The organism is Serratia proteamaculans, assembly GCF_008830365.1.
In the GTDB taxonomy this organism is placed as follows: domain Bacteria; phylum Pseudomonadota; class Gammaproteobacteria; order Enterobacterales; family Enterobacteriaceae; genus Serratia; species Serratia proteamaculans.
On the sequence record NZ_WBKI01000009.1, the window covers coordinates 57672 to 114357 of the forward strand.

Genomic DNA, 56686 nt, shown 5'->3' on the forward strand with positions numbered 1-56686 from the left:
TGAATGAAATCAACGATACCACCCGCCTCGATCTGGTCCGCCGCTGCTTCTACCTGAAAGTCTGTGAAAAACTTTCGCGCGCTAATGCGTGCGTCGGCTGGCGTCGTGAGATCCTCAGCCAGTTGGTCAGCGAATGGGGCTGGGACGAAGAGCGTCTGGCGATCCTGGATAATCGCGCCAACTGGAAAATCGAACGGGTACGTGAAGCGCACAACGAACTGTTGGATGCGATGATGCAAAGCTATCGTAATCTGATCCGCTTTGCCCGTCGTAATAATCTCAGCGTCAGTGCCAGCCCGCAGGATATCGGCGTGCTGACCCGCAAGCTGTACGCCGCGTTTGAAGCGCTGCCCGGCAAGGTGACGCTGGTGAACCCGCAGATCTCGCCGGACCTGTCAGAAGACGATTTAACCTTTATTCACGTGCCGATTGGCCGCGCCAACCGCACCGGCTGGTACCTGTACAATCAGGCACCGGCCATGGACTCGATCGTCAGCCATCAACCGCTGGAATATAACCGCTACCTGAACAAACTGGTGGCCTGGGCTTATTTCAACGGCTTACTGACGCCGAAGACCCGTTTACACATCAAGAGCGGCAATCTGTGCGACACCGCCAAACTGCAGGAACTGGTGGCCGACGTGTCGCACCACTTCCCGCTGCGGCTGGCCGCACCTACGCCAAAAGCCTTGTACAGCCCGTGTGAAATTCGCCATCTGGCGATTATCGTCAATCTGGAAAACGATCCGACTGCCGCCTTCCGCAATCAGGTGGTGCATTTCGATTTCCGCAAGCTTGACGTGTTCAGCTTCGGCCAGCAGCAGCAATGCCTGGTGGGCAGTATCGATCTGCTGTACCGCAACTCCTGGAACGAAGTGCGTACTCTGCATTTCAGCGGTGAGCAATCGGTGTTGGAAGCCTTGAAGACCATTCTTGGCAAAATGCATCAGGACGCCGCCCCGCCGGAATCGGTAGAGGTGTTCTGCTACAGCCAGCATCTGCGCGGCCTGATCCGTACCCGCATCCAGCAATTGGTGTCAGAGTGCATTGAACTGCGCCTGTCGAGTACCCGCCTGGAGCCGGGCCGCTTTAAAGCGGTACGCGTTGCCGGTCAGACCTGGGGCCTGTTCTTCGAACGGTTGAGCGTGTCGGTACAGAAGCTGGAAAACGCAGTGGAATTCTATGGCGCTATTTCCAACAACAAATTGCACGGCCTGTCGATCAAAGTGGAAACCGATCAGGTGCATTTACCGCCGGTAGTGGATGGCTTCGCCAGTGAGGGGATCATTCAGTTCTTCTTTGAAGACACCTCGGACGACAAGGGCTTTAACATCTATATTCTGGATGAGTCGAACCGGGTTGAGGTTTACCACCATTGTGAAGGCAGTAAAGAAGAGCTGGTGCGTGACGTCAGCCGTTTCTATTCTTCCTCGCACGATCGCTTTACCTACGGCTCCAGCTTTATCAACTTCAATTTGCCGCAGTTCTACCAGATAGTGCAGCTTGATGGCCGCACTCAGGTGATCCCGTTCCGCAGCAATGTGTTGTCGAGCCTGTGTGTACCGCTGGCCGATAGCGCCGCTCAGCCGCTGAAACAGCAGTTCCAGCTACACTGACATTACAGGGGCTCGCGTTTGCTGAACCCCTGTGAATGCCGTTATTTTCAGGCAAATTTCACTTCTTCGCCTGCCTGCGCACTGGCGGCTTCGCTCAGCAACGGGTAGAAGGCGCGATCGCTGCGATCGCAGAGCCACACGCCATCACGGTAGTTAAAGTGATAGCCGCCGGTCTTGGTCGCCAGCCAAACCTGATGCAGTGGCTCCTGGCGATTGATGACAATTTTGGTGCCATTTTCGAAGCTTAACGTCATTACGCCGCCGTTAGTTTCGTAATCGATATCCGCATCGCCAGCAAAATCGTCCAGTGTCTCTTCAATATTAAGCATCAGTTGGTCAGCTAACTGGTGAAACTCACTGTCGTTCATATTCAATTCCTATTGCTTTTCATGATCCACCTGCGATTATAGAGACCTTGGACGCATGAATTACAGGCATTAATGCAAATGAAAAAACAACTACGCTATGCGCTGATGGCAGTTCTGCTTGCCGGGCTCTCCGGCTGTGGTCTGAAAGGCCCGCTGTACTTCCCTCCAGCCGATCCGGCCAGCACTAAGAAACCGGCCACTCAGGTTCAGACTGGCGAACAGGTACAGAAAAATCAGCAAGAACTTTCCAGCTCTCAGCAAAAACCGTCGATGAGCGCTCAGTAACACCTTGTTTGCGGCGGCACAGGCCACCGCAAACCAAGACGGATAGCGGAGTATGATATGCAGTTCTCCAAAATGCACGGTCTGGGCAACGACTTTATGGTGGTCGATGCCGTTACACAGAATGTCTATTTTTCTCCCGAGCTGATCCGCCGTTTGGCCGATCGGCACCTGGGCGTTGGCTTTGACCAGCTGCTGGTGGTAGAACCGCCTTACGATCCGGAACTGGATTTCCACTACCGTATTTTTAACGCCGACGGCAGTGAAGTGGCGCAGTGCGGTAACGGCGCACGCTGTTTTGCCCGCTTTGTGCGGCTGAAAGGGCTGACCAACAAGCGCGATATTCGCGTGAGTACCCAGACCGGGCGTATGGTGCTGAGCGTCACCGATGATGATCTGGTGTGCGTGAATATGGGCGAGCCGAACTTCGATCCTCAGACTGTGCCCTTCCGCGCGACTAAAGAAGAAAAGACTTACATCATGCGTGCGGCGGAAAATACGGTGCTGTGCGGCGTGGTGTCGATGGGCAACCCGCATTGTGTTTTACAGGTAGATGAGGTAAAAACCGCCAAAGTGGAGTTGCTCGGCCCGGTGCTGGAAGGGCATGAACGTTTCCCTGAGCGGGCCAATATTGGTTTTATGCAAATTGTCAGTCGTGAGCACATCAAACTGCGCGTGTATGAGCGCGGTGCCGGCGAAACCCAGGCCTGCGGAAGCGGTGCCTGTGCGGCGGTGGCCGTGGGGATCCAACAGGAATTGCTGTCGGAAGAGGTGCATGTAGAGCTGCCGGGTGGCAGCCTGCATATTCGCTGGAAAGGACCGGGCAGCCCGTTGTTTATGACCGGCCCGGCAACCCATGTATATGACGGATTTATTCATCTATGAAGAGCGTTGAGGACCAGGCTGTCGCAGGCATTGAGCTTGACGACGACGCCGTGATGCAGTTTCTGCTGCAAAACCCGGATTTCTTTATCCGTAACGCGCGGTTGGTGGAACAGATGCGCGTTCCCCATCCCGTTCGCGGTACCGTGTCGTTGGTCGAGTGGCATCTGGCCCGCCAGCGTAATCATATCAACCGGCTGGAAGAAGAAATTACCCTGCTGATGGAGCAGGCCAGCGCCAACGAAACGCTGTTTGCCAGCCTGCTGCATTTACAGGCCAATCTGGCCACCGCCGACAGCCTGCAGGATATGCTTAACCGCCTGCAGCGTTGGGCGCGCGGTTTCGGTTTGGCCGGTGCCAATATCCGCTTGTTTTCCGAAAGCTGGAAAATCGGAGCGCCTTCCGATTTCACCCACCTTGCCCTGTCGCGTTCGTCGTTTGAACCGCTGCGCATTCAGCGCCTGGGTGACCAACAGCATTTCCTCGGCAGCCTGAATGGCCCTGAGTTGCTGTTGCTGCTGCCGCAGGCCAAGCTGGTCGGCTCGGTAGCGCTGTCGATGCTGGGTGAAGACGGCGAACTGGGTATGGTGATATTCAGCAGCCGCGATACGCAACACTATCAGCAAGGTATGGGCACGGTGATGCTTAATCAACTGGCGCGCATGTTACCGGAACTGCTGGAACGCTGGGTCGAACGCGCATGACTCCGCTGGCGGCCAGCCTGCAACAGCCGGTGGACGCTTTTTTGCGCTATCTGAAGGTCGAGCGTCAGCTTAGCCCGCTCACCCAGTTGAGTTATTCACGTCAACTGCAGGCGCTGATGGTGCTGGCGCAGGAGATAGGCGTGACGGAGTGGCCGGTGCTGGACGCCGCCAAAGTCCGCCAGCTTGCAGCGCGCAGTAAGCGCGCCGGGCTACAGTCATCCAGCCTCGCGCTGCGCCTGTCGGCGTTGCGCAGTTTTCTCGACTGGCAGGTCAGCCAGGGCATGCTGATTGCCAACCCCGCCAAAGGGATCCGAACGCCCCGCAGCGGCCGTCATCTGCCGAAAAACATCGACGTCGATGAAATGAATCAGCTGCTGAATATCGATCTTAACGATCCCCTGGCGGTGCGCGATCGCGCCATGCTCGAAGTTATGTACGGTGCCGGGCTGCGTCTTTCTGAACTGGTGGGGCTGGATTGTCGTCATGTCGATCTGGCCGCCGGTGAAATCTGGGTGCTGGGTAAGGGCAGTAAGGAACGTAAGCTGCCGGTGGGGCGGACTGCGGTGACCTGGCTTGAACACTGGCTGGCGATGCGCGATCTGTTCGGGCCAGCGGACGATGCGATGTTTCTGTCCAATCAGGGCAAACGCATCTCGACCCGTAACGTGCAAAAGCGTTTTGCCGAGTGGGGCGTTAAACAGGGCGTTAACAGCCACATCCATCCGCACAAGCTGCGCCACTCGTTTGCCACCCATATGCTGGAATCCAGTGGCGATCTGCGTGCGGTGCAGGAACTGCTTGGTCACGCCAACCTGACCACCACTCAAATCTACACTCACCTCGACTTTCAACATCTGGCCAACGTGTACGATGCCGCGCATCCACGCGCCAAACGGGGGAAATCCTGATGCATTTTTATCGTCCGTTGCGGCCGCTGGCGGCGCTGACCTTTGATCTGGACGACACGCTGTACGACAACCGGCCGGTGATCAAACAGACCGAGCTGCAGTCGGTGGCCTTTCTGCAGAACTATCATCCCGGGCTGAACCACTTCCAGTCGGCGGATTTTCATCGCCTGCGCCAGGAACTACGTGAACAGGATCCGGAAATTTATCATGATGTCACCCAGTGGCGCTGGCGCGCTATCCATTTGGCGCTGAGCCGTCAGGGGCTGCGTGATGCCGAAGCCGCCGACGGTGCCGATGCTGCGATGCAGAACTTTGCGCTGTGGCGCAGTCGTATCGAAGTACCCGACGCGACCCATGCCACCCTGAAGGCGCTGGGCGAACGTTTCCCGCTGGTGGCGATCACCAACGGCAATGCCGATCCGGCGCTGTGCGGGCTGGATGGTTACTTCCAGTTTGTGCTGCGTTCCGGGCCGGATGGCCGCGCCAAGCCCTATCAGGATATGTATCAACTGGCCGCTGAGCGGTTAGGCGTTGCCCCTGAACGCATTCTTCACGTGGGTGATGATTTGACCACCGACGTCGCTGGGGCATTGCGCTCCGGCCTGCAGGCCTGTTGGATCAACGACCGCCAGCGCAGCCTGATGCAGGCCGCCGACAGCCGTCTGCTACCACATATTGAGATTTCGCAGTTGGCATCGCTGACAGCATTGTTATAATCCCTGCCAGAACTCTGTATAAATTCCCAGTGGAATCGCGTCTCTGACGCGCTTTCCCTTACCAATTAATGGTGCCTATGGACGTTTCCGATCTGCTCGACAGCCTGAATGAAAAACAACGCGAAGCCGTGGCGGCGCCACGTGGCAACCTGTTGGTACTGGCCGGGGCGGGCAGCGGTAAAACCCGGGTACTGGTGCATCGCATTGCCTGGCTGCTGTCGGTAGAGAACTGCTCGCCGTATTCCATTATGGCGGTGACGTTCACCAACAAAGCGGCGGCGGAAATGCGCCACCGTATCGAACACCTGATTGGCACCAGCCAGGGCGGCATGTGGATCGGAACCTTCCATGGCCTGGCTCATCGGCTGCTGCGTGCTCATCATTTGGATGCCAACCTGCCGCAGGATTTCCAAATCCTCGACAGTGACGACCAGTTCCGCCTGCTTAAACGCATAGTCAAAGCGCTGAATATCGATGAAAAACAATGGCCTCCGCGTCAGGCGATGTGGTACATCAACGGCAAAAAAGATGAAGGCCTGCGTCCACAGCACGTTGAAACCTACAACAACCCCGTAGAGGCGACCTGGCTGCGTATCTACCAGGCCTACCAGGAAGCCTGCGATCGCGCGGGGCTGGTGGACTTTGCCGAACTGTTGCTGCGCGCCCATGAGCTGTGGTTGAACAAGCCACATATCCTCAATCATTACCGCGAACGCTTCACCAACGTGCTGGTGGACGAGTTTCAGGATACCAACAGCATCCAGTATGCCTGGATCCGCCTGCTGGCCGGCAATAACAGCAACGTGATGATTGTCGGTGACGATGACCAGTCGATCTACGGCTGGCGCGGCGCTCAGGTGGAGAATATCCAACGCTTTCTAAAGGATTTCCCCGGTGCGCAAAGCGTACTTTTGGAACAGAACTACCGTTCGACCAGCAATATCCTGAAGTCGGCCAACACCCTGATCGCCAACAACGGCGGCCGCATGGGTAAAAACCTGTGGACCGAAGGGGGTGAAGGCGAACCTATCTCCATCTACTGTGCCTTCAACGAGCTCGACGAGTCGCGCTTTGTGGTGGGCCGTATCAAAGCCTGGCAAGAAAACGGCGGTGCGCTGAATGACTGCGCTATCCTTTATCGCAGTAACGCCCAGTCACGCGTGCTGGAAGAGGCACTGCTGCAAACGGCGATGCCATACCGCATTTACGGCGGGCAACGCTTCTTCGAGCGTCAGGAGATCAAAGATGCCCTGGCCTACCTGCGGCTGATAGCCAACCGCAACGACGATGCTGCCTTCGAACGCGTGGTGAATACGCCGACGCGCGGCATTGGCGACCGGACGCTGGACGAGGTGCGTCGCACGGCCCGCGATCGTCAATTGACCATGTGGCAGGCCACCCGCGTGCTGCTACAGGACAAAGTGCTGGCCGGGCGTGCGGCATCCGCGCTGCAACGCTTTACCGAACTGTTGGACTCACTGGCGCACGAAACCGCCGATATGCCGTTGCACGTCCAGACCGACCGGGTGATCCGCGATTCGGGGCTGTTCATTATGTATGAGCAGGAGAAGGGCGAAAAAGGTCAGGCACGTATCGAAAACCTTGAAGAGCTGGTGACGGCAACGCGTCAGTACAGCTATCAGGATGAAGATCAGGATCTGATGCCGCTGCAGGCGTTTCTGTCACACGCTGCGCTGGAAGCGGGCGAGGGGCAGGCCGATGCCTATCAGGACGCAGTACAGTTGATGACCCTGCACTCGGCCAAGGGGCTGGAGTTCCCGCAGGTGTTTATCGTCGGTATGGAAGAGGGGATGTTCCCGAGCCAGATGTCGCTGGACGAAGGCGGCAGGCTGGAAGAAGAGCGCCGCCTGGCCTACGTTGGTCTGACCCGCGCCATGCAGAAACTGACGCTGACCTATGCCGAAACGCGTCGTCTGTACGGCAAAGAGGTTTATCACCGGCCTTCACGTTTCATCGGCGAACTGCCGGAGGAGTGTGTGGAAGAAGTGCGCTTGCGCGCCAGCGTATCGCGGCCGGTGAGCCATCGTCGTATGGGTACGCCGATCAGCGAAAACGACACCGGTTACAAGCTGGGCCAGCGCGTGCGCCATCCCAAGTTTGGTGAAGGGACCATCGTCAATCTGGAAGGCAGCGGCGAACACAGTCGGTTGCAGGTTGCTTTCCCAGGTGAAGGGATCAAGTGGCTGGTGGCCGCCTACGCCCGTCTGGAGACGGTGTAAGGCGCAGTTAATCGTTAGCGGTATACCCAAAATAATTGGGGTTGCAGCCAGGCGGCAAGTCCGCTCCCTCCAGGAGCTTACTCAAGTAAGTGACTGGAGGGAGTGGGCACAGCCAACAACGCTGCAGCTTCAAGTATGAAGGGGGTAGCGATCGCCAATCTGCGCGGTAGCGTACCAACGCATCACTGCTTCAGTACCCTCAGCCCCTTCCTGCGGTGCCCACGGCATGCAGTCTTCTTCCGACAGCGCCTGATAAGGCCCTTGTTTCACTTCGAACACCACGCCGCCCGGATCAACCGACAGCACGGCATGCCAGGTAAACGCCGGCATCTCCAGCACTTTGGTTTCTTCGCCAAGCAGGGTGCGTTGGGTGACGACGCCGTCTTCGTTAAACTGCAACACCACAAAGCGGCCGCGCAGCGGCGTCAGCAGTTCCCAGGTTTGCGGATGGCGGTGGGGGCGGATATAGGTGCCGGGTTCCATGGCAATCGCCAGCCGTTGCACCGGATCGCTCAACTCGTCGTGTAAGGTACGGTGCGCGCGCAGGCGTGCCACTTTAGCGGCCTGTTCACTCATCGCCGTCAGGTCGTGGGCGGTAATCTGTTTCATCAGTAAAGTCCGCAAGCTTATCGTGGCCTAATCTTAGCAACATTCCTGTGCGTGGTCAGAGATCGCCGCGACTATTTCGTTACTGTTTATCGTGGATTAAGTCGATTCTGCCCCATGGGTTATGGCGATGAATTGTTGCGCAATTATCGAGCCTAACCGGTTGACAGGCTTTTTCTTCTCGGCGTAACATGCGCGCACTATTATCAATGAGGACATACGCCTTGGACACACCCAGTAGATACTGGCTCACTGACCTGGACAACAACAGGTGCAACTTCTAAGGCTATCCCATTGAGCTGATAGCCTTCGTGGTTGTCGGCGACCTCTTCAGTGTCGCTATGAGTCAGATCCTTACATGGTCTGAAACAAGCTGGTGATACAACATCCCCCTGTTTCTGTGCTTCCACGCGTTGTTTACCCCTGTCACCCCAAGGGAGTTTTAGCAGATGCTAAGCGCGTTTAAATTAGAGAACAGCCGCCTGTCCCGTCTGGAGTTGGATGACTCCGATGACCTCACTACGTCACTGTGGGTTGACCTGGTTGAGCCGGAAGAAGGCGAACGTGAGCGCGTGCAAAACGAGCTGGGCCAAAGCCTGGCAACACGCCCGGAGCTGGATGATATCGAAGCCTCCGCGCGTTTCTTTGAAGACGAAGACGGCCTGCATATTCACTCCTTCTTCTATTTTGAAGATGCGGAAGACCATGCCGGTAACTCCACCGTGGCTTTCACCATTCGTGACGGACGCCTGTATACCTTGCGTGAGCGCGAGTTGCCGGCGTTTCGCCTGTACCGCATGCGTGCCCGTAACCTGACGATGGTTGACGGCAACGCCTACGAGCTGTTGCTGGATCTGTTCGAAACCAAGATTGAGCAGCTGGCGGACGAGATTGAAAACGTCTACAGCGATCTGGAAAAGCTCAGCCGGGTGATCATGGAAGGCCATCAGGGCGATGAATACGACGAGGCGCTGTCGACGCTGGCCGAGCTGGAAGATATCGGCTGGAAGGTCCGTTTGTGCCTGATGGATACCCAACGTGCGCTGAACTTCCTGGTGCGCAAGGCGCGGCTGCCAACCGGTCAGTTGGAGCAGGCGCGTGAAGTACTGCGCGACATCGAATCCCTGTTGCCGCACAACGAATCGCTGTTCCAGAAAGTGAACTTCCTGATGCAGGCGGCGATGGGCTTTATCAATATCGAACAGAACCGCATCATCAAGATCTTCTCGGTGGTTTCGGTGGTGTTCCTGCCGCCCACGCTGGTGGCCTCAAGCTACGGGATGAACTTTGAGTTTATGCCGGAGCTGAAGTGGTCGTTCGGTTATCCTGGCGCCATCAGCCTGATGATTCTGGCGGGGCTGGCCCCCTATCTGTACTTCAAACGCAAGAACTGGCTGTAACCTGACGGGCGACCCTGTTCGCCCGATATTTCTGCTGCTGCCAAAGATTAGCCTGCTAAATGAGGGTAGAATGCCCACTTAGCTTATCTGTCCTTAAGGCGTGCGTTTCGATGGAGAAGTTCCCCCGCTTGATTCAATGGTCGATCCTGCTGCTGGCTTCGCTGGTGCTGGGGTTTGGCCTGCAAACCTTCCATATTCCCGCTGCGCTGTTGCTGGGGCCGATGATTGTCGGCGTGGCCATGGGGTTGTTGGGGGCCTCGGTTCGCATTCCCGGTTACCTGTTTATCGCCGCCCAGGCGGTACTGGGCTGCATGATCGCACAAAGCCTGTCTCCCGCTATTCTCACGCCGTTGCTCGACGACTGGCCGTTGGTGCTGCTGGTGCTGATCGCTACGCTGCTGGCCAGTGGCATTTCCGGCTGGTGTCTGGTGCGCTTTAGCAGCTTGCCTGGGCCGACCGGTGCCTGGGGCTCATCGCCTGGCGGAGCGTCGGCGATGGTGGCAATGGCCGGGGATTTTGGCGCGGACGTTCGACTGGTGGCCTTTATGCAGTATCTGCGGGTGCTGTTTGTCGCGACTGCAGCCGCTATGGTGGCCCGCATTGGGCTGGGTGATGAGGCGGGGCACGGTAGTGCGGCGCTGGAGTGGTTTCCGTCGCTGGACTGGCGCTTCCCGGCGACGCTGGGTGTGGCCATTGTCGGTGCCTGGTTGGGCCCCCGGCTGCGCATTCCTTCCGGTGCACTGTTATTGCCGATGGTCATCGGTGCGGCACTGCATTCCAGCGGTACTATGGCGCTACAGGTGCCGGAATGGCTGTTGGCGTTGGCCTATACGTTGATTGGCTGGAGCGTCGGGCTGCGTTTTACCCGGCCGATATTTTTGCTGGCATTGCGGACTCTGCCGCAGATGGTGGTGTCGATCGTCGCGCTGATGCTGTTTTGCGGCCTGCTGGCGTGGATGCTGACGCACTTTCTGCCGGTAGATCTGATGACGGCCTATCTGGCGACCAGCCCGGGCGGGTTGGATACCGTGGCAATCATTGCGGCGGGCAGCCGGGTGGATATGTCTTTTGTGATGGCGATGCAGACGCTGCGGTTGTTCACCATTCTGCTGACGGGGCCGGCGATGGCGCGGTTTATTTCCAACCACGCCACGCCGGCCTCAACTTAGCTCTGGCATCAACGCAGTTTACGTTGGGTGTAGAGTGCGTCGAGGATAAACAGCAGCAGTGCCGCCCAGATAAAGCCGAAGGTCACCAGTTTGTCCTGTCCGACGGTTTCACCGTAGAAGGTCACGGCCAGCAGGAACATCAGCGTAGGGCCAAGGTACTGGAAGAAGCCGAGCGTCGACAGGCGCAGACGGGTGGCTGCAGCGGTAAAGAACAGCAGCGGGATGGTGGTGACGATACCGGCCGCCACCAGCAACAGGTTCAGCGACCAGGCATTGGCACCGAGGTGGCTGGTCGGGCTGTCGGCGAACAGGAACAGATAGGCCGCTGCCACCGGCAGTAGCCACAGGGTTTCTATCAGCATGCCGGTTTGCGCATCAATGGCGATCTTCTTGCGCAGCAGGCCGTAAAAGGCAAAGCTGAACGCCAGCCCCAGGCCGATAATTGGTAGCGAACCGAACTGCCATAGCTGGATCAGGACGCCGGCAAAAGCCAGTATCACCGCCAGCCATTGCATCCGGCGGAAGCGTTCGCCCAGGAACAACATCCCCAGCAACACATTCACCAGCGGATTAATGAAATAGCCCAGGCTGGCTTCCAGCATATGGTGGTTATTCACCGCCCAGATAAACAGCAGCCAGTTGCCACCGATCAGCAATGCGGTCACCGCCAGCAGCAACAGCCGTTTACGGTTGTGGCAGGCGGCCCGCACCTGTGACCAGTTACGTCCGAGAGTGATCAGCGCCAGCATAAAGAAGAACGACCAAATCACCCGATGGGTGAGGATCTCATCGGCAGGCACCTGCTGGATCAGTTTGAAATAAGCCGGGGCAATACCCCAAATAAAATAGGCGGCCAGAGCAAAGAAGATGCCCTGCCGTGTTTGCTGTGCGTCCATGACGTTACTCGGATGGGTAAAACGGAGATGCGGTGAGTGTACTGAAGACCCTCACCGCACACAATCACCCGACCAGGTAGGTGGCGGTGGCGCTGGCGATATGCAGGCCATCATGGTTATGCAGTTCGACGCGGGCGACCGCGACTTTATTGCCGCTGCGCAAGACGCTGGCGGCAGCGACGAAATGTTCGCCACGGCCAGGGCGCAGGTAGTCAACGCGCAGATCGATAGTCCCCATACGCGAAAGACGGGTTGCGACTTCTTCTTCGATCAACGGATCCAGACGCATTAACACGCTACCGGCGCATGCCAGGCCAGCGGCGACGTCCAGCACTGAGGCGATCACCCCACCGTGCAAGATTTTCTGGGCGGCATTGCCCACCAGCTTGGGCTGATTGGTAAAACTCAGCTCCACATAGTCGTCGTCAAAGCGGCGCAGCTCTAAGCCCAGCTCGCGATTAAACGGCATGTGATAAACAAAGATTTCGCCAATCTTCTGGCGGGCGGCTTCAAGTGTCAGTGGTGTGGTAGACATAAATACCCATTTTTTTCTGTGTAGTAGGGGAAACTAACTGGTCAGTCCAGGTTAACTGTTTGTTGATATTATGCCTATATTTTGTTGCTTTCCAGACTAATCCAATAAATACACGTCACACTGCTGTAAAACCGCCTTTGTGTGTAAAATGGCCTGTTTTTATTTCAGAATTTGTCAATTTTGTTGGGGTGAGGAACGTTATGCGCATTTTGTCAGGGTTCATTTTGGCCACGCTGGCGGCGGCACCGCTGGTTCAGGCGGAAGAAGCCAAAGCACAGCAAATTCATGATAAACCGGCGGTGCGCGGCAGCATTATTGCCAACATGCTGCAGGATCACGACAACCCATTCACGCTGTATCCGTATGAAACCAACTACGTGCTGTACACCGATACCAGCAATATCAACAAAGAGGCCATCAAGTCCTATAACTGGGCCGATAATGCGCGCAAGGATGAAGTGAAGTACCAGCTCAGCCTGGCTTTCCCGCTGTGGCGTGGCATTCTTGGTGACAACTCGGTGCTGGGTGCCTCTTATACTCAACGTTCCTGGTGGCAGCTTTCCAACCACAGTGAATCATCGCCGTTCCGCGAGACCAACTACGAACCGCAGGTGTTCCTGGGGTGGGCGACCGATTACAGCTTCGCTGGCTGGACATTGCGTGATGTTGAAGTCGGTTTGAACCACCAGTCTAACGGCCGCTCGGATCCCACCTCCCGCAGTTGGAACCGGGGTTACGCGCGCTTTATGGCGCAAAACGGCAACTGGCAGGTGGATCTCAAACCCTGGTTCCGCTTCTCGGAAAGCGACAGCAGCGACGACAACCCGGATATCACCAAATACATGGGCTATTACCGCCTGAAAGTCGGTTATGCCTGGGGTGACAGCGTGTTCAGCGTCGACAGCCACTACAACTGGAACAGTGGCTACGGCGGTGCAGAAATGGGCTGGAGCTACCCGATCAGCAAGCACGTACGTTTCTACACTCAGGTGTTCAGCGGCTATGGCGAATCCTTGATTGATTACAACTTCCGGCAGACACGGGTTGGCGTTGGTGTCATGCTTAACGATATTATGTAATCCGGCCGTCATCAAGGCGTCGCTACGCAGCAAAAAATGGGGAAGTGTGTGTCAACCGCAGCAGTGATAAACAAAGAGTTGCTGGCCGAACAGGTATTACGCGATACCTTCGGCTACCAGCAATTCCGACCGGGTCAACAAACGATTATCAACACGGCGATCGGTGGGCAGGATTGCCTGGTTGTCATGCCGACCGGCGGCGGTAAATCGTTGTGCTACCAAATCCCGGCGCTGGTGATGGATGGCCTGACGTTAGTGGTTTCCCCTTTGATCTCGCTGATGAAAGATCAGGTCGATCAACTGCTGGCCTATGGCGTCGCCGCCGCCTGCTATAACTCGACGCAAACGCGCGAGCAGCAGCTCGAGGTAATGGCGGGCTGTCGCAGTGGCCAGATCAAAATGCTGTATATCGCCCCCGAGCGGCTGATGATGGACAGTTTCCTCGATCAGCTCGGTGGCAATCCGCCGGCCTTGCTGGCGGTGGATGAGGCGCACTGTATTTCGCAGTGGGGACACGATTTCCGTCCTGAATACCGCGCATTGGGGTTATTGAAGCAACGCTTCCCGAACATGCCGGTGATCGCCCTGACCGCCACCGCCGATGAATCCACCCGTGGCGATATCGTGCGCCTGCTGGCGCTGCAGGATCCGCTGGTGCAGGTCAGCAGCTTTGACCGCCCCAATATCCGCTATACGCTGGTGGAGAAGTTTAAACCGCTCGACCAACTGTGGCGCTTCGTACAGGACCAACGTGGCAAGAGCGGCATTATTTACTGCAACAGCCGCGCCAAGGTAGAAGACACTACAGCACGTCTGCAAAGCCGCGGGCTGAGCGTGGGGGCCTACCATGCCGGGCTGGATAACGACCGCCGTGCGCAGGTACAGGAAGCGTTCCAGCGCGACGATTTGCAGGTGGTGGTTGCCACCGTCGCTTTTGGTATGGGTATTAACAAACCCAACGTGCGCTTTGTGGTGCACTTTGATATCCCGCGCAATATCGAATCTTACTATCAGGAAACCGGTCGCGCCGGTCGTGATGGCTTACCGGCCGAAGCGATCCTGCTGTATGACCCGGCCGATATGGCCTGGCTGCGCCGCTGTCTGGAAGAGAAACCCGCCGGACAGCAACTGGATATTGAACGCCACAAGCTGAACGCCATGGGCGCTTTTGCTGAAGCGCAAACCTGCCGCCGCCTGGTGCTGCTCAACTATTTTGGCGAAGGCAAACACCAAAACTGCGGCAACTGCGATATCTGTCTGGATCCCCCCAAGCGTTACGATGGGCTGGAAGATGCGCGCAAGGCGCTGTCCTGCGTGTACCGTGTCGGCCAGCGCTTCGGGCTGGGATATATTGTCGAAGTGCTGCGCGGTTCCAATAATCAGCGCATCCGTGAATACGGGCACGAGAAACTACCGGTTTACGGCATCGGCCGTGAGCAAACCACCGAGCACTGGACCAGCGTATTGCGTCAGTTGATCCACCTGGGCTTTATTACCCAGAACATCGCCATGCACTCGGCGCTACAATTGACCGAGTCTGCGCGACCGGTGCTGCGTGGCGAGCTGGAGCTGCAACTGGCAGTGCCGCGTATCCAGAGCCTGAAGGTGCGCAGCAGTGCCAACCAGAAATCCTACGGCGGCAATTACGATCGCAAGCTGTTTGCCAAACTGCGCAAGCTGCGTAAATCGATTGCCGACGAAGAAAACATCCCGCCTTATGTGGTGTTTAACGATGCCACGCTGCTTGAAATGGCGGAACAGATGCCCATCAAGGCCGGTGACCTGTTGAGCGTTAACGGCGTCGGTCAGCGCAAGTTGGAGCGTTTTGGCGCGCCGTTTATGGCGATGATCCGCGATCACCTCGATAATGATGAAGATTAAGGGCAATAAATCATGCTGATGCTGTTTCTGACCGTGGCGCTGGTGCACCTGATTGCGCTGATGAGCCCGGGGCCGGACTTCTTTTTTGTTTCGCAAACCGCCGCCAGTCGCTCACGCCGTGAGGCGATGATGGGCGTGATGGGTATTTCATTGGGTATCGTGGTGTGGGCGGGCGTGGCGTTGATGGGCCTGCACCTGATCCTGCAAAAAATGGCCTGGCTGCATCAGATTATCATGGTCGGCGGCGGGATTTACCTGTGCTGGATGGGCTGGCAACTGCTGCGTTCCGCGCGTTCCCAAAATGCCCAGTCGGTGCCTGCGCCAGAGGTGAAAGTGGCCTTGCCGAAGCCTGGGCGCAGCTTTATCCGCGGTTTTCTAACCAACCTGTCTAACCCCAAGGCGGTTATCTATTTCGGTAGCGTGTTTTCACTGTTTGTGGGTGACGACGTCGGTGCCGGGGCACGCTGGGGCTTGTTCTTGCTGATCATCGCCGAGACCTTTGTCTGGTTCAGCCTGGTGGCGGTGGTGTTTGCATTGCCGACCATGCGCCGGGGTTATCAACGGCTGGCCAAGTGGATAGACGGACTGGCGGGCGTGCTGTTTACCGGTTTTGGTTTACACCTGATCTTTACCCGCTAAACACTGCCGCACAGATTTTGAGGGCCGAACTGCCATGTTCGGCCCTTTTGCATTATGCCTTTCTGGCCGTAGCCAGCAGCCCGGCCACCAGAATAAACAGTGAACCGAAAATACGGTTCAACAACTGCATCTGGCGAGGCGTCTTCAGCCAACCGGCAATGCGGGTGGCCAGCGTGGCGTAGCCAATCATGACAAAAATATCTACTACCACGGTGGTGATACCGAGCACCAGGTACTGCTCGGCCTGCGGTTGGTTGGGCAAAATAAACTGTGGGAACAGTGCGGCCAGAAACACGATGCTTTTCGGGTTGGTCAGATTGACCAGTACGGCACGGCGGAACAGACGGCGACGCGGCATAGTGCCTGCCAGCGTATGCAAGTCCAGCGAACCTGCCGCGCGCCATTGTTGAATGCCAAGCCAGACCAGATAGGCGGCGCCGAACCACTTCAGCATTTCAAACGCCAACAGTGACTGCGATACCAGCGCACCCAAACCAATACCCACCAGTACGATATGCAGGCTCAGCCCGACCTGCAGGCCGGCAATGGACGCCGCTGCGCCGCGATAACCGTGGCTGATACCGGTGCTCATGGTATTGATCGCCCCTGAACCGGGCGACAGGCTGAGGATAAGAGTTGTCAGCAGGTAGGTTAACCACCAGTCCAAGGTCATTGAGGTACTCCCTGAAAGCGCCAATGGCCAATATGTGCCAAAATGGTTCGGTTTTTGTAAGAATTGAATCACAATACGCTAGTATTATTTCTTGTGCCAGAGGTCACATTTTTGCCGCTGGCGGCTCAGGGAAAAGCATTTGATGACGTCGTTTACTCTCAGCACTGATGACTGGTTAACGCGTGAAAAGCAGTTTGCTGCTTTTGCCACGGGACCGCTGCTGGATTTTTGGCGGCTGCGTGAGGAGGGCGAGTTCAATGGCGTGGGCGGCGTGCCCATCCGTTTCGTGCGCTTCAGTTCTGCCCGCCATCAGCGGGTGGTGGTGGTAAGCCCCGGTCGTATCGAAAGTTACATTAAATATCCTGAGGTTGCCTACGATCTGTTCCATTGCGGCTATGACGTGATGATCCTGGATCACCGCGGGCAAGGCCGTTCCGGTCGTTTGCTGGCTGATACGCACCGTGGTCATGTGATAAACTTTGCCGATTACGTCGACGATTTCGCCCAGTTTTATCAGCAGGAAGTGGTGCCGCACGGTTACCGGAAACACTTTGCGTTGGCTCACTCGATGGGCGGTGCGATCCTGGCGCAGTTTCTGGCCCGCCAGCCGCAGGCATTTGACGCTGCTGCGTTTTGTGCACCGATGTTCGGTATTTATTTGCCGATGCCGGGCTGGATGGCCAACCGCATTCTGAACTGGACGGAGAAACACCCGAAGGTGCGCGATTACTATGCGATAGGGACCGGCCAGTGGCGACCGCTACCCTATGTGGTCAACGTGTTGACCCACAGCCGTGAGCGCTATCGTCGCTGTTTACGTTATTACGCCGATTATCCCGAACTGCAGGTGGGCGGGCCAACCTACCACTGGGTACGGGAGAGCCTGCAGGCGGGACGAGAAATCATCGCCCAGGCGGCTAAAATCACCACGCCGCTATTATTATTGCAGGCCGGTGAGGATCGGGTGGTCGACAACCGTTCCCATCAGGCTTTTTGTCAGGCATTGTCAGACGCGGGACATCCCTGTGAAGGGGGAAAACCGCAGGTTATCGAAGGCGCACGGCATGAGATCCTGTTTGAGCGGGACGCGATGCGCGCCGAAGCATTGAGCGCAATCCTGCGTTTCTTTGCTCATCACTTAGGTGGTACCCCAACCGCCGACCACACCATTAGAGGTTAGAAATTACCGCTATGTATCACGTCGTCGCTTCCGATTTAGATGGCACGCTGCTGTCACCCGACCACACTCTGTCCCCTTACGCCAAAGAGACACTGAAGCTGCTGACCCAGCGTGGCGTACATTTTGTCTTTGCTACCGGCCGTCATCATATCGACGTTGCGCAGATCCGCGATAACCTCGAGATCAGCGCCTTTATGATCACCTCCAACGGCGCTCGCGTGCACAACACCGACGGCGAGCTGATTTTCAGCCATAACCTGGCCGAAGACATTGCCCGCGATCTCTACGGCATGCTGCATAACGATCCGGACATCACCACTAACGTTTATCGTAATGACGACTGGTTCATTAACCGCGAAAGTCCGGAGCAGAAAGAGTTCTTTCAGGAGTCCGTCTTCCAGTACCAATTGTTCGAGCCAGGCCTGCTGGAAACCGATGGCGTCTGCAAGGTGTACTTCACCTGTGACGATCATGAAAAGCTGCTGCCGCTGGAAGATGCCATCAATGCACGTTGGGGCGATCGGGTTAACGTCAGCTTCTCGTTCCCAACCTGCCTGGAAGTCATGGCCGGTGGCGTGTCGAAAGGTCACGCATTGGAAGAAGTGGCCAAGATCATCGGCTATACGCTGAAAGAGTGCATTGCCTTCGGCGACGGTATGAATGACCTGGAGATGCTGTCGATGGCCGGCAAGGGGTGCATCATGCGCGACGCGCATCAGCGCCTGAAAGACAAGCTGCCGGAACTGGAAGTGATCGGCTCCAACGTCGACGATGCGGTGCCGCATTACCTGCGCAAGATGTTCATCGCCTGATATGAAAGGGCGCCTTGCGGCGCCCTGAATTCGAGAACAACGTTGCGATTAAGCCCGAGATACCCGGGCCTAGCGCACCGAGGGGCGCTCCGGCAGCTAAAGCTGCTACGACCCCTTCGGCACGCTCTCCCTAATAACAGACTTTATTCGTCACCTGGGATACGTTGATCTTTACTACTTGTGCTGGTCCTGCTTTTGCAGGAATTGCACGCCCTTGTCAGGGAAGTCGGTGAACACGCCGTCAACGCCCGCCTGGTTGTAAATCACGTCATACAGTTGATTTACGTTGGTCACGTAGTCCGGCAGCGCATCGGCACGGATGGTGAAAGGGTGCACCGCCAGCTTGTTGGCATGGGCTTCTTTCACCATGTCGGTCAGTACCACCTTGCCCGGCTTGGATTTTTCCGCCACGACCAGCATATGGTAGTCCGGCCCGATGCCGTCGGCGTACTGGGCAATTTGCTTCATCGCGCCCGGCTTGAACATCCAGTCATAGTCATATTCCACCCACTTGCCGTCGGCCTTCTGCTCATAGGTTTCCTGCCATTTGTTGTAGGCGATCAGTTGGATCAACTTCAGATCCATGCCCATCTTCGGCTCCAGCTCGGTTTTAATCCGCTTCAGCTCGTTGGCGTCAAAGCATTGCAGATAAACGTTGTCGCCCTTGCCGGTATAACCGTACTGCTTCAGCACCGCCAGCACTTTGCTGGAAATATCCTTGCCTTCCTGCTTGTGGAACCACGGCGCTTTGATTTCCGGGTAAATACCGATGTTTTTGCCGGTTGAATGGTTCAGCCCCTGCACAAACTCGATCTCTTCCTGGAAGGTATGGACGCGGAAGTCGGATTTGCCCATCGGGAAACGGCCAGGGTAGCCCTGCACTTTTTTACCGTTTTCGATCTCAAAGCCTTCGGTGAACTTCAACGATTTGATTTCTGCCAGCGTAAAGTCGATGGCGTAATAGCGACCGTCTTTACGGGCGCGGTCCGGGAAGCGTTCGGCTACGTCGGTGACGCGATCGAGATAGTGGTCATGCAGTACCACCAGCTCGTTGTCCTTGGTCATCACCAGATCCTGCTCGAGGTAGTCCGCACCCTGCGCGTAGGCCATGGCCTTCGCCGGTAGCGTGTGTTCCGGCAGATAACCGCTGGCACCCCGGTGGGCGATCACCACCTTGTCGGCGGCCTGTGCGGCGCTGACCATTGAGGTGGCCAGGATAATCCCTGTCAGCAGGGCTTTGACTTGAGTCCGCATTCTGTTGTTCTCCATGTTGTAGGGGCAGGGGTAGTAAAAAGGCCGCAGCGCGGCCTTTAAATAATGCGAAAGTTGTATGACGCTTAACCGCGTTTGTTGGCAGCGATTTCCGCGTGGTGTTTTTTCTCGCTCAGCATGGTCAACAGCAGCAGCAATACTGCGCCGACGCTGCCGCCAATCATCACCATAAAGCCGCCGTCCCAACCGAAGTAGTCAACGGTGTAGCCGACAATGGCGCTGGCTGCGACCGAACCGCCCAGATAACCGAACAGACCGGTGAAGCCCGCCGCGGTACCGGCCGCTTTCTTCGGTGCCAGTTCCAGTGCGTGCAGACCGATCAGCATCACCGGCCCGTAAATCAGGAAGCCGATGGTGATCATGCAGGCCATATCGATGCCAGGGTTACCGACCGGGTTGAGCCAGTAAACTACGGTGGCGATGGTGACCAGGGTCATGAAGAACACGCCGGTGGCGCCACGGTTGCCCTTGAACACCTTGTCCGACATCCAGCCGCACAGCAGGGTGCCCGGGATGCCGGCATATTCATACAGGAAGTAGGCCCAGGAAGATTTATCCAGCGTGAAGTGCTTCACTTCTTTCAGGTAGGTCGGTGACCAGTCCAGGATGCCGTAACGCAGCAGGTAAACGAACACGTTGGCCACGGCGATGTACCACAGCAACTTGTTCGGCAGGATGTACTGCATGAAGATTTGCTTGGCGGTCAGCTCTTCTTCCGCTTTCTCGCTGTAGTCGTCCGGATAATCGTTTTTGTATTCTTCGATCGGCGGCAGGCCACAGGATTGCGGAGTGTCACGCATCAGGGCAAAGGCGATCAGGGCCACCAGGATGGCACCGAAGGCTGGCATATACAGCGCTGCATGCCAGTCGTTGAACCAGGCCATACCCAGCAGGAACAGCAGCGGCGGCAGACCGCCACCCACGTTATGAGCACAGTTCCAGACCGAAACGATGCTGCCGCGTTCTTTCTGCGACCACCAGTGCACCATGGTACGGCCACATGGCGGCCAGCCCATACCCTGGAACCAACCGCACAGGAACAGCAGCACGAACATGACCGCGATGCTCGAAGTCGCCCATGGTACGAAGCCCATGAACAGCATCACTGCGGCAGCCAGGATCAGGCCGGCGGGCAGGAACACCCGGGGGTTGGAGCGGTCAGAAACCGACCCCATGATGAATTTGGAAAAACCATAGGCGATGGAAATACCGGACAGCGCGAAACCGAGGTCACCGCGGCTGAAGCCCTGGTCGATCAGGTAAGGCATGGCCAGGGTGAAGTTCTTGCGCACCAGGTAGTAGGCGGCATAACCGAAGAAAATCCCCATAAAAATCTGCCAGCGCAATTTACGGTACAGCGGGTCGACTTTGTCGACCGGCACACGGGAAATGTGTGCTGCCGGCTTAAAAATACTCAACATGAGCGCCTCCGATGGCTTTATCTAGTTATCACATCAATATGACCTTTTACGTTCATTTGATGATTGAGCGGATATCGAATGTGGTGTTTTTTTGTTCCATAACGAGCGTCATCCTAGTCAAATCAGCCTGGTGTCGCTGTGATGAATGGCGCAATTGTTACACTTTTATGAAACACCGGCGGATTTTGAGCGATTCGTTAACGTTATGAAATAGAAAAACGCCTAAAAATCGTGATTATGATCACATTCATGGTTTTTTGTGGACATTTGGTTTTCGTTTCTAGTTCGTTATTGTTCCTTATCAAACAAAGACCCCAATGACTGTGGCTCAATAGGCCAATAATCACGGATCCTGAGAGAGCCTCATGAGCAGTCATTCACCGGATAACGAAACGGATGTGATCATCATTGGCGGCGGTGCGACCGGTGCGGGCATTGCTCGTGACTGTGCGCGTCGTGGCCTGCGTTGCATACTGCTGGAGCGCCACGATATCGCCACCGGTGCCACCGGTCGTAACCACGGTCTGCTGCACAGCGGAGCACGCTATGCGGTGACCGACGGTGAGTCGGCGCGCGAATGCATAGAAGAGAACCAAATCCTCAAGCGCATTGCGCACCACTGCATCGAGCGTACCGATGGGCTGTTTATCACGCTGCCGCAGGATTCGCTGGCCTACCAACAACAGTTCATTGTCTCCTGCCACAGCGCTGGTATCAAAGCCGAAGCAATTGACCCGCAGTTGGCGCTGCGCCTGGAGCCGGCCGCCAACCCGGCGCTGATCGGTGCGGTGCGGGTGCCGGACGGCACTGTCGACCCATTCCGTCTGACCGCCGCCAATATGCTCGATGCCCGTGAGCACGGTGCGCAGATCCTCACTTATCATCAGGTGGTCGGTTTACTTCGCGCGGGCGATCGCGTAACCGGAGTGCGCGTTTTCGACCATCAATCGGCACGCCACTACGATATTCACGCCGAGGTGGTGGTCAACGCGGCCGGTATCTGGGGCCAGCAGATTGCGGAATATGCCGATCTGCGCATTCGTATGTTCCCGGCCAAGGGCGCTCTGCTGATCCTCGGCCATCGCATCAATAACATGGTGATCAACCGCTGCCGCAAACCGGCAGATGCCGACATTTTGGTGCCGGGCGACACCATTTCGGTGATTGGCACCACCTCTACCCACATTGATTATGACCAGATCGACAACATGCTGGTGACGCCGCAGGAAGTGGACATTCTGATCCGTGAGGGGGCGCTGTTGGCACCGGAACTGGCTCAAACCCGTATTCTGCGCGCCTATGCCGGCGTGCGGCCGCTGGTGGCCAGCGATGACGACCCCAGCGGTCGCAATGTCAGCCGTGGCATCGTGCTGCTCGATCATGCCAGCCGCGACGGGCTGGAAGGCTTTATCACCATTACCGGCGGCAAGTTGATGACCTATCGGCTGATGGCGCAATGGGCGACCGATAAAGTGTGTGAAAAGCTTGGGTTAGACAGCCCCTGTACCACCGCGCAGGAAGCCTTGCCTGGCTCCCGTCAGTCGGCGGAAGAGACGGTGCGCAGCGTGGTTTCCCTGCCTGCCAGCATTCGTGGTTCGGCGGTGTATCGCCACGGCGATCGTGCCAGTCAGGTACCGGCCGGCGATCGGCTGGATAACAGCCTGGTGTGCGAATGTGAAGCGGTCACCGCCGGTGAAGTGCGCTATGCGGTTAACTCCCTTACCGTCAATAACCTGGTCGATCTGCGCCGCCGCACCCGTGTTGGCATGGGCACCTGCCAGGGAGAACTCTGCGCCTGCCGCGCCGCCGGGTTGCTGACGCGTTTTAACGTCACCACCCCGCAGCAGTCGATCGATCAGCTATCGCATTTCCTCAACGAGCGTTGGAAAGGAGTACGGCCGATCGCCTGGGGTGATGCATTGCGTGAAAGTGAATTTACCAGTTGGGTTTACCAGGGATTGTGCGGGCTCGATGCCCGGGGGGAACAGGAGGCCGATGATGCGATTTGACGTAGTGGTGATTGGCGGTGGCCTGGCGGGCATGACCTGTGCCATTCGGCTGGCGGAACAGGGTAAGCGTTGCGCCGTGGTCAGCTCAGGCCAAAGCGCGCTCTATTTTTCATCCGGATCGCTGGATCTGCTGGCGCAGCTACCCGACGGCACCCTGGCAACCTCACCCCTGGCGGCAATGCCGGCGCTTGCGCTACAGGCGCCACGGCATCCTTATGCGCTGATAGGTGCCGAACGGGTGGCGGCACTGTCGGGCGACGCAGCTCAGCTGCTGCAGCGCTGTGGTTTGAGCCTGCAGGGCAGCAATGAACGTAATCATCTGCGGGTTACGCCATTAGGCACGCGCCGGGCGACCTGGCTCAGTCCTCAGGCCATCCCGATCACGCCGCTGGACGGCGAACTGCCGTGGAAAAGTATCGCGGTGATTGGCATAGAAGGATTTTTGGATTTTCAGCCACAGTTGGCCGCCAGCTCCCTGACGCAGAGTCTGGGTATCCAGGCGGAAGTCGCTTATATGCACTTGCCGTCGCTCGACCGGCTGCGCAACAACCCCAGTGAGTTCCGGGCGGTGAATATTGCCAGGGTACTGGATCTGCCGGAAAACCTGACGTCGATGGCGGACGAGGTGAGCAGATTGGCCGGTGATACCGAGGCGATTTTCCTGCCCGCCTGTCTGGGGCTGGAAAATGATAACTCACTGGCAGCACTGCAAATGGCGGTGGGTAAACCGATCCGTCTGTTGCCGACGTTGCCGCCTTCGGTACTGGGTATGCGTCTGCACCAGGCCCTGCGTTCGCGTCTGCAGCAACTGGGCGGCGTGTTCATGCCGGGTGACAGCGTGCTGCGGGCGGATATCGAAGCCGGGCGAGTCACTGGCCTCTATACCCGCAACCACACCGATATTCCGTTGCTGGCGCAACAGGTCGTGTTGGCCAGCGGCAGCTTTTTCAGCAATGGGCTGGTGGCGGACTTCGAGGGTATACGTGAGCCGGTGTTTGGGCTGGATGTCGACAGCCGGGCGGATCGCGCTGACTGGAGCCACCGTAATCTGTTTGCTCCGCAGCCTTACCTGCAATTTGGGGTACGCACCGATGAGCGGCTGCGGGCCTTGAGGCAGGGGGAGCCACTGAGCAACCTGTATGCCATCGGTGCAGTGACCGGCGGCTATGATCCCCTGCAGCAGGGCTGCGGTGCGGGTGTTTCGCTGATTGGGGCGTTGTACGTCGCGCAACAGATTGCGGCACAGGAGGAGCGTCCATGAGCCTGCAGAAAGACAACAGCTTTGAAAACTGCATCAAGTGCACCGTCTGCACCACCTATTGCCCGGTGGCCAAAGTCAATCCGCTCTACCCAGGGCCAAAACAGGCGGGGCCGGACGGCGAGCGTCTGCGGCTGAAGGATCCGGCGCTGTATGACGAAGCGCTGAAGTATTGCACCAACTGCAAACGCTGTGAGGTGGCCTGCCCGTCTGACGTCAAAATCGGCGACATCATTCAGCGCGCCCGTGCCGACTTTGCCCAGAGCAAACCCACGCTGCGCGACGCCATCCTCAGTCATACCGACCTGATGGGTTCGCTGTCGACGCCGTTTGCGCCGATTGTGAACGCCGCTACCGGGCTAAAGCCGGTGCGTGCCCTGCTCGACAAGGCGCTGAAAATTGACCATCGGCGTGAACTGCCAAAGTACTCGTTCGGCACTTTCCGCCGCTGGTATCGCCAGCAGACTCAGGCCCAACAGCGTTATGCCGAGCAGGTGGCGTTCTTCCACGGCTGCTTCGTCAATTACAACCACCCGCAACTGGGTAAGGATCTGATCAAGGTCTTTAATGCGATGGATATTGGCGTGCAGTTGCTGAAACGCGAGAAATGCTGCGGCGTGCCGCTGATCGCCAATGGCTTTATCGCCCAGGCCAAAAAACAGGCCAGGGTGAATGCCGAATCGCTGCACGAGGCGGTGCTGGAGCGAGGTATCCCGGTGGTGGCGACCTCTTCAAGCTGTACTTTTACCCTGCGCGATGAATATCCACATTTGCTGGAAGTGGATACCTCGGCGGTGCGCGAGCGGGTGGAACTGGCGACGCGCTATCTGTACCGCCTGCTCAATCAGGGACGCCAGTTACCGCTGAAACACACACCGCTGCGGGTGGCCTACCATACGCCATGCCATATGGAGAAAATGGGCTGGACCGCCTATACGCTGGAGCTGCTGCGGCAGATACCGGGGGTGGAGCTGGTGGTGCTGGATTCGCAGTGCTGTGGTATTGCCGGCACCTATGGATTTAAATCGGAGAATTATGAGACGTCGCAGGGCATTGGTGCGTCGCTGTTCCGTCAAATAGAGGAAAGCGGGGTGGACCTGGTGGTCACGGACTGCGAAACCTGCAAATGGCAAATCGAGATGTCGACCAGCAAGCGCTGCGAACATCCGATCACCTTGCTGGCGCAGGCATTGGCATAGGGCGCAGCGGGCTGCGCCCAGAGTAAGATTACTTGTTCAGTTTCAGCGTTTTGATGATGCCTTCGGCTTCGCTCTGCGCCTGCTGTTGGTTATCCGCCGGCAGCGTCACCTGAATAGTCAGCATATTGTTGTCCAGCGTGCCGATCAGGATAGAGGAATAGGCTTTCTCGCCGCCGCTAGTGATGATGCTGTCCAACTGACGCAGCGGTACGCCGTTAACGTCGATGGCTTTGTTGGTGATCACCTGCAGGTTGGCGTCACGCGAGCGCTGGGTATCTTCCAGACGCTTGCTCAGGGTTTCCAGGCTGTCGGCTGTTTTATCGCCGAGGATCACGATCAGAGCGCGCTGGCCGGTACTGTCGGCGTAAACGTGCATGTTGTTCGCCTGATTGCCCAGCTTGCCGCTTTGGTCCGCCATGCCCACCGGCAGGGTGAATGCCAGCTTGCCATCCAGCAAGCTCACCTGTTGCCCGGCTGGGGCGCTGGCTGCGGCATCACCTGCCGACGCCTTGGTGTCTTTGGTTTCGCCGTCACAGGCCGCCAGGCCAAGCACTAACAGGCTGATACCCATCAATTTTGCTACTTTACGCATTGGGCTTCCTTCTTCCTTTCAGGTAGGGTTTCACTGCCTTATCGCAACCTATTCCACGTTGAAATGCAAGGCTGATGTTGTCACAAGGTTTTCTCAAGTAATAGCCGATAATCAGCCACTTCGCCTTTCTTTTCCAGTTGAACAATCTGATAGTGATGGCCGATGAGCATCATCAGCATCGCGCGGAACTGATTGCGCGTTTTTACGGTCAGCTGTTGGTACCCTTGAGCCCGTGCCCAGTGTTCCTGTTCGGCCAGCAGTCTCTGCGCGATCCCATGGCGACGAAAAGCCGGTAACACACCGCCCAGCCAGCTGTAAAACACCTTATCCTGCTGTTGATAACCGAGTTTGAAACCGGCCGGCTGCCCGTCGATCTCGGCGATCAGTGCGTTAACGGGAGCGGATTCGATACGCAGTTGCAAATCGGCCAGGCTATGCAGGTTGCCGAATTCGGGGATTTGCTGATAAAGACGGTGAATTTCTTCGAGGGTAGCGTGGCGGGTGGTGATGATCATGGCGGCCTCCGGGTCGATGCAGGCCGCCAATGATAACACGGGTCAGCCTGCTTGCAGGCTGCCGTTGTCTTGGCGGGCGGCGATACGCTTAAGCAGCATATTCAACAGAACGCCATACATCGGCAGGAAAAACAGCATGCAAATCAGCACTTTGAAGCTGTAGTCCACCAAGGCAATCTCAACCCAGTTGTTGGCCATAAAGGCGTCGCTGCTCTTGTAGAACGCAATAAAGAAGAACGACAGAGTATCGCTGATATTGCCGAGGAACATGGCGGCGGCAGGGGCAACCCACCAGGCACTGCGCTGACGTAGGCGATTGAAAACGTGAACGTCGAGGATCTGGCCGAGTACATAAGCCATAAAGCTGGCAACGGCGATACGCGCCACAAACAGATTAAAGCTGCCCAGGGCGGCAAAGCCCTGCCATTCGCCCTGATAGGTCACGGTTGAAATCACGTACGAGATAAACAACGCCGGTACCATTACCGAAAGAATAATACGTCGTGCCAGCGGGGCACCGAAAATTCGCACCGTCAGGTCGGTAGCCAGAAAGATAAACGGGAAGGTAAATGCACCCCAGGTGGTATGAAAGCCGAAAATGGACATCGGCAACTGCACCAGGTAGTTACTGGAGGTAATGATGACAATATGGAACAGCGATAGCCAGACCAACGCGGTAAGGCGCTGCCGAGCAGTAAACGAATACATGTTGTAGCCTTTTTAATAGTGGGGTGAGGGAACCCAAAGCGTTTTGTTTGTGCAGAGAAATAAGCTGCGCGGCCGCATGATACGCGTTTGCGCAACCAATGCAATGGTTAAATTTAACGCAAACGTTAACGCATCTTGCGCAGAAAAACTACCGGCGTAAACTAGGCGCTGATGAGATACGGCGAGCGTTCGCCGATCGCTTTTGACCGAGAAAAATTGCATGACTGACTTATTTGCCCAGGCCGACCAGACGCTTGATGCGCTGGGACTGCGCTGTCCGGAACCGGTAATGATGGTGCGTAAAACCGTGCGCCATATGGATGACGGTGAAACGCTGCTGATTATTGCTGATGATCCGGCCACCACGCGCGACATTCCGGGGTTCTGCCGCTTTATGGAACACACGCTGGTGGCGCAGGAAACCGACACCGCGCCTTACCGCTACCTGCTACGTAAGGGCGTCTAAGTACCGTAGCCATATTATGACACCCCAGAGGCAAGATATTCGCTGCCCCAGGGGTGTGTTATGGCTTAGTCGCGCTTCTTCAGCAGTCGCAGGGCGTTGGCGGTGACCAGCGCGGTGGCGCCAGAGTCCGCCAGCACCGCCAGCCACAGCCCGGTCAGGCCCAGCAGAGTGGTGATCAGGAACACCCCTTTCAGCCCTAGCGCAATGGTGATGTTCTGCCGAATATTGGCGTGTGTTGCGCGTGAGATGCGGATCATTTCCGCCACGCCCACCAGCCGGTTATGGGTCAGCGCCGCGTCGGCCGTTTCCAGCGCCACGTCGGTACCGCTGCCCATAGCGATGCCGATACTGGAGGCTTTCATCGCCGGTGCATCATTGATGCCGTCGCCGATCATCGCCGTTGGCCGAAGTTCGCTCAGTTCAGTCACCGCCTTCACTTTATCTTCCGGCAGCAGCCCGGCACGGTAATCCAGCCCCAACTCAGTGGCAATCGCCGCCGCCGCACGCGGGTTGTCACCGGTTAACATCACCCCGTTGATCCCCAGCGCTTTCAGTTCGGCAATCGCCTGTTTGGCATCGCTACGCAGTGTGTCACGCAGTGCCAGCAGGCCAATCGGGATACCGTCTTCCAGTACCACCACCGCCGTTTTACCGGCATTTTCCAGCCGTTCTACCTGACTGGTGCCCTGCGGAGTGAGCAGGCCAGCGGCCAGCTTGGCGGGAGCACTGATCAGCAGGGTTTTGCCGTTGATAACACCCTCGACCCCAATGCCTGCCAGTGCGCGTCGCCCCTGTGCCGGCGGCAGGGGCACGCCATACTGTTCGGCGCGGTTGATAATCGCTTGCGCCAACGGGTGATGGGAACCGGCCTCGACGGCGGCGGCCAGGGTCAGCAACTGCTGTTCGCTGATGCCGTTGAGCGGGAGCACATCGGTCACTGTCGGTTTGCCTTCTGTCAGCGTACCGGTTTTATCGAAGGCGATGGTTTGCACCTGGCCCAGTTGCTCCAGCGCCGCACCGCCTTTAATCAACGCTCCGCGGCGGGTGGCGGCTGCCAATCCAGAGGTGATCGCTGCCGGGGTAGAGATCACCAGCGCACAAGGACAGCCGATCAGCAGTAGGGTCAGGCCACGATAAATCCAGATATCCCAGGGTTGTGCATACAGCAACGGTGGCACCAGGATCACCGCGATGGCCAGCAGCATAATGGCCGGGGTGTAGTAACGGCTGAAACGGTCGAGGAAACGTTCGATCGGCGCACGGCGCTCTTCGGCTTCTTCAATCAGTTGCAGGATACGGTCAATGGCGTTTTTACCCGGCTCGGAAATGACCTTCATCTGCGCGGCCTGATCGACCGACAAACTGCCCGCTGCGACTTTCTGACCCTGCTGACGTTCGACCGGTACAGATTCGCCGGTCAGGGCGCTTTCGTCGAAGCTGGCGAACGGGTTGAGCAGCTCGGCATCGGCCGGCAGACGGCCGCCGGGGGCAATTTCAATCACATCGCCGGGGCGCAGGCTGGCAACGGGAACGCGTTTGCGTTGTGTTCCCTGCAACAGCAGGGCGTCTTCCGGCACCAGCTCCATTAGCGCCTTTACGCCGCGTCGCGCACGGTTGGCGGCATAGGATTCCAGCATCTCGCCAACCATAAACAGCAGCAATACCATTGCCGCCTCGGCGGTCGCGCCGATAAAGAGTGCGCCAATGGCCGCTACGCTCATCAGGGTTTCGATGGCAAACGGCGTGCCGGAGCGGATTAGGCGTACCGCCTTGGTGGCGACCGGGGCCAGGCCTACCAGCGTGGTGGCGATAAAGGCAATGCGGCTTAGCTCGGGGTTGACCAGGCTGAGTGCCCAACTGACGATCATCAGTGCAGTGAGCAGCAACAGGGGACCAAACTCGCCAAGACGTGACGTTTTTGGCAAATCGGCTGGGGTGGTCTGGGTGCCGAGCAGGGTAAAACCGGCCTGTTTCACCGCATCCTGAATGCGCTGGCTGATATCGGATTGGGCGTCGACCACCAGTTTTTCGGTGGCAAACAGCACGCGGGCGTTGTCGACTCCCGGGAGCGCCGTCACCGCATTTTCAATTTTCTTGGCACAGCTTGGGCAGTCCATGCCGGTGACTTTCCAGCTGTAGCGTTGGCTACCGGAGAGAGGGGCGGCAGCTAATCTGTCGCTTTCCTCATCCGGATCCTCATGATCGTCAGTGCTGCAACCGCCTGCGCCATGATCGTGCGTATGGGCATGTTCACCAGGGCTGGCGTCACTTTGTTTTTCACTGCTGCAACCGTGCTGGGTTTTACTGTGGCTATGGTTGCAACCGCAGCCGCCCTCCGCATGGTGATGTTCCTGATGATTATGCTTTTCATGGTGAGTCATAGCGTCCCCCTCCGGGCCGTTAATGAAGTTCATTGGCCAGACTCTACACCCTGGAGTCAACTCCAGAGTCAAGCAACGGATGAGAATTATTGCTAACTGTGAGGCGGGAGTTATCGCGGGTGGATCAGGGCCGTTAGGCGAAATAATAAGATGTTATTCCAATACAAACTTAAAGGTCCCGGTGGCTAATAATAAAGAGTTATTAATCTATAACTCTTTAGCTAAATTTAACTTTTTGTCACTTAAATACCAGCACGATCCGCTTGCACTTGCAGGCCGCATTTTTGTTGAAGTTTGTTGCCAACATGTGACTATTAAGTTTCATTTAGATTGTAAAGATCGCCAAAACCCAGCATAAGTCTCCTTCGTTGTGAAAATATATAGCTGATTATTTTATGTTCAGTTTTGCGGTCCTGCCTATAATTGGAATCGATTACCATTTATGGCGGTAATCTTATTTGCTGATATATATGCATTAATTCTATCTAACACATTGCCGGTAACGGCGCATAAGTCCCTGCCGGTTAGCCGACGGATCCTTCTTCGTGGCTGTCTGGCAGGTTATGTCTATCTGTCTGATTGATAACGATCAACTAATGAGTGGAATCGAACCAATGCAATCTACTAAAAAGGCAATTGAAGTTACTGAATCCAGCCTCGCAGCGACCGGGTCCGGCTACAATGCTGTAGACGATCTGTTGCATTACCACGAGCGTGGCAACGGGATCCAGGTTAATGGCAAGGACTCATTTTCAAACGAACAAGCTGGGCTGTTTATTACCCGTGAGAACCAAACCTGGAACGGTTATAAAGTTTTTGGTCAACCGGCCAAATTAACTTTCTCGTTCCCGGACTATAAATTCTCATCCACCAACGTCGCCGGCGACACCGGGCTGAGCAAGTTCAGTGCGGAGCAGCAGCAACAGGCCAAGCTGTCACTGCAATCCTGGTCTGACGTGGCCAATCTCACCTTCACCGAAGTTGCCGCCGGCCAAAAGGCCAATATCACCTTTGGCAACTACAGTCAGGATCGTCCCGGTCATTATGACTACGACACCCAGGCCTATGCCTTCCTGCCGAATACCATTTATCAGGGTCAGGATCTGGGCGGCCAGACCTGGTACAACGTCAACCAATCCAACGTTAAGCATCCGGCCAGCGAGGACTATGGCCGTCAGACGTTTACCCACGAGATTGGTCATGCGCTGGGCCTGAGCCACCCGGGTGAGTACAACGCCGGTGAGGGCAACCCAACCTACAATGACGTTACCTATGCCGAGGACACCCGCGAGTTCAGCCTGATGAGCTACTGGAGTGAAACCAACACCGGCGGTGATAACGGCGGACACTATGCAGCGGCACCGCTGTTGGATGACATCGCCGCCATTCAACACCTGTATGGTGCCAACCTGTCGACCCGTACCGGCGACACCGTGTATGGCTTCAACTCCAATACTGGCCGCGATTTCCTCAGCACCACCAGCAACTCGCAGAAAGTGATCTTTGCTGCCTGGGATGCGGGCGGTAATGATACCTTCGACTTCTCCGGTTACACCGCCAACCAGCGCATCAACCTGAACGAGAAGTCCTTCTCCGACGTGGGCGGGCTGAAAGGCAACGTGTCTATCGCGGCGGGTGTGACCATTGAGAACGCCATCGGTGGATCGGGCAATGACGTGCTCGTTGGCAATGCGGCCAACAACGTGCTGAAAGGTGGTGCGGGTAACGACGTGCTGTTCGGCGGTGGCGGAGCGGATGAACTGTGGGGCGGCGCAGGCAAGGATATCTTTGTCTTCTCTGCGGTCAGCGATTCCGCACCGGGCGCTTCCGATGTGATCAAGGATTTCCAGAAAGGCGCCGACAAAATTGACCTGTCGTTCTTCAATCAGGGCAAGCAGGGCGGCGATCAAATCCACTTCGTCGATCATTTCAGCGGTGCAGTGGGCGAAGCCTTGCTGTCCTACAATGCGTCAAATAACGTCAGCGATTTAGCCCTGAATATCGGCGGCCATCAGGCGCCGGACTTCCTGGTGAAAATCGTGGGTCAGGTAGACGTTACCACTGATTTTATCGTGTAACCGTGAGGATAACGCCCGGTGCAACCTGGCCGGGCGTTATGCAGGAGCCGATATGAAAGGCAGCTTGGCGCGTACCGCCATAATGGCGGGGAGCATAATGGTTACGGGGGCAGTTATGGCCAGCAGTTTGGTTCTTCCTACCGCACGGTCACTGGCGGGGCAATGGCAAGTCGCTGATGCGCAACAACAGTGCCAGATCGAGTTTTTGGCCAGTGAACAGAGTGCCACTAACGGCTTTCAACTGGTGGATCGGCAGAATTGTCTGAAGAAGGTGTTAACGGCTGAAGTGGTCGGCTGGCGTCCGGCGCCGGATGGCATCGCTCTGCTACAGGCGGACGGCAGCACGCTGGTGTTCTTTTCGCGCGACGGGGATATTTATCGGAACCAGCCAGGTGCGGGTGACGGCCTGACGCTGAAGGCGTTGGTGTAATCATAGCGGGTTCGGCAGCCGAACCCGCCCTGAGAAATTACAGGTAAAGCGAACGTACAATCAGGAAATGGCCGGAGAAGTAGCAGAATGCCACCAGCGCATCGGCTGCGCGGAAGGTAAAGCGATAGCGATTCAGCAGCCACACCACGTTGGCCAGCAACAGCAGTGAGGTCCCCGCCAGCAGCGAGAAACCGAAATCGGTGCTGCGCATGAAGTACTGTTCCCCCGCCAGCCACACCATCAGCAGCGTCATTGCTACCAGGGTGGCAATCGGCCAGCGCATCTCTTCCAGCCGGGTCCAGATAGTCGCCAGCAACAGCACACCAATCACCAGCAGCGCCAATGGCAGCGGCCAAAACAGGCTGAAGGTCATCTGACTGGCGAAACTCAGGGTATACAGCAGATTCGACAGGAAAAATGCGCCGATGGCGTACAGCACGCGTTCGCGCGGCAGCAGTAACAGTGCGTCGGCGATCAGCGTCGCCAACAGGCCGAGGACAATCAGATAGCCCGCTGGGCCGAGCACCGGCGCTTGCCAGGCCAGTAATAACAGCAGCAGCAGGGTAACCGGTTTAAATACCCAACGCTGCCAACGTGGCCCACGGTAGGAGGCGTCAACGAACAACCAACCGGAAAAGAATACGGCAAGGAACGGCCAACTCATATGTCTTCCTTATTCATTATGGGAGCCACAGCCTCCGGCTCCAAATTGTCACCAGTGTCACTTCCTGATTGCAGTGTAGGCAGCACGCCTGTAATCGACAACGCTTTCTTGAGAATGCTATGTTTACGCCGATTTAACCGCGAAGGGAATGGGAATCAAGATGAGTAAGCCACCGCTGTTTTTTGTCGCCGTGATTGCGTTGATCGCCGTACTGGCGACGCATCGCTATTTCAACCAGCGCCGTTCGGAGGCGGAAAATGACCGCGCGCCGGTACGCAGCTTGCAGGTTACGGTGAGCGATAAGCGTGAGTTCCCTGCTTCAAATAACCGTTCACGCCAGCGCGAACATATCGTCAATGAAGCGATGCGGTATGAAGTGGTGTTCCACCCGCAGCGCGGGGGAGAGGACATTACCCTGCGGCTGAAACAGCAGCAATACGGCCCTATAGAGAAAGGTGCGCAGGGCATGCTGCTCGTGCAGGGCACACGCTTTGTCTCTTTTACCGCTCAGCCGTAGGGCACCCGATCCCGCGCCCGCGTGGTGTTATTTTCTTTTGAGCGGCGGCTGTTTTTTCTGCCAGGCCAGCAGTTCGAAAACGCCAAAGATGAAGATCTTGGCTTCCTGCCAGTAGCTTATCGGCTGATCTTTAGGCTGCGTCGACTTCAGCAACACCAACTGCAGCCCGTGCATCACCACCATAAAGAACAGCGCCACGTCGATGAAGTACTTCAGCGGCTTGGGAAAAGGGTGAAACAGATTGGAGAGCAGAAAGCCCCATACGCACAGCATCAGCAAGCGACCCAGATTAATCAGCATTGTCGGTTTTCTCTTGAGAACGAATATAAAGACGGTAAGCCACCTGACCGGCCACTTTTTCACGGTGTAGCTGCCAGTTGGCCGGGACGTCCGTGGCGGCACTTTCGGCTTCGGCCTCTACATAGATCCAGGCCTCATCGGCCAGCCAGCCCTGTTGTTCCAGCAGCGTGACGGTTTCCGCCAGCAGCCCTTTGCGAAAAGGCGGATCGAGAAACACGACGTCAAACGGCTGAGCTTTGCCCGCCAGCCAGCTTAACGCGTTGGTATTGACCACAATGCCTTTCCCTTGCAGCAACGCCAGATTTTTCTCCAGCTGTTGTGCCACCGGGCGTTCAAACTCCAACAGCGTGACGTTGCCGGCATAGCGTGACAGCGCTTCCAGGCCGAGTGCGCCGCTACCGGCGAAACAGTCCAGACAGCGCGCGCCCTGGATCACCGGTGCCAGCCAGTTAAACAGGGTTTCACGGACGCGGTCGGTGGTCGGACGCAGCCCTGGGCTATTCGGTACCGGCAGTTTTCGTCCACGCCATTGGCCGCCGATAATGCGGATCTGCCCGGCCGCAGCCTGAGGCGGTTTTTTGGCCGACGCCCGGGGCGATATTCTTGTCATAGATTTGCTTTATTTCTTTCTGGGGCGGTGAAGGCCGCACAAGTTAACGAAAAGTTGCCTCTATTCTACCGGTGAGACGCGCCGGGGGAAACGGTAAAACTTTGTTGCCTGATTTCACAGCGGAAAGCATACCGGATGCGTGTTGCTGCGCGAGGGAAAGTGATAGACTCGGCGGAATAATTGTCAGTATAAGCAAGCCTTCGGTACGGAGTAGAGTCATAACATGGCAAAAGATAAGAAACGCGGGTTTTTCTCCTGGCTGGGCTTCGGCCAGAAAGAAGAAGAGCAACAGCAACCTGAAACGTCGGTAGAACCGGCGGAAAATCAGGCCGTGGAGACACCGGCTGAACCGGTTGCTCCCAAGCTGGATGACCAGCTTCCCGCCCAGGAATCTGAACCTGCCGCCTCCGTAGAGACCCCTGGCGAATGGGACGGCAGCCTGACCGGCGAACATATCGCCGAAAGCGTGCCGGTGGTTACCGAGCACCCTACAGCGGCAGAAACGCTGGCGGAAGAGATTGTTATCCTTACCGAACAGGTGGCGGCAGAGCAACAACCTGCGGTAGTAGAGGAGATCGCCGAGGTTGAGCCTGAACCGGTTGTTGTGGTTGAACCGGAAGTGATTGAGCCTGAACCTGAGGTGCTGACGCCAGAGCCGGTTATCGAGGTTGAGCCAGAACCGGTTGCTGTGATTGAACCGGAAGTGGTCGAGCCTGAACCTGAGGTGATTGCGCCAGAGCCAGAGCTTCTGCCGGCCAGCGTGGCGCTGGAGCCGATTATCATCGCCCCGGCCATTATTGAAGAGATTGAAGAACAGCAACCTGAGCTGCTGGCCCCTGCGGTGACTCAGGAACAGGAACGTCCGACCAAAGAAGGCTTCTTTGCCCGCCTGAAGCGCAGCCTGGTGAAAACCAAGCAGAATCTGGGTTCCGGTTTTATCGGTCTGTTTCGTGGCAAGAAAATCGATGACGATCTGTTTGAAGAACTGGAAGAACAGCTGCTGATTGCCGACGTCGGCGTAGAAACCACGCGTAAAATCATTACCTCCCTGACCCAACACGCCAGCCGCAAGCAGTTGAAAGATGCTGAGGCGTTGTACGGCAAGCTGAAGGAGGAAATGTCTGAAATTCTGACTAAAGTTGAACAGCCGCTGGATGTTAGTGGTAAAACCCCGTATGTCATTCTGATGGTTGGGGTGAACGGCGTGGGTAAAACCACCACCATCGGTAAGCTGGCCCGCCAGTTCCAGGCGGAAGGCAAATCGGTGATGCTGGCAGCGGGGGATACCTTCCGTGCGGCAGCGGTGGAGCAGTTACAGGTGTGGGGCGAACGTAACCGTATTCCGGTAATCGCGCAGCAAACTGGCGCAGACTCCGCCTCGGTGATTTTCGATGCCGTACAGGCCGCCAAGGCGCGCGGTATCGACGTACTGCTGGCCGATACGGCAGGGCGTCTGCAGAACAAGGCGCACCTGATGGAAGAGCTGAAGAAGATCGTCCGCGTTATGAAAAAACTGGACGACCAGGCCCCCCATGAGGTTATGCTGACTCTTGATGCCAGCACCGGACAAAATGCGGTCAGCCAGGCGAAATTATTTAATGAAGCCGTAGGCTTAACCGGTATCACACTGACTAAACTGGACGGTACCGCCAAGGGCGGGGTGATCTTTGCCATTGCCGATCAGTTCGCTATCCCGATTCGCTATATCGGCGTTGGGGAAGGCATCGAAGATTTGCGGCCGTTTAAGGCTGACGATTTTATTGAGGCACTTTTTGCCCGAGAGGATTAATACGGATGATTCGCTTTGAACAGGTCAGTAAAGCTTATCTGGGCGGACGGCAGGCACTGCAGGGGGTAGATTTCCATCTGCGCCCGGCAGAGATGGCGTTTCTGACCGGCCATTCCGGCGCGGGTAAAAGTACCCTGCTGAAACTGATTTGTGGCATTGAACGGCCGAGCGCCGGCCATATCTGGTTTGGTGGTCACGACATCAGTCGCCTGAGAAACAGTGAGGTGCCGTTCCTGCGTCGTCAGATCGGCATGATTTTCCAGGATCACCATCTGCTGCTGGATCGTACGGTGTATGACAACGTGGCGATGCCGCTGATTATCGCCGGTGCCAGTACCGAAGACATCCGCCGTCGCGTTTCTGCTGCGCTGGACAAGGTCGGGCTGCTGGATAAGGCGAAAAACTTCCCGATCCAGCTTTCTGGTGGTGAGCAACAGCGTGTGGGCATTGCCCGTGCGGTGGTGAACAAACCGGCGGTGCTGCTGGCGGATGAGCCAACCGGTAACCTGGATGATGCGCTGTCGGAAGGCATTCTGCGCCTGTTTGAAGAATTTAACCGTGTTGGTGTGACCGTGCTGATGGCCACCCATGACACCGGGCTGATTGCCCGTCGCAATTACCGCACTCTGCGCCTGAGCCAGGGTCGTATGGCTGGAGGAGCGCATCATGGCGAATAACGCAAAAACCGCCAAGAGCAAAGCGCTGCGCGGTGGCTGGCGTGAACAATGGCGTTACGCCTGGATGAACGCCATCAAGGATATGCTGCGCCAACCCTTGGCAACGCTGCTGACGGTAATGGTGATTGCCATCTCCCTGACACTGCCGAGCGTATGTTACATCGTCTGGAAAAACGTCAGTACCGCCGCGACCCAATGGTACCCAACGCCGCAGTTGACGGTTTATCTGGATAAATCCCTCGATGACGACGCGGCGGTGAAAGTGCTCGACGCCATCAAGGCGGAAGCCGGCGTAGAGAAAGTGAATTACCTGTCGCGTGAAGAGGCCCGGGGCGAATTCCGCAACTGGTCCGGCTTTGGCGGCGCACTGGACATGCTGGAAGAGAACCCGTTACCGGCGGTCGCCATTATCACGCCAAAAATGAGTTTCCAAAGTTCCGACACCCTCAACACCCTGCGCGATCGCGTGGCAGCGGTACAGGGTGTGGATGAGGTAAGGATGGATGACAGCTGGTTTGCCCGCCTGGCGGCGCTGACTGGACTGGTGGGCCAGGTGGCTGCGATGATCGGCGTGCTGATGATTGTGGCGGTGTTCCTGGTGATTGGCAACAGCGTGCGGCTGAGCATCTTCAGCCGTCGTGACACCATCAACGTGATGAAGCTGATCGGTGCGACCGACGGCTTTATCCTGCGGCCGTTCCTGAACGGCGGGGCTATGCTGGGTTTCTTTGGCGCATTGCTGTCGTTGCTGTTATCCGGCGGGATGGTGTGGCGTCTGGAGTCGGTGGTCACCGGCGTGGCCAAGGTCTTTGGCACCACCTTTACTCTGCATGGGTTGGGTTGGGATGAAGCGCTGTTACTGCTGATTGTCTCCGCGATGATCGGCTGGATCGCCGCCTGGCTGGCGACGGTGCAACATTTACGTCGATTTACACCACAATAAAGTTTTTTTGGTATACTCTTCTTCTGCTGCTCCGAGCGTGTTGCGGGAGAAGAGTTACCGGCACCAACCCAAGCACCACCCAGTCTCTTCTTTGCGCACAAATTCCCTATCGGCCTGAGTCTTCGTCACGTATTGTCATGCACAATGTGATCGAAAAACTGTGAACTAATAGGGCGGAACACGGTCAAAATCTGCAGCAAAATGTTATGGTGCCCGGCGTGTGGACCGCTTTTGCAATAGCAACTGCCGTAGAATCAATCATTTCCCCGCCGTGATAATCACCTGCATGACCTGTTTTTTTCAAGAGAGGGTTTGAATGACCAAAGAAATGCAAACTTTAGCTTTAGTGCCCCTGGGCAGTTTGGAAGCCTATGTTCGGGCCGCCAACACCTATCCGATGCTGACAGCAGAGGAAGAGCGGGAGCTGGCTGAACGGCTGCATTATCAGGGCGATCTGGAAGCCGCTAAGCAGCTCATCCTGTCTCACCTGCGCTTTGTCGCTCATATTGCCCGGAATTACTCTGGTTACGGCCTGCCGCAGGCGGACCTGATCCAGGAAGGTAATATCGGCCTGATGAAAGCGGTTCGCCGCTTCAACCCAGAGGTTGGGGTGCGTCTGGTTTCCTTTGCGGTGCACTGGATCAAGGCAGAAATTCACGAGTACGTACTGCGCAACTGGCGTATCGTTAAAGTTGCTACCACCAAGGCACAGCGCAAGCTGTTCTTTAACCTGCGTAAAACCAAGCAGCGTCTGGGCTGGTTTAATCAGGACGAAGTGGAACTGGTGGCCCGTGAATTGGGCGTGACCAGCAAGGACGTGCGCGAGATGGAGTCCCGTATGGCGGCACAGGATATGACTTTCGATCCAACGCCGGACGACGACGCCCGTGAAGGCCAGTCGATGGCACCAGTGCTGTACCTGCAGGATAAAAGCTCTGATTTTGCCGAAGGTATCGAAGAAGATAACTGGGAAAGCAACGCCGCAGACAAACTGGCCTATGCGATGGAAGGCCTGGACGAGCGTAGCCAGCACATCATTCGTGCCCGTTGGCTGGACGACGACAATAAGTCCACGCTGCAAGAGCTGGCCGATCAGTACGGTGTTTCTGCTGAGCGTGTACGCCAGCTAGAAAAGAACGCCATGAAGAAACTGAAAATGGCGATCGAAGCCTAATCCCGCGTAAGCGTTAAAAAGCCCGGCTAGCCGGGCTTTTTTGTGCCTGAAATTCGGCGTTATGGCGCAACGGCGGCGAAGTCCGGTGCCGGGCAGCTATAGCCAAACTTGTTGGCCCAAGGGTAACGAGTCCCTGTGTTGATATAGCGCTGGTACAATGCCTGACCGGTTTTTGCATCACGTTTAATCACCCAACTGGCGGCATTACACAGCACGGCAGCATAGGCTTGGCTTTTAGGCGGCAGCAAATCGGCCGCCTGCTGGGCCAGTGTGACGGCCTGCCAACGATAATGCAGGAAGCGATTATCCTGCGGTGGCAATGCAGCTTTGGCCCGCACGGCCTCTGCGCTGCTGATCCAACTCTTATGCTTTAGTTCACGGGTATCAAAGGCATCCCCCAGATAGGAATAGCCCGCGTCATAAATCGCGTAATCCGGCGTCATCTCATAACCGGTGAACGCTAACCCCTGGGTGCGAAGCAGCGTTGCTGCCTGATAATAGGCTTGGGCGCGCGCCAGTTTATCGGTGGTTTTGTCCTGAGCCGTTTTCAGCTTATCGGCGTACTGTTGCGCCACCTGGCGATAGTTAGGGATGTCAAAATAACCCATGGCCTCTTGAGGACGTCCGGCGCGCATCAGCCGCCGCGCCAGCAGTTCGCGCAATTGCACTTCCGGCGTGAGGGGCTGGCCGTTGTATTCGTCCGGATTGACCGGTTTCAGCGGTGTGGTCGGCGCTGGCGCATGCTTATCGACAAAGCCTTTCAGTTCGTCGACGGTCAGCACCCGTTCGGCCACGTCGGCGACGTCCGCCCAATAAAGCGCTTTGCCGCGATACAGGAAATCCATCGCCTGCAGATAGTCACCGCGATCCAACGCCAGGATCGCCTGTTCCCCGGCCACCCGACACTCGGGGACGATAGTTTCCGGCGTAAAGTCTGCATTGCGCTGCTCGCCCCAGCTTTCACTGGATGGGAAAGCTGCCGCCGCTTTGGCGTAGTCTGCGGTCGCGGCCTTAACATCACCGTCACGCAGCGCCATCTTGGCGCGCAGCCACCAGGCCAGACCGCTGTCACCGGCATGCTTCAGCAGGCTGGCCGCCATCGGATATTGTCCGGCGCGGTAAGCCAATGCCGCTAATCGATCGCTGCCGCTGAAGCCGCTTTTCACCGAGGCATCCAACAGCGTCAGAATTTGGCTGACGATCTGCGTTGAGCGGCTGCTGGTGCCGTCGGTGTCGGCCATTTGCAGATTACTGCTGCGGGCGAACAGTTCGATGGTCACCAGCTGTTGGATCAGCGGATCGGCAATCGCCTGTTTTAGCGCCTCGAAGTGGTCAGGGTTGACCAGATAACTGGAGACGTACTGCAGCGACAGTCCACCCTCTTGATCGCCCTGCGCCGCCTGCTGCGCATACAGCCGCGCCGCTTGAGTCACGTCATTGAGCCACAGGTGGATACGTGCCTGCTGCCCCAGGCTGCTCAGCGCCAGCTGATCCGGATCGGCCGTGCCGCTTTTCACTCGCTCAATCACCTGCTGGAAAGCCGCCAGCGCTTGCTCCAGCTGCGGTTTTGCCGGGTGTTTGGCCGTCGCAGCCGGTTCGCCACTTTCGTTCTCTGGCGTGCCGTGATCGCCCATCAGCAGTCGGCCGAGTGAGTATTGCGCTCGTAGCCCCCAATCGCCCTGTTCTGCAGCGGGTAGCGCCAATACCTGCTGGAAGTATTCGCCGGCCCGCGGATCCTGGCCGGCAAAGGCCACTGCGCCCAGTTGGTACAGGCGAGCGGCATCAGACAACCCCTGAGTATTGACCGCATCGGCCTCTTCAACGGTTTTTGCCGCGCGCATTTTGCCGATGATGATGGTTTCCGGCGATTGCGGCATGGGTTTCGGCGGCATAGGTGGCGGTGGCGCTTTCCATAACGGCAGCTGTTTATCCACGGCGACCAGGCGGCCGGCTTCAAAGGCAAAGTTGCCCTCCGGCATGTACAGCAGCGTGCCATTGCGATCGACCAGCAAACGGTTAGGGAAATCCGGCCCGCAGGCATAACTGTTAATCGGCATCGCTAACGCTGAACCGATCAGTGCAGCCAGTGGAAGGGTGCGAGTATTAAGGTGTGACAAGGGTGCCTCCTGGCGTCAGTTGTTGGCAGCGTAGCCAGCCCAGTGGCCGGGATTGCCCGGCACGCAGTTGGTCGCCGCTAATCAGGACAAAGCGTTGCCGTTGAGGCTCACTTTCCAGCCGGTAATTGCCCGCGGCATCCCCCGCCAGGCACTCGCTGGCGGTGATGACGATTTCATGGGGCAGCGGGGCGTCAACCGGCCCGTTATTATGAATTATCAGATCATTCAACCCATTTTGCTGTGGCTGAGGGCTAAATTTTACCTGCCAGTTGACGCTGAGCGGCCGGTTTTCTATCACTGCCCGCAGCGTAGCCAATGACCAGGCGCGACGATCTTCCGCCAGCGGTAGCCGGAACCAGATAATGCCACGCAGGTGCGGCATGGCCTGCGCGTTCAGCTGATGCAGAAAATCAGCCACCTGTTGCGGCGCGACCGTCAGCTCGCGTGAAGTGCCTGCGACGCGCAGCGAGGCTTCGCTTTCAACCTGCGCGCCTTGCGCGTCAAACCCCACCAGACCCATGCCATAGGCGGGCAATGCCACCCGAAAGGGTTTTTGCGTGATTTTCGCGTACTGTGTTACCCAGCGCAGTGCCAACGGGCCGGAAAATAACCCTTGCTGAGGAGACAGCACCGCATGCACCTGCAGTACCGAACTGTCCACCTGTTGTAATACACCCGGCAACGCTGCGGAGCCGATCCAGGCCGGTAAGGCGGTAATGCCCAGTTGCAGTGAGTGAGGGAGCTGTTGACGCAGTCGCTGGAGGAAATGCTGATAATCAGGCAGACGTGCGGTGGCGGCGTCATGGTCTATTTCAACGCCGACGACCTGCAGCCCGGCGGCCTGCCATTGTTGCACCTGTTTTAGCAGGCGCTGGCGAATGGCGGGCTCATCCAACTGCGCCAGTTGCCCGTCCAGACGTGCCACCAACCACAGCGGGCGGTCCTCTTGTTTCAGTAACGGCAAATTGACCGGGATCTCACGCCAGCCTTCACGCGGATGCACCTGCAAACCCAGCACCCGCAATGCAGGGAACAGATCGCGGCTTTGCGCCAACGCCAGTGCATGTTGCGGCGTCCAGACCCGTTGCCAGACGTAGACCTGGTTATCCCTGGTCTGCGGTAACTGCAGTGCCTGCTGACGGCCGCCGAACCAGGCGGTCGATGCCAGGGCCAGCATTAATAACGCCATTAGCCTGCGTTTCATTGCTGCCAGAGTTCGCCTTGCTGTGTGAACCCGCAGGCGCGCATAAAGTTATCCACTTCACCGCGTTCGCGTGGCGTCAGACCGGCGGTAGAAAGCTGCCAGTGCGTTATCTGCGGCAGGTGGCGCTGGGCGTCCTGTACCAGATACAGCCCGACACCGCGGCGGCGCGTCACTTCGCGCACCAGTAAATCCTGCAACTTGGCGTGATCACCGTTCAGCTCGATTTTCACCGCGCCCAGCAGGCGTTCGTTGAAGCGAGCGGCAAACAGCGCTTTATCGCCGCTAAGCCAGCTTTCCCACTGTTCCGGCTGCTGATGCGGCCAGATTTTGCCAAGGTCGATAAGGTCTTGTGGGGACAGCGTGGTTAATCGCTCAATAGTCAGTTTCATGCAGGATTTCCGAACGGCTAATCGATGCCGACAGTGTAATAGATCTTGCGCAGAGCGATGTGTAAGTTTTTCTGTACGATTACTGCGCGAAATGTTTTTTGCAAGACGCATTTTCCGAGTAAATATGTAGTGAATCGATCGAGAACCAGCATAACGCGCTGCGCCTGATGCTAAACAGCGCAGATTTAATCCGGATTTTATGCTGTTTACACCGCTTGTTCCTGATTGTGCAAGTTGATTTGCAGCAGAAAATTCCTGTTTAATGGCATGAAAAATAAAGTCTTATTAGAAAATATTGCCATGAAAACACCTAAATCATTATTACTTATGAATAAAAGCAGTAAATAAGGGTCAGGTGCAGGCAAACACAACAGGTACGTTCACAACGACAGATGGGGATTTGCGGATGAAATTAACAAAAGGTAAGGCGCTGTTGGCAGGTTGTATCGCGATGGCTATCGGGCATGCGGCAATGGCCAAAGACATTAAGGTTGCGATCGTCGGGGCGATGTCAGGGCCGGTCGCACAGTATGGTGACATGGAGTTCACCGGTGCCCGTCAGGCGATTGCCGACATCAATGCCAAGGGTGGTATCAAGGGCGATAAGCTGGTCGCCGTGGAATACGATGACGCCTGTGACCCGAAACAGGCGGTAGCGGTGGCCAACAAGGTGATCAACGACGGTATCCGTTATGTGATTGGCCACCTGTGCTCTTCCTCGACGCAGCCGGCTTCCGATATTTATGAAGATGAAGGTGTGATCATGATTACCCCGGCGGCCACCAACGCCGATCTGACCACCCGCGGTTACAAGATGATCATGCGCACCACCGGCCTGGACTCCGATCAGGGCCCGACGGCGGCCAAGTACATTCTCAGTGAGATCAAACCCAAGCGCATTGCGGTGATCCACGATAAACAACAGTACGGCGAAGGTCTGGCGCGCTCGGTGCGTGACAGCCTGAAAAAACAGGGTACCGACGTGGTGATGTTTGAAGGCATCACCGCCGGCGATAAAGATTTCTCCACTCTGGTGGCGCGTCTGAAGAAAGAGAACGTCGATTTTGTTTACTTCGGCGGTTACTACCCGGAAATGGGTCAGATCTTGCGCCAGGCCAAACAGGCCGGCCTGACCACCCGCTTTATGGGGCCAGAGGGCGTGGGCAACTCCTCACTGTCTAATATCGCCGGTGCCGCTTCTGAAGGCATGCTGGTGACCTTGCCGAAACGCTACGATCAGGTTCCGGCCAACAAACCTGTAGTGGATGCGCTGAAAGCCAAGAAACTGGATCCGACCGGTCCGTTCGTCTGGACGACTTACGCCGCACTGCAATCTCTGACCACCGGGATGGAGCGCAGCGGCAGCCAGGAGCCGGCCGACATCGTCAAGGATCTGAAAACCGGCAAGCCGGTGGACACCGTGATGGGGCCGCTGAGCTGGGATGACAAGGGCGATCTGAAAGGCTTCGAGTTCGGCGTGTTCGAGTGGCATGCAGACGGCACATCAACACCGATTAAATAATATACCCGTTATACTTGAAGCTGTATCTGTGTTGGCTGCATCCGCGCACCCCAGTCACTTAGCTGGCTAAGCTCCTGGGGGTTTACGGCCTTGCCGCCTTGATACAACTCCAATTATTTAGGGTATACCCTTTGTCTTTCACGTTGCAGCGTTGTTGATTGCAACGTGAAATTCATTGGCAATAAGCATTGTTACTGATGTTTATTCCAAGCAGTTATAGCTATGTAGCCAAGGGTTAGAGTATGTCAGAGCAGGTTCTCTATTTTCTGCAGCAGATGTTCAACGGCGTCACGTTGGGCAGCACCTATGCATTGATCGCCATCGGTTACACCATGGTCTACGGCATCATCGGCATGATCAACTTCGCCCACGGCGAGGTGTATATGATCGGCAGCTATGTCTCCTTTATTGTTATCGCCGCCCTGATGATGGTGGGTATCGACGTTAGTTGGCTGCTGATTGGCGCCGGTTTCCTGGTGTCGATCGTCATTGCCAGCGCCTACGGCTGGAGTATTGAGCGGGTGGCCTACAAGCCGGTGCGCAACTCCAAACGTCTGATCGCGCTGATCTCCGCCATCGGGATGTCGATATTCCTGCAAAACTACGTCAGCCTGACGCAGGGCTCGCGCGATCTGGCGCTGCCAAGCCTGGTCACCGGCCAGTGGGTGTTGGGTGAAAGCAACGGCTTTGCCGCCACCATCACCACCATGCAGTTGATTATCTGGGTCGTCACCTTCCTGGCGATGCTGGCGCTGACGATATTTATTCGTTATTCGCGCATGGGCCGCGCTTGCCGTGCCTGCGCGGAAGATTTGAAGATGGCCAGCCTGCTGGGTATCAATACCGATCGGGTAATCTCGCTGACCTTCGTGATTGGCGCGGTGATGGCGGCGGTGGCCGGCGTGCTGTTGGGCCAGTTCTACGGGGTGATCAACCCGTACATCGGCTTTATGGCCGGTATGAAAGCCTTTACCGCGGCCGTGCTGGGCGGCATCGGCAGCATTCCCGGCGCGATGATTGGCGGCCTGGTACTGGGCGTGGCGGAAGCGCTGACCTCAGCCTACCTGAGCACCGAATATAAAGACGTGGTGTCGTTCGCGCTGCTGATCGTGGTGTTGTTGATCATGCCAACCGGCATCCTTGGACGCCCGGAGGTTGAGAAGGTATGAAACTCAATCTGCTCAATGCGTTGATCGCCACCCTGGTGCTGTTTGTGATGGCCTCATTCCTGATGGGGATGCAACTGAGTCTCGACGGTACCAAACTGGTGGTGCATGGCGCGGCGGAAGTCCGCTGGATGTGGATCGGCATTGGCTGCGTCATCGTGTTCTTTTTCCAGTTACTGCGGCCGCTGATGCAGCAGGGGCTGAAAAAAATCTCCGGCCCTTCATTCGTCTTACCGAGCTTTGATGGCACCACCGCGCGTCAGAAGCTGCTGGCCGCGGCGATCATTGTTGCCGCCGTTGCCTGGCCGTTCCTGGTGTCGCGTGGCACTGTGGATATCGCCACCCTGACGTTGATCTACGTGATGCTGGGTCTGGGCCTGAACGTGGTTGTGGGGCTGTCCGGTCTGCTGGTGCTGGGTTACGGCGGTTTTTACGCCATTGGCGCTTACACCTACGCGCTGCTGAACCACTATTACGGCCTCGGCTTCTGGGAAAGCCTGCCGTTGGCGGGCATAGTGACCGCCATCTTTGGTTTTCTGCTCGGTTTCCCGGTGCTGAGACTGCGCGGCGATTACCTGGCGATTGTGACGTTGGGCTTCGGTGAGATCGTGCGCATCCTGTTGCTGAACAATACCGAGATCACCGGCGGACCGAACGGCATCAGCCAGATCCCTAAACCGACCTTCTTTGGGCTGGAGTTCAACCGCAGCCTGCGTGACGGCGGCTGGGACACCTTCCATAACTTCTTTGGTCTGAAATACGATCCGAGCGATCGCATCGTGTTTTTGTATCTGGTGGCACTGCTGTTGGTGGTTCTGACGTTGTTTGTGATTAACCGTCTGCTGCGCATGCCGCTGGGCCGTGCCTGGGAAGCGCTGCGCGAAGATGAAATCGCCTGCCGTTCACTGGGCCTTAACCCGACCAAAATCAAACTGACCGCCTTCACCATCAGCGCCGCCTTCGCCGGGTTTGCCGGCACGCTGTTTGCTGCGCGTCAGGGCTTTGTCAGCCCGGAATCCTTTACCTTCGTCGAGTCGGCCTTCGTGTTGGCGATTGTGGTATTGGGTGGCATGGGGTCGCAGTTTGCGGTGATCCTGGCGGCGATTCTGCTGGTGGTGTCGCGCGAACTGATGCGTGATCTGAACGAATACAGCATGTTGTTGCTGGGTGCCCTGATGGTGCTGATGATGATTTGGCGGCCGCAAGGGCTGCTGCCGATGAAACGGCCACAGCTCAAACTGAAAGCGGCAGATATCCACGCGGGCAAAGGAGAGCAGGCATGAGTGTGCAACCTTTGCTGAAGGTCGAAGGGTTGTCGATGCGTTTCGGCGGCCTGCTGGCGGTCAATAATGTGGCGCTGGAGCTGAATGAAGGCGAAATTGTTTCGCTGATTGGCCCGAACGGTGCCGGAAAAACCACGGTGTTTAACTGCCTGACCGGCTTCTACCGCCCGACTGGCGGCACCATCAAACTGCGCGAACGTCACCTGGAAGGGTTGCCCGGCCAGACGATTGCTCGCATGGGTGTGGTGCGGACTTTCCAACACGTGCGGCTGTTTCGTGAAATGACGGTGATCGAAAACCTGTTGGTCGCGCAGCATCAGCATCTGAAAAGCGGCGTCTTCGCCGGCCTGCTAAAAACGCCGGCTTTCCGTCGCGCCGAAGCCGATGCGCTGGATCGTGCTGCGGTGTGGTTGCAGCGGGTTGGCCTGCTGGAGATGGCTAACCGCTCGGCGGGTAACCTGGCTTACGGGCAACAGCGGCGGCTGGAGATTGCACGCTGCATGGTCACCCGGCCGGAACTGCTGATGCTGGACGAGCCGGCGGCGGGGCTGAACCCGAAGGAAACCGACGAACTGGACCACCTGATTGTCGAACTGCGTAATCAGCATAAGGTGTCGGTACTGTTGATTGAACACGATATGAAGCTGGTGATGGGCATTTCCGACCGCATCTACGTGGTGAACCAGGGCACGCCGCTGGCGCAGGGCACCCCGGCAGAAATCCGTAACAACCCGGACGTGATCCGGGCTTATCTGGGCGAATAATTTATGTTGTCATTTAATCAGGTATCCGCCCATTACGGCAAAATCCAGGCGCTGCATCAGGTCAGCCTGAACATTAAGCAGGGCGAGATAGTTACGCTGATCGGCGCTAACGGCGCCGGTAAAACCACGCTGCTCGGCACGCTGTGCGGGGAACCTCGCGCCAGCGAAGGCAGCATCACCTTCCTCGATCAGGACATCACCCAGTGGCAGACCTCGCGCATCATGCGTGAGGCGGTGGCTATTGTGCCGGAAGGACGGCGGGTGTTTTCGCGCATGACGGTGGAAGAGAATCTGGCGATGGGCGGTTTTTTTGCCGACCGTCAGCAGTATCAGCAACGCATCGAGCGGGTGTTCGAGCTGTTTCCACGCCTGCTGGAACGCCGTGCTCAGCGCTCCGGCACCATGTCCGGCGGTGAGCAACAGATGTTGGCGATCGGTCGTGCGCTGATGAGCCAGCCGAAGTTACTGTTGCTCGACGAACCCTCCCTGGGGTTGGCACCGATTATTATTCAGCAGATTTTTGACATCATTCAGCAACTGCGCGAAGAAGGAATGACCATCTTCCTGGTGGAGCAAAACGCCAATCAGGCACTGAAACTGGCAGATCGTGGTTATGTACTGGAAAACGGCCGCGTGGTGTTGGAAGATACGGGAGCCGCATTGTTAGCAAACGAAGCAGTACGGTCGGCGTATCTGGGCGGCTGAAATACCCGTCTAAGCGGTAGGGGGCGAATATATTCGCCCCGAGTGACTCGGGCGCAGTGTACAGCGCCCCTACAAAGTTTTTAACGATTACGAGAAGAAGAAGAAATGAACACAGAAGGGTTACTCGCGCAGCGCATCGTAAAAGTAAAAAGCTCGGCAATCCGTGAATTGCTCAAGCACAGTAAGATGGAAAACGTCATTTCGCTGGCGGGCGGCATCCCCTCTGATGCCCTGTTTGATTTCGAAGGTTTGAGCATCGCCACTCATCAGGCGATCACCGAGCAACCGAAAAGTGCCTTCCAGTATGGTCTGACCGAAGGCAGCCCGGTACTGCGTGAGCGCATCTGCGAACTGTGCGCCCAGCGTGGTGTTTCTGCCACTGCCGAAGAAGTGATGGTCACGGCAGGATCTCAGCAGGCGCTGGACCTGGTGATGCGTGCCATCGTCAACCCGGGCGACGTGTTTGTGGTGGAGCGTCCGACCTATCTGGCGGCGTTACAGACGCTGGAGCTGGCGGAAGCCAACATCATGTCGGTGTCGTCCGACAGCGATGGCATGGTGGTCGAAGAGCTGGCCGAGCTGCTGAAAACCCAGCGTATCAAGGGCGTGTATGTGGTGCCGAACTTTGGCAACCCGAGCGGTATCACCCTGAGTACAGCCCGTCGCGAGCTGTTGGTGAAGCTGGCCGCAGAGCACAATTTCCTGATCATCGAAGATGACCCGTACGGCGAACTGCGCTTTACCGAAGAGCGTAACGCCACGCTGCACCAGATTTCCCAGCAGGTGCTGGGTCATACCGATAACATTATCTACACCTCGACCTTCTCCAAGATCCTGGCACCGGGCCTGCGCCTGGGCTGGGCAATTCTGCCGCCGTTCCTGCTGCATAAAGTGGCGATCATCAAGCAGGCGGCGGATCTGCACGCCAGCGCGCTGTCGCAGAGCATCGTAGAATGTTACCTGGGGCTGGATCGCCTGCCGACGCAGATCGAAAAGATCCGCGCAGCCTACAAGCAAAAAGGTGAGATCCTGGCCGGATTGGTGGAGCAAGAGCTGGGCGACCACATCAGCTTTGATATGCCGAAGGGCGGTATGTTCCTGTGGGCGCGTTTCCGTCAGCCGTTTAACGCCACAGAATGGCTGAAAACCACTCTGCAGCAGGGCGTGGTCTTCGTGCCGGGGGAATACTTCTTCTCTGACAATCCGGATCGCTCGACCTTCCGCCTGTCGTTCGCTACCGCCACTGAACAGCAGATGCAAGAAGCCGTTGCCCGCCTGCGTCGTTCACTGTAATCCCCACGGCGGCGGGGCACTTTTCCCCACCGCCGACATCAAACCGCAATCTGCACTTCACTCTCCCGTCATATGGCTGTCATCTAACGGTTATATTTCTGTCATCCGAGCATGGCATGTTATCCCCGTCATCTTTCAAGCCGCAGCGTTGTTGCCTGCCCTGATGTTTCCCTGTCACTTAGTTAACTAAGCTCCGAGGGATCCATCAGGTTGCCGCCTGGCTGCGACTTGAAAGCTATAGGGGAACGCTTCCGAACAAGAATTGATTCTTTTCGCTCACGCGCTTATTACACCAGCTTTTTTCAGGAGTTAGGCATGCTCACCTACGCTATTCGCAAAACTACGCTGTGCGTCGCGTTGACCCTGGCGGTCAGCACTCAGGCACTGGCGGCGACCGAGATCCCGTTCTGGCATTCGATGGAGGGTGAATTGGGTAAAGAAGTGGATTCCCTGGCGGAGCGCTTTAACCAGTCGCACACCGACGTCAAAATTGTCCCGGTTTATAAAGGTAACTACGAACAGAGCCTGGCGGCGGGCATTGCAGCCTACCGCTCCGGTAAAGCACCGGCGATCCTGCAGGTGTACGAGGTGGGCACGGCAACCATGATGGCCAGCAAGGCAATCAAGCCGGTGTATGAGGTGTTTAAAGACGCCGGTATCAACTTTGACGAGTCGGTGTTCGTGCCGACGGTGTCCGGTTACTACACCGACAACAAGAGCGGCCACCTGCTGTCTCAGCCGTTCAACAGCTCTACCCCGGTGCTGTATTACAACAAAGACGCCTTCAAAAAAGCCGGCTTGAACCCGGACCAGCCGCCAAAAACCTGGCAGGAACTGGCGGCGGACACCGCCAAACTGCGTGCAGCCGGTATGAAGTGTGGCTACGCCAGCGGCTGGCAGGGCTGGATCCAACTCGAGAACTTCAGCGCCTGGCATGGGGTGCCGTTCGCCACGGAGAACAACGGTTTCGGGGGAGCCAGCGCCAAGCTGGAATTCAACAAGCCGCTGCAGGTCAAGCACATCCAACTGCTGGAAGAGATGAACAAGAAGGGTGATTTCACCTATTTCGGCCGTAAAGACGAATCCACCGAGAAGTTCTATAGCGGTGATTGCGCCATTACTACTGCGTCATCCGGCTCTCTGGCGGATATCAAGCATTACGCCAAGTTCAACTACGGCGTGGGCATGATGCCGTACGATGCCGATGCCAAAAATGCACCGCAGAACGCCATTATCGGTGGTGCCAGCCTGTGGGTGATGAACGGCAAAGATGCCGCCACCTACAAAGGCGTAGCCGAGTTCCTGCAGTATCTGGCACAGCCGGAAATTGCCGCCGAATGGCACCAGAAGACCGGCTATCTGCCGATCACCACCGCCGCTTACGATCTGACCAAGCAACAGGGCTTCTACGACAAGAACCCAGGGGCGGACGTGGCGACGCGTCAAATGCTGAACAAGCCGCCATTGCCGTTCACCAAGGGGTTGCGCCTGGGCAATATGCCGCAGATCCGTACCGTGGTGGATGAAGAGTTGGAAGGTGTGTGGACCGGCAAGAAAACGCCACAGCAGGCACTGGACGCTGCCGTACAGCGTGGTGACGTGTTGCTGCGTCGCTTCGAGTCCCAGACCAAGTAGCGTCAACCGGGACTCCGTTCCGGCGAACGACACCGATCCACCCCCTCTCCCCTGGGAGAGGGCCGGGGTGAGGGGCTCAGTCAGCCCTTCCCCCATATTAACGGTTAACCCCTATGTCATCTTCCCGTCCCGGTTTCGGCTGTAGCTGGTTGCCCTACGTATTGGTGCTGCCGCAACTGTTGATCACCGCAATCTTCTTCCTGTGGCCCGCCGGCGAGGCACTGTGGTATTCGGTGCAGAGCCTCGATCCCTTCGGCCTGTCCAGCCAGTTTGTCGGGCTGGATAACTTTACCCAACTGTTCCAGGACCCTTACTACCTCGATTCGTTTTACACCACGCTGATTTTCAGTTTCCTGGTGGCGGGTATCGGGCTGGTTGTGTCGTTGTTCTTCGCTGCGTTAGTGGATTACGTGCTGCGCGGCAGCCGGATCTACCAGACGCTGATGATCCTGCCTTACGCCGTGGCGCCCGCGGTGGCGGCGGTGCTGTGGATTTTCCTGTTTAACCCCGGTCTGGGGTTGATTACCCATTTCCTCAGCGGCTTGGGCTACAACTGGAACCACGCGCAGAACAGTGGGCAGGCGATGTTCCTGGTGGTGCTGGCTTCGGTATGGCAACAAATCAGCTATAACTTCCTGTTTTTCCTGGCGGCATTACAGTCCATTCCGCGCTCGCTGGTGGAAGCGGCGGCCATCGACGGTGCCGGGCCGGTGCGGCGTTTCTTCAATCTGGTGTTGCCGTTGATCACGCCGGTGAGCTTCTTCCTGCTGGTGGTGAATCTGGTGTACGCCTTCTTCGACACCTTCCCGGTGATCGATGCCGCGACCGGCGGCGGGCCGGTGCAGTCCACGACCACGCTGATCTACAAGATCTACCGCGAAGGCTTTGCCGGTCTGGACTTGTCCAGCTCTGCGGCGCAGTCGGTGATCCTGATGCTGTTGGTGATTGGCCTGACGGTGATCCAGTTCCGTTTTGTCGAACGTAAGGTGCGTTACCAATGATTGAGAACCGACGCGGGCTTGATATCTTCAGCCACGTAATGCTGATTATCGGTGTGCTGGTGGTGCTGTTCCCGCTGTACGTGGCCTTTGTCGCCGCCACACTGGACGACAAACAGGTGTTCCAGGTGCCGATGACCCTGATCCCGGGCGGCCACCTGTGGGAAAACATCAGCAATATCTGGCAGGGTGGCGTGGGTAATCTCAAGGTGCCGTTTTCGCTGCTGCTGTTGAACAGCGTGATCATGGCGCTGGCGATCACCTTTGGCAAAATCCTGGTGTCGGTGCTGTCGGCCTACGCCATTGTTTACTTCCGTTTCCCGCTGCGCAGCCTGTTTTTCTGGCTGATTTTCCTCACCCTGATGCTGCCGGTGGAAGTGCGTATCTTCCCGACGGTGGAGGTGATCTCCAACCTCAACCTGCTGGACAGTTACACCGGCCTGACGTTGCCGCTGATGGCTTCTGCCACCGCCACCTTCCTGTTGCGTCAGTTCTTTATGACCTTGCCGGACGAACTGCTGGAAGCCGCGCGTATTGATGGCGCGGGGCCGATGCGTTTCTTCTGGGACATTGTGCTGCCGCTGTCGAAAACCAACCTGGCGGCGCTGTTTGTCATCACCTTTATCTACGGCTGGAACCAGTACCTGTGGCCGATCCTGATCACCAGCGACGCCTCAATGGGCACCGCGGTGGCGGGGATCAAAAGCATGATCTCCACCTCCGGCGCGCCGACCCAGTGGAATCAGGTAATGGCAGCGATGATTCTGACTTTAATCCCACCGCTGGCGGTGGTTCTTCTGATGCAGCGCTGGTTTGTACGCGGCCTGGTTGATAGCGAGAAGTAACGAAATGGCAGGTTTAAAATTACAGGCAGTCACCAAGTCTTACGACGGTAAAACGCCGGTGATTAAGCAGATCGATCTCGATGTGGCGGACGGTGAGTTTATCGTGATGGTCGGCCCGTCTGGTTGCGGCAAATCGACGCTGCTGCGCATGGTCGCCGGGCTGGAACGTACCACCAGTGGCGATATTTATATCGATGGCCAACGCGTGACTGATATGGAGCCGAAAGATCGCGGCATCGCGATGGTGTTCCAGAACTATGCGCTGTATCCGCACATGAGCGTGTACGACAACATGGCCTATGGCCTGAAAATTCGCGGCTTTGGCAAACAGCATATCCAACAGCGGGTTGAAGAAGCCGCGCGCATTTTAGAACTGGAACCGCTGTTGCAGCGCAAGCCGCGTGAGCTTTCCGGCGGGCAGCGCCAGAGGGTGGCAATGGGGCGCGCTATCGTGCGTGAACCGGCGGTGTTCCTGTTTGATGAACCCTTGTCGAACCTGGATGCCAAGCTGCGTGTGCAGATGCGTCTGGAATTACAGCAACTGCACCGTCGACTGAAAACCACCAGCCTGTATGTCACGCACGATCAGGTGGAGGCGATGACGCTGGCGCAGCGGGTGATTGTGATGAACAAGGGCGTGGCAGAGCAGATTGGTACCCCAAGCGAGGTCTACCAGCGCCCGGCATCGCTGTTTGTTGCCAGCTTTATTGGCTCACCGGCGATGAATCTGTTGCCTGGCACCCTGAGTGCCGACGGCAGCCAATTGTTGCTGGCGGACGGCATGACGCTGAATTTGCCGCAGGCGAAAGCGCAGTGGGCCGGCCGGCCGTTGACGCTCGGCATCCGCCCGGAGCATATTCAACTGACTACCGAGCAACAGGGCGGCGTGCCGCTGGTGCTGCAAACGCTGGAACTGTTGGGCGCGGATAACCTGGCGCATGGGCTGTGGGGCGGTCACGGCGTGATTGCGCGGCTGTCGCATGAAACTATGCCGGCGGCGGGCAGCACGCTATATTTACAGCTGCCTGCACAGGCACTGCACTTTTTTGATACCGATAGCGGATTACGGATGGAACAATGACCACAGCCTGGCCTTATCCACACATTGTCGCCCACCGTGGCGGCGGTTCCCTGGCGCCGGAAAATACCCTGGCGGCGATCGACGTTGGCGCGCGTCACGGCCACAAAATGATTGAGTTCGACGCCAAACTGGCGCAGGACGGGCAAATCTTTCTGCTGCATGACGATACCCTGGATCGCACCAGCAATGGCTGGGGCGTGGCGGGTGAGTTGCCGTGGGACAAGCTGGTGCAACTGGATGCCGGCAATTGGTATAATTCCGCCTACAAGGGCGAGCGTTTGCCGCTGCTGGCCGAGGTGGCGGAACGCTGCCTGCAGCACGGCATGATGGCGAACATTGAAATCAAACCCACCACCGGCAGCGATGACGAAACTGGCCGGGTGGTGGCGTTGGCGGCGCGTCTGCTGTGGCAGGGACAGACCGACCCGCTGCTTTCATCATTCTCGGTTGAGGCACTTGAGGCGGCACAGCGCACGGTGCCGGAGCTGCCACGTGGCCTGCTGTTGGATCAGTGGGATGACAACTGGCCGGTGCTGACCGAACGTCTGGGCTGCGTATCGTTGCACATCAACCACAAAGAGCTGACGGAAGAGCGGGTGGCGGCGCTGAAAGCGGCGGGTTTACGCATTCTGGTTTATACCGTTAACCAACCGGCACGTGCGCGCCTGTTGTTGAACTGGGGCGTTGATTGTATTTGTACTGACCGGATAGATTTGATTGGCCCCGATTTTTCGAATGGTTAACCTGGGTTAAAAATTTGCCGCTGTTCGCTCTACCTTGCTGACAGCGGCTACGATCATCCTCATGGGCGCATCGGCGTAGCCGGCAACGGAGCCTGCGGCACCGAAGGCGTAGTGCGGTTGAACGGGTTACGTGGTTGGTTACCATTTGGCAGCAGTTGCCCGCCGTTCGGCGAATTTGGCTGCAGTTGCTGCTGATTGTTGTCGAACTGCCGCTGTTGTTGCAGGCGGCGCTGATCCAACTGCTGGTTATTCAGCATGCGCTGTTGCTGCGCTTGCTGATTGCGTTGGTTTAGAAACTGCTGTTGCGAGCTGAGCTCGGTGACGCCGTTGGCTGCGGTGGCCAACCCGGAAAGCAGTAACAGGCCGTAGAGCAGGTGATAACGCTTCATGATCTTTACCTCCGTTTTCTATTAAGACTAACCCACCGGTGAAATTTTGCCGACAGTTTGTATTTTGCACAGATGTAAACCGCCTTTTCGTCACGACCTTTCCTGCCTTCCGTTACAATCGCCCTTTGTGAATTTTTAGGGTGAACCCATCGTGCTACTTCTGGTGATTACTACCATTCTGTGGGCGTTCTCTTTCAGCCTGATTGGCGAATATCTGGCGGGTCAGGTCGACAGCTGGTTCTCGGTGCTGATGCGTATCGGCCTGGCGGCATTGGTGTTCCTGCCGTTCCTTCGCTGGCGCAACATCAAACCGAAAGTGATCCTGATGTACATGCTGGTGGGGGCCTGTCAGCTCGGCATCATGTACCTGTTCAGCTTCCGTGCTTATATGTACCTGACGGTGCCGGAATTCCTGCTGTTTACCGTGCTGACGCCGCTGTACGTCACGCTGATTTATGACCTGATCAGTGGGCAGCGCCTGCGCTGGAGCTACGTATTCAGTGCGCTGCTGGCGGTGCTGGGGGCGGCGATCATCCGTTACCACCAGCTTAGCGAGCATTTCTGGCTGGGGCTGCTGCTGGTGCAGGCGGCGAATATCAGCTTCGCCATTGGCATGGTCGGTTACAAGCGGCTGATGGAAGTGCATCCGTTGCCACAGCACACCGCATTCTCCTGGTTCTACCTGGGCGCGTTAGTGGTGGCGGTGGTGGCCTGGTGCCTGTGGGGCAATCCTCAGCAGTTGCCGACTACCAACCTGCAATGGGGCATTCTGGTGTGGCTGGGCGTAGTGGCTTCCGGGCTGGGGTATTTCATGTGGAACTACGGTGCAACGCAGGTGGATGCCGGCACGCTTGGCATCATGAATAACATGCATGTGCCCGCCGGGCTGTTGGTGAATCTGGCCATCTGGCAGCAACAGCCGCACTGGCCAAGTTTTATTATCGGTGGGGCGGTGATTGTCGC

At 57.1% G+C, this 56686-nt stretch carries 55 protein-coding genes (2 of these 55 only partly in view); 37 read left to right on the top strand and 18 right to left on the bottom strand.

Annotated elements, in window-relative coordinates:
* Positions 1–1616, top strand: partial view of a class I adenylate cyclase gene (locus tag F8R23_RS22205; RefSeq protein WP_112349362.1) — the 3' portion only. The gene continues 937 nt to the left of window position 1, outside the view; the window shows 1616 of its 2553 coding nt (coding positions 938–2553); its start codon lies off the left edge, out of view; the stop codon is at positions 1614–1616.
* Between the two features lie 47 nt (positions 1617–1663).
* Here the strand turns inward: F8R23_RS22205 and cyaY are convergent, their stop codons facing one another.
* Positions 1664–1984 (bottom strand): iron donor protein CyaY, encoded by a 321-nt coding sequence (gene cyaY, locus F8R23_RS22210; protein WP_085116478.1) that lies wholly within the window; start codon positions 1982–1984, stop codon positions 1664–1666.
* A 78-nt stretch (positions 1985–2062) separates the two neighbouring features.
* Here cyaY and lptM point away from each other — a divergent pair, with 78 nt between their 5' ends.
* The 6 genes from lptM (at position 2063) to uvrD (ending at position 7716) form a co-directional block, all read left to right on the top strand.
* Positions 2063–2269, top strand: coding sequence for an LPS translocon maturation chaperone LptM (gene lptM, locus F8R23_RS22215; RefSeq protein ID WP_017891271.1), 207 nt, complete (start codon positions 2063–2065; stop codon positions 2267–2269).
* Positions 2270–2326: 57 nt separating this feature from the next.
* Complete coding sequence (gene dapF, locus F8R23_RS22220; RefSeq protein ID WP_129936272.1) at positions 2327–3151, top strand: diaminopimelate epimerase; 825 nt, start codon at positions 2327–2329, stop codon at positions 3149–3151.
* The gene (locus tag F8R23_RS22225) at positions 3148–3852 is read left to right on the top strand and encodes a DUF484 domain-containing protein (protein WP_099062176.1); all 705 of its coding nucleotides are present in this window, start codon (positions 3148–3150) and stop codon (positions 3850–3852) included. The genes dapF and F8R23_RS22225 overlap by 4 nt, the downstream gene beginning before the upstream one ends.
* Positions 3849–4760, top strand: a complete 912-nt coding sequence (xerC, locus tag F8R23_RS22230) for a tyrosine recombinase XerC (RefSeq protein ID WP_112349359.1) — start codon at positions 3849–3851, stop codon at positions 4758–4760. The genes F8R23_RS22225 and xerC overlap by 4 nt, the downstream gene beginning before the upstream one ends.
* On the top strand, positions 4760–5476 hold the full coding sequence (yigB, locus tag F8R23_RS22235) for a 5-amino-6-(5-phospho-D-ribitylamino)uracil phosphatase YigB (RefSeq protein ID WP_112349358.1): 717 nt from the start codon (positions 4760–4762) through the stop codon (positions 5474–5476). Before xerC ends, yigB begins: the two co-directional genes overlap by 1 nt.
* Positions 5477–5553: 77 nt before the next feature.
* Entirely contained in the window at positions 5554–7716 is a 2163-nt protein-coding gene (gene uvrD, locus F8R23_RS22240) for a DNA helicase II (RefSeq protein ID WP_099062270.1), read from the top strand.
* A gap of 129 nt (positions 7717–7845) precedes the next feature.
* Here the strand turns inward: uvrD and F8R23_RS22245 are convergent, their stop codons facing one another.
* Positions 7846–8325: a WbuC family cupin fold metalloprotein gene (locus tag F8R23_RS22245; protein ID WP_129936274.1), complete on the bottom strand. Its 480-nt coding sequence runs from the start codon at positions 8323–8325 to the stop codon at positions 7846–7848.
* A 446-nt stretch (positions 8326–8771) separates the two neighbouring features.
* Here F8R23_RS22245 and corA point away from each other — a divergent pair, with 446 nt between their 5' ends.
* Together corA and F8R23_RS22260 are read left to right on the top strand one after the other, a co-directional pair.
* Positions 8772–9722: a magnesium/cobalt transporter CorA gene (gene corA, locus F8R23_RS22255; RefSeq protein ID WP_085116483.1), complete on the top strand. Its 951-nt coding sequence runs from the start codon at positions 8772–8774 to the stop codon at positions 9720–9722.
* A 110-nt stretch (positions 9723–9832) separates the two neighbouring features.
* Positions 9833–10891: an AbrB family transcriptional regulator gene (locus tag F8R23_RS22260; RefSeq protein WP_129936276.1), complete on the top strand. Its 1059-nt coding sequence runs from the start codon at positions 9833–9835 to the stop codon at positions 10889–10891.
* 8 nt (positions 10892–10899) lie between these two features.
* On the opposite strand, the gene rarD is transcribed toward F8R23_RS22260, so the two are convergent.
* Together rarD and F8R23_RS22270 are read right to left on the bottom strand one after the other, a co-directional pair.
* On the bottom strand, positions 10900–11787 hold the full coding sequence (gene rarD, locus F8R23_RS22265) for an EamA family transporter RarD (RefSeq protein ID WP_129936277.1): 888 nt from the start codon (positions 11785–11787) through the stop codon (positions 10900–10902).
* A gap of 64 nt (positions 11788–11851) precedes the next feature.
* A complete protein-coding gene (locus F8R23_RS22270; RefSeq protein WP_012004662.1) occupies positions 11852–12322 on the bottom strand; it encodes a thioesterase family protein in 471 nt (156 codons plus the stop codon).
* A gap of 200 nt (positions 12323–12522) precedes the next feature.
* Between F8R23_RS22270 and pldA the strand changes: the two genes are divergently transcribed.
* Genes pldA through rhtC form a run of 3 tightly spaced genes read left to right on the top strand, consistent with a single transcriptional unit; the run spans position 12523 to position 15921 of the window.
* Complete coding sequence (gene pldA, locus F8R23_RS22275) at positions 12523–13401, top strand: phospholipase A (protein ID WP_129936278.1); 879 nt, start codon at positions 12523–12525, stop codon at positions 13399–13401.
* Between the two features lie 48 nt (positions 13402–13449).
* The gene (recQ, locus tag F8R23_RS22280) at positions 13450–15282 is read left to right on the top strand and encodes an ATP-dependent DNA helicase RecQ (protein ID WP_129936279.1); all 1833 of its coding nucleotides are present in this window, start codon (positions 13450–13452) and stop codon (positions 15280–15282) included.
* A gap of 12 nt (positions 15283–15294) precedes the next feature.
* Positions 15295–15921: a threonine export protein RhtC gene (gene rhtC, locus F8R23_RS22285; RefSeq protein WP_129936280.1), complete on the top strand. Its 627-nt coding sequence runs from the start codon at positions 15295–15297 to the stop codon at positions 15919–15921.
* 52 nt (positions 15922–15973) lie between these two features.
* Here the strand turns inward: rhtC and rhtB are convergent, their stop codons facing one another.
* The gene (rhtB, locus tag F8R23_RS22290; RefSeq protein ID WP_012004666.1) at positions 15974–16594 is read right to left on the bottom strand and encodes a homoserine/homoserine lactone efflux protein; all 621 of its coding nucleotides are present in this window, start codon (positions 16592–16594) and stop codon (positions 15974–15976) included.
* 142 nt (positions 16595–16736) lie between these two features.
* On the opposite strand from rhtB, the gene pldB reads away from it, so the two are divergent.
* Both pldB and yigL read left to right on the top strand, forming a co-directional pair.
* Positions 16737–17774, top strand: a complete 1038-nt coding sequence (gene pldB / locus F8R23_RS22295) for a lysophospholipase L2 (RefSeq protein WP_129936281.1) — start codon at positions 16737–16739, stop codon at positions 17772–17774.
* Positions 17775–17785: 11 nt separating this feature from the next.
* Positions 17786–18586, top strand: a complete 801-nt coding sequence (gene yigL / locus F8R23_RS22300; RefSeq protein WP_151416037.1) for a sugar/pyridoxal phosphate phosphatase YigL — start codon at positions 17786–17788, stop codon at positions 18584–18586.
* Positions 18587–18760: 174 nt separating this feature from the next.
* Here yigL and glpQ read toward each other — a convergent pair whose 3' ends face one another.
* Positions 18761–19840 carry a glycerophosphodiester phosphodiesterase gene (gene glpQ / locus F8R23_RS22305; protein ID WP_129936283.1) on the bottom strand — a complete coding sequence of 360 codons (1080 nt, stop codon included), beginning with the start codon at positions 19838–19840 and terminating at the stop codon, positions 18761–18763.
* Between the two features lie 83 nt (positions 19841–19923).
* Positions 19924–21279, bottom strand: coding sequence for a glycerol-3-phosphate transporter (gene glpT / locus F8R23_RS22310; protein WP_017891280.1), 1356 nt, complete (start codon positions 21277–21279; stop codon positions 19924–19926).
* 365 nt (positions 21280–21644) lie between these two features.
* On the opposite strand from glpT, the gene glpA reads away from it, so the two are divergent.
* From glpA to glpC, 3 genes are read left to right on the top strand one after another with little or no spacing between them, the layout of a single operon-like run.
* Entirely contained in the window at positions 21645–23288 is a 1644-nt protein-coding gene (gene glpA, locus F8R23_RS22320; protein ID WP_099062161.1) for an anaerobic glycerol-3-phosphate dehydrogenase subunit A, read from the top strand.
* Positions 23278–24549, top strand: a complete 1272-nt coding sequence (gene glpB / locus F8R23_RS22325; RefSeq protein WP_151416047.1) for a glycerol-3-phosphate dehydrogenase subunit GlpB — start codon at positions 23278–23280, stop codon at positions 24547–24549. Before glpA ends, glpB begins: the two co-directional genes overlap by 11 nt.
* On the top strand, positions 24546–25745 hold the full coding sequence (gene glpC / locus F8R23_RS22330; protein WP_129936285.1) for an anaerobic glycerol-3-phosphate dehydrogenase subunit GlpC: 1200 nt from the start codon (positions 24546–24548) through the stop codon (positions 25743–25745). Before glpB ends, glpC begins: the two co-directional genes overlap by 4 nt.
* 28 nt (positions 25746–25773) lie before the next feature.
* On the opposite strand, the gene F8R23_RS22335 is transcribed toward glpC, so the two are convergent.
* From F8R23_RS22335 to F8R23_RS22345, 3 genes are all read right to left on the bottom strand, one after another.
* A complete protein-coding gene (locus tag F8R23_RS22335) occupies positions 25774–26337 on the bottom strand; it encodes a DcrB family lipoprotein (RefSeq protein WP_085116498.1) in 564 nt (187 codons plus the stop codon).
* 80 nt (positions 26338–26417) lie between these two features.
* Positions 26418–26852 carry a GNAT family N-acetyltransferase gene (locus tag F8R23_RS22340; RefSeq protein WP_129936318.1) on the bottom strand — a complete coding sequence of 145 codons (435 nt, stop codon included), beginning with the start codon at positions 26850–26852 and terminating at the stop codon, positions 26418–26420.
* Between the two features lie 42 nt (positions 26853–26894).
* Positions 26895–27560, bottom strand: a complete 666-nt coding sequence (locus tag F8R23_RS22345) for a 7-cyano-7-deazaguanine/7-aminomethyl-7-deazaguanine transporter (RefSeq protein ID WP_112349343.1) — start codon at positions 27558–27560, stop codon at positions 26895–26897.
* A gap of 220 nt (positions 27561–27780) precedes the next feature.
* Between F8R23_RS22345 and tusA the strand changes: the two genes are divergently transcribed.
* On the top strand, positions 27781–28026 hold the full coding sequence (gene tusA / locus F8R23_RS22350; RefSeq protein ID WP_085116500.1) for a sulfurtransferase TusA: 246 nt from the start codon (positions 27781–27783) through the stop codon (positions 28024–28026).
* Positions 28027–28091: 65 nt separating this feature from the next.
* Here the strand turns inward: tusA and F8R23_RS22355 are convergent, their stop codons facing one another.
* Positions 28092–30407, bottom strand: a complete 2316-nt coding sequence (locus F8R23_RS22355) for a zinc/cadmium/mercury/lead-transporting ATPase (RefSeq protein ID WP_151416038.1) — start codon at positions 30405–30407, stop codon at positions 28092–28094.
* Between the two features lie 614 nt (positions 30408–31021).
* On the opposite strand from F8R23_RS22355, the gene F8R23_RS22360 reads away from it, so the two are divergent.
* Positions 31022–32485 (top strand): serralysin family metalloprotease, encoded by a 1464-nt coding sequence (locus tag F8R23_RS22360; protein ID WP_099062152.1) that lies wholly within the window; start codon positions 31022–31024, stop codon positions 32483–32485.
* A 52-nt stretch (positions 32486–32537) separates the two neighbouring features.
* Positions 32538–32915, top strand: coding sequence for an AprI/Inh family metalloprotease inhibitor (locus F8R23_RS22365; RefSeq protein WP_129936288.1), 378 nt, complete (start codon positions 32538–32540; stop codon positions 32913–32915).
* A 37-nt stretch (positions 32916–32952) separates the two neighbouring features.
* Here F8R23_RS22365 and F8R23_RS22370 read toward each other — a convergent pair whose 3' ends face one another.
* Positions 32953–33579, bottom strand: coding sequence for a lysoplasmalogenase (locus F8R23_RS22370; protein ID WP_085116501.1), 627 nt, complete (start codon positions 33577–33579; stop codon positions 32953–32955).
* Between the two features lie 160 nt (positions 33580–33739).
* Between F8R23_RS22370 and F8R23_RS22375 the strand changes: the two genes are divergently transcribed.
* On the top strand, positions 33740–34096 hold the full coding sequence (locus F8R23_RS22375) for a DUF2500 domain-containing protein (RefSeq protein WP_099062150.1): 357 nt from the start codon (positions 33740–33742) through the stop codon (positions 34094–34096).
* Between the two features lie 27 nt (positions 34097–34123).
* On the opposite strand, the gene F8R23_RS22380 is transcribed toward F8R23_RS22375, so the two are convergent.
* Together F8R23_RS22380 and rsmD are read right to left on the bottom strand one after the other, a co-directional pair.
* Positions 34124–34396, bottom strand: a complete 273-nt coding sequence (locus F8R23_RS22380) for a DUF1145 family protein (RefSeq protein WP_151416039.1) — start codon at positions 34394–34396, stop codon at positions 34124–34126.
* Entirely contained in the window at positions 34386–35006 is a 621-nt protein-coding gene (gene rsmD, locus F8R23_RS22385) for a 16S rRNA (guanine(966)-N(2))-methyltransferase (RefSeq protein ID WP_129936289.1), read from the bottom strand. The genes F8R23_RS22380 and rsmD overlap by 11 nt, the downstream gene beginning before the upstream one ends.
* A 223-nt stretch (positions 35007–35229) precedes the next feature.
* Here rsmD and ftsY point away from each other — a divergent pair, with 223 nt between their 5' ends.
* The 4 genes from ftsY (at position 35230) to rpoH (ending at position 39589) form a co-directional block, all read left to right on the top strand.
* Positions 35230–36795: a signal recognition particle-docking protein FtsY gene (gene ftsY / locus F8R23_RS22390; protein ID WP_151416040.1), complete on the top strand. Its 1566-nt coding sequence runs from the start codon at positions 35230–35232 to the stop codon at positions 36793–36795.
* Between the two features lie 5 nt (positions 36796–36800).
* Complete coding sequence (gene ftsE, locus F8R23_RS22395; protein ID WP_012004692.1) at positions 36801–37472, top strand: cell division ATP-binding protein FtsE; 672 nt, start codon at positions 36801–36803, stop codon at positions 37470–37472.
* Entirely contained in the window at positions 37462–38415 is a 954-nt protein-coding gene (gene ftsX, locus F8R23_RS22400; RefSeq protein ID WP_012004693.1) for a permease-like cell division protein FtsX, read from the top strand. Before ftsE ends, ftsX begins: the two co-directional genes overlap by 11 nt.
* Positions 38416–38731: 316 nt before the next feature.
* Positions 38732–39589, top strand: a complete 858-nt coding sequence (gene rpoH, locus F8R23_RS22405; protein ID WP_085116506.1) for an RNA polymerase sigma factor RpoH — start codon at positions 38732–38734, stop codon at positions 39587–39589.
* 59 nt (positions 39590–39648) lie between these two features.
* On the opposite strand, the gene F8R23_RS22410 is transcribed toward rpoH, so the two are convergent.
* Genes F8R23_RS22410 through panM form a run of 3 tightly spaced genes read right to left on the bottom strand, consistent with a single transcriptional unit; the run spans position 39649 to position 43299 of the window.
* A complete protein-coding gene (locus F8R23_RS22410) occupies positions 39649–41646 on the bottom strand; it encodes a hypothetical protein (RefSeq protein WP_232810880.1) in 1998 nt (665 codons plus the stop codon).
* A gap of 46 nt (positions 41647–41692) precedes the next feature.
* Positions 41693–42910 carry a DUF3142 domain-containing protein gene (locus F8R23_RS22415; protein WP_129936292.1) on the bottom strand — a complete coding sequence of 406 codons (1218 nt, stop codon included), beginning with the start codon at positions 42908–42910 and terminating at the stop codon, positions 41693–41695.
* Positions 42907–43299: an aspartate 1-decarboxylase autocleavage activator PanM gene (gene panM, locus F8R23_RS22420; RefSeq protein ID WP_129936293.1), complete on the bottom strand. Its 393-nt coding sequence runs from the start codon at positions 43297–43299 to the stop codon at positions 42907–42909. The genes F8R23_RS22415 and panM overlap by 4 nt, the downstream gene beginning before the upstream one ends.
* A gap of 406 nt (positions 43300–43705) precedes the next feature.
* On the opposite strand from panM, the gene F8R23_RS22425 reads away from it, so the two are divergent.
* The 11 genes from F8R23_RS22425 to ugpQ all read left to right on the top strand — a co-directional run bounded on the left by F8R23_RS22425 (position 43706) and on the right by ugpQ (position 55334).
* Positions 43706–44821: a branched-chain amino acid ABC transporter substrate-binding protein gene (locus F8R23_RS22425; protein ID WP_099065497.1), complete on the top strand. Its 1116-nt coding sequence runs from the start codon at positions 43706–43708 to the stop codon at positions 44819–44821.
* 242 nt (positions 44822–45063) lie between these two features.
* Complete coding sequence (livH, locus tag F8R23_RS22430) at positions 45064–45990, top strand: high-affinity branched-chain amino acid ABC transporter permease LivH (RefSeq protein WP_012004699.1); 927 nt, start codon at positions 45064–45066, stop codon at positions 45988–45990.
* Positions 45987–47270 (top strand): high-affinity branched-chain amino acid ABC transporter permease LivM, encoded by a 1284-nt coding sequence (locus F8R23_RS22435; RefSeq protein ID WP_085116511.1) that lies wholly within the window; start codon positions 45987–45989, stop codon positions 47268–47270. Before livH ends, F8R23_RS22435 begins: the two co-directional genes overlap by 4 nt.
* On the top strand, positions 47267–48034 hold the full coding sequence (gene livG / locus F8R23_RS22440; protein WP_099065496.1) for a high-affinity branched-chain amino acid ABC transporter ATP-binding protein LivG: 768 nt from the start codon (positions 47267–47269) through the stop codon (positions 48032–48034). The genes F8R23_RS22435 and livG overlap by 4 nt, the downstream gene beginning before the upstream one ends.
* 3 nt (positions 48035–48037) lie before the next feature.
* Positions 48038–48739: a high-affinity branched-chain amino acid ABC transporter ATP-binding protein LivF gene (livF, locus tag F8R23_RS22445; protein WP_085116513.1), complete on the top strand. Its 702-nt coding sequence runs from the start codon at positions 48038–48040 to the stop codon at positions 48737–48739.
* A 105-nt stretch (positions 48740–48844) separates the two neighbouring features.
* On the top strand, positions 48845–50032 hold the full coding sequence (locus F8R23_RS22450) for an aminotransferase-like domain-containing protein (RefSeq protein WP_129936294.1): 1188 nt from the start codon (positions 48845–48847) through the stop codon (positions 50030–50032).
* A gap of 315 nt (positions 50033–50347) precedes the next feature.
* Positions 50348–51667, top strand: coding sequence for a sn-glycerol-3-phosphate ABC transporter substrate-binding protein UgpB (gene ugpB, locus F8R23_RS22455; RefSeq protein ID WP_129936295.1), 1320 nt, complete (start codon positions 50348–50350; stop codon positions 51665–51667).
* Positions 51668–51780: 113 nt separating this feature from the next.
* Positions 51781–52668 carry a sn-glycerol-3-phosphate ABC transporter permease UgpA gene (ugpA, locus tag F8R23_RS22460; RefSeq protein WP_099065493.1) on the top strand — a complete coding sequence of 296 codons (888 nt, stop codon included), beginning with the start codon at positions 51781–51783 and terminating at the stop codon, positions 52666–52668.
* Positions 52665–53510 carry a sn-glycerol-3-phosphate ABC transporter permease UgpE gene (ugpE, locus tag F8R23_RS22465; protein ID WP_085116517.1) on the top strand — a complete coding sequence of 282 codons (846 nt, stop codon included), beginning with the start codon at positions 52665–52667 and terminating at the stop codon, positions 53508–53510. The genes ugpA and ugpE overlap by 4 nt, the downstream gene beginning before the upstream one ends.
* A 4-nt stretch (positions 53511–53514) precedes the next feature.
* Positions 53515–54591 carry a sn-glycerol-3-phosphate import ATP-binding protein UgpC gene (locus tag F8R23_RS22470; RefSeq protein ID WP_129936296.1) on the top strand — a complete coding sequence of 359 codons (1077 nt, stop codon included), beginning with the start codon at positions 53515–53517 and terminating at the stop codon, positions 54589–54591.
* Positions 54588–55334 (top strand): glycerophosphodiester phosphodiesterase, encoded by a 747-nt coding sequence (gene ugpQ / locus F8R23_RS22475; protein WP_129936297.1) that lies wholly within the window; start codon positions 54588–54590, stop codon positions 55332–55334. Before F8R23_RS22470 ends, ugpQ begins: the two co-directional genes overlap by 4 nt.
* A gap of 59 nt (positions 55335–55393) precedes the next feature.
* Here the strand turns inward: ugpQ and F8R23_RS22480 are convergent, their stop codons facing one another.
* Entirely contained in the window at positions 55394–55723 is a 330-nt protein-coding gene (locus tag F8R23_RS22480; RefSeq protein WP_129936298.1) for a hypothetical protein, read from the bottom strand.
* Between the two features lie 151 nt (positions 55724–55874).
* On the opposite strand from F8R23_RS22480, the gene F8R23_RS22485 reads away from it, so the two are divergent.
* Positions 55875–56686 carry the 5' portion of a carboxylate/amino acid/amine transporter gene (locus tag F8R23_RS22485; protein ID WP_151416041.1) on the top strand. Its footprint extends 52 nt past the window's final position, so the window shows 812 of its 864 coding nt (coding positions 1–812); its start codon is at positions 55875–55877; the stop codon falls past the right edge of the window.

Bases quoted from the DNA above. Each gene is read 5' to 3' on its own strand.
- panM (WP_129936293.1), bottom strand. From the start codon at position 43,299: ATGAAACTGACTATTGAGCGATTAACCACGCTGTCCCCACAAGACCTT.
- ugpA (WP_099065493.1), top strand. From the start codon at position 51,781: ATGTCATCTTCCCGTCCCGGTTTCGGCTGTAGCTGGTTGCCCTACGTA.
- uvrD (WP_099062270.1), top strand. From the start codon at position 5,554: ATGGACGTTTCCGATCTGCTCGACAGCCTGAATGAAAAACAACGCGAA.
- ugpQ (WP_129936297.1), top strand. From the start codon at position 54,588: ATGACCACAGCCTGGCCTTATCCACACATTGTCGCCCACCGTGGCGGC.
- livG (WP_099065496.1), top strand. From the start codon at position 47,267: ATGAGTGTGCAACCTTTGCTGAAGGTCGAAGGGTTGTCGATGCGTTTC.
- tusA (WP_085116500.1), top strand. From the start codon at position 27,781: ATGACTGACTTATTTGCCCAGGCCGACCAGACGCTTGATGCGCTGGGA.
- F8R23_RS22340 (WP_129936318.1), bottom strand. From the start codon at position 26,852: ATGATCATCACCACCCGCCACGCTACCCTCGAAGAAATTCACCGTCTT.
- F8R23_RS22270 (WP_012004662.1), bottom strand. From the start codon at position 12,322: ATGTCTACCACACCACTGACACTTGAAGCCGCCCGCCAGAAGATTGGC.
- F8R23_RS22375 (WP_099062150.1), top strand. From the start codon at position 33,740: ATGAGTAAGCCACCGCTGTTTTTTGTCGCCGTGATTGCGTTGATCGCC.
- F8R23_RS22450 (WP_129936294.1), top strand. From the start codon at position 48,845: ATGAACACAGAAGGGTTACTCGCGCAGCGCATCGTAAAAGTAAAAAGC.
- rpoH (WP_085116506.1), top strand. From the start codon at position 38,732: ATGACCAAAGAAATGCAAACTTTAGCTTTAGTGCCCCTGGGCAGTTTG.
- dapF (WP_129936272.1), top strand. From the start codon at position 2,327: ATGCAGTTCTCCAAAATGCACGGTCTGGGCAACGACTTTATGGTGGTC.
- F8R23_RS22245 (WP_129936274.1), bottom strand. From the start codon at position 8,325: ATGAAACAGATTACCGCCCACGACCTGACGGCGATGAGTGAACAGGCC.
- F8R23_RS22480 (WP_129936298.1), bottom strand. From the start codon at position 55,723: ATGAAGCGTTATCACCTGCTCTACGGCCTGTTACTGCTTTCCGGGTTG.
- glpC (WP_129936285.1), top strand. From the start codon at position 24,546: ATGAGCCTGCAGAAAGACAACAGCTTTGAAAACTGCATCAAGTGCACC.
- F8R23_RS22470 (WP_129936296.1), top strand. From the start codon at position 53,515: ATGGCAGGTTTAAAATTACAGGCAGTCACCAAGTCTTACGACGGTAAA.
- F8R23_RS22410 (WP_232810880.1), bottom strand. From the start codon at position 41,646: ATGCCGATTAACAGTTATGCCTGCGGGCCGGATTTCCCTAACCGTTTG.
- F8R23_RS22370 (WP_085116501.1), bottom strand. From the start codon at position 33,579: ATGAGTTGGCCGTTCCTTGCCGTATTCTTTTCCGGTTGGTTGTTCGTT.
- yigL (WP_151416037.1), top strand. From the start codon at position 17,786: ATGTATCACGTCGTCGCTTCCGATTTAGATGGCACGCTGCTGTCACCC.
- glpA (WP_099062161.1), top strand. From the start codon at position 21,645: ATGAGCAGTCATTCACCGGATAACGAAACGGATGTGATCATCATTGGC.
- ftsX (WP_012004693.1), top strand. From the start codon at position 37,462: ATGGCGAATAACGCAAAAACCGCCAAGAGCAAAGCGCTGCGCGGTGGC.
- F8R23_RS22415 (WP_129936292.1), bottom strand. From the start codon at position 42,910: ATGAAACGCAGGCTAATGGCGTTATTAATGCTGGCCCTGGCATCGACC.
- pldB (WP_129936281.1), top strand. From the start codon at position 16,737: ATGACGTCGTTTACTCTCAGCACTGATGACTGGTTAACGCGTGAAAAG.
- rhtC (WP_129936280.1), top strand. From the start codon at position 15,295: ATGCTGATGCTGTTTCTGACCGTGGCGCTGGTGCACCTGATTGCGCTG.
- lptM (WP_017891271.1), top strand. From the start codon at position 2,063: ATGAAAAAACAACTACGCTATGCGCTGATGGCAGTTCTGCTTGCCGGG.
- ugpE (WP_085116517.1), top strand. From the start codon at position 52,665: ATGATTGAGAACCGACGCGGGCTTGATATCTTCAGCCACGTAATGCTG.
- F8R23_RS22335 (WP_085116498.1), bottom strand. From the start codon at position 26,337: ATGCGTAAAGTAGCAAAATTGATGGGTATCAGCCTGTTAGTGCTTGGC.
- livH (WP_012004699.1), top strand. From the start codon at position 45,064: ATGTCAGAGCAGGTTCTCTATTTTCTGCAGCAGATGTTCAACGGCGTC.
- F8R23_RS22380 (WP_151416039.1), bottom strand. From the start codon at position 34,396: ATGCTGATTAATCTGGGTCGCTTGCTGATGCTGTGCGTATGGGGCTTT.
- cyaY (WP_085116478.1), bottom strand. From the start codon at position 1,984: ATGAACGACAGTGAGTTTCACCAGTTAGCTGACCAACTGATGCTTAAT.
- corA (WP_085116483.1), top strand. From the start codon at position 8,772: ATGCTAAGCGCGTTTAAATTAGAGAACAGCCGCCTGTCCCGTCTGGAG.
- ugpB (WP_129936295.1), top strand. From the start codon at position 50,348: ATGCTCACCTACGCTATTCGCAAAACTACGCTGTGCGTCGCGTTGACC.
- F8R23_RS22360 (WP_099062152.1), top strand. From the start codon at position 31,022: ATGCAATCTACTAAAAAGGCAATTGAAGTTACTGAATCCAGCCTCGCA.
- livF (WP_085116513.1), top strand. From the start codon at position 48,038: ATGTTGTCATTTAATCAGGTATCCGCCCATTACGGCAAAATCCAGGCG.
- F8R23_RS22355 (WP_151416038.1), bottom strand. From the start codon at position 30,407: ATGACTCACCATGAAAAGCATAATCATCAGGAACATCACCATGCGGAG.
- F8R23_RS22345 (WP_112349343.1), bottom strand. From the start codon at position 27,560: ATGTATTCGTTTACTGCTCGGCAGCGCCTTACCGCGTTGGTCTGGCTA.
- ftsE (WP_012004692.1), top strand. From the start codon at position 36,801: ATGATTCGCTTTGAACAGGTCAGTAAAGCTTATCTGGGCGGACGGCAG.
- glpQ (WP_129936283.1), bottom strand. From the start codon at position 19,840: ATGCGGACTCAAGTCAAAGCCCTGCTGACAGGGATTATCCTGGCCACC.
- pldA (WP_129936278.1), top strand. From the start codon at position 12,523: ATGCGCATTTTGTCAGGGTTCATTTTGGCCACGCTGGCGGCGGCACCG.
- rsmD (WP_129936289.1), bottom strand. From the start codon at position 35,006: ATGACAAGAATATCGCCCCGGGCGTCGGCCAAAAAACCGCCTCAGGCT.
- rhtB (WP_012004666.1), bottom strand. From the start codon at position 16,594: ATGACCTTGGACTGGTGGTTAACCTACCTGCTGACAACTCTTATCCTC.
- F8R23_RS22425 (WP_099065497.1), top strand. From the start codon at position 43,706: ATGAAATTAACAAAAGGTAAGGCGCTGTTGGCAGGTTGTATCGCGATG.
- xerC (WP_112349359.1), top strand. From the start codon at position 3,849: ATGACTCCGCTGGCGGCCAGCCTGCAACAGCCGGTGGACGCTTTTTTG.
- glpB (WP_151416047.1), top strand. From the start codon at position 23,278: ATGCGATTTGACGTAGTGGTGATTGGCGGTGGCCTGGCGGGCATGACC.
- yigB (WP_112349358.1), top strand. From the start codon at position 4,760: ATGCATTTTTATCGTCCGTTGCGGCCGCTGGCGGCGCTGACCTTTGAT.
- glpT (WP_017891280.1), bottom strand. From the start codon at position 21,279: ATGTTGAGTATTTTTAAGCCGGCAGCACACATTTCCCGTGTGCCGGTC.
- ftsY (WP_151416040.1), top strand. From the start codon at position 35,230: ATGGCAAAAGATAAGAAACGCGGGTTTTTCTCCTGGCTGGGCTTCGGC.
- F8R23_RS22225 (WP_099062176.1), top strand. From the start codon at position 3,148: ATGAAGAGCGTTGAGGACCAGGCTGTCGCAGGCATTGAGCTTGACGAC.
- F8R23_RS22260 (WP_129936276.1), top strand. From the start codon at position 9,833: ATGGAGAAGTTCCCCCGCTTGATTCAATGGTCGATCCTGCTGCTGGCT.
- F8R23_RS22435 (WP_085116511.1), top strand. From the start codon at position 45,987: ATGAAACTCAATCTGCTCAATGCGTTGATCGCCACCCTGGTGCTGTTT.
- F8R23_RS22365 (WP_129936288.1), top strand. From the start codon at position 32,538: ATGAAAGGCAGCTTGGCGCGTACCGCCATAATGGCGGGGAGCATAATG.
- rarD (WP_129936277.1), bottom strand. From the start codon at position 11,787: ATGGACGCACAGCAAACACGGCAGGGCATCTTCTTTGCTCTGGCCGCC.